Source organism: Actinobacillus lignieresii (assembly GCF_900444945.1).
Lineage (GTDB): Bacteria > Pseudomonadota > Gammaproteobacteria > Enterobacterales > Pasteurellaceae > Actinobacillus > Actinobacillus lignieresii.
In genome coordinates, this window is sequence record NZ_UFRM01000001.1 from 764,556 (window position 1) to 822,226 (window position 57,671).

At 41.6% G+C, this 57,671-nt stretch carries 44 protein-coding genes (2 of these 44 cut by a window edge); 14 read left to right on the plus strand and 30 right to left on the minus strand.

The features are described 5' to 3' along the window. The 5 genes from aroG to rnd form a co-directional block, all read right to left on the minus strand. A protein-coding gene (aroG, locus tag DY200_RS03515; RefSeq protein WP_005596886.1) for a 3-deoxy-7-phosphoheptulonate synthase AroG crosses the window boundary here: on the minus strand, positions 1–21 show its 5' portion. 1,053 nt of this gene lie to the left of the window's left edge; only the first 21 of its 1,074 coding nucleotides appear in the window; the start codon lies at positions 19–21; its stop codon lies off the left edge, out of view. A 122-nt stretch (positions 22–143) separates the two neighbouring features. Continuing rightward, entirely contained in the window at positions 144–1,007 is an 864-nt protein-coding gene (gene ypfJ, locus DY200_RS03520) for a KPN_02809 family neutral zinc metallopeptidase (RefSeq protein ID WP_115586943.1), read from the minus strand. A 184-nt stretch (positions 1,008–1,191) separates the two neighbouring features. Next, complete coding sequence (locus DY200_RS03525) at positions 1,192–4,038, minus strand: DNA translocase FtsK (RefSeq protein ID WP_115586944.1); 2,847 nt, start codon at positions 4,036–4,038, stop codon at positions 1,192–1,194. Positions 4,039–4,049: 11 nt separating this feature from the next. Beyond that, positions 4,050–4,532: a leucine-responsive transcriptional regulator Lrp gene (lrp, locus tag DY200_RS03530; RefSeq protein WP_005596879.1), complete on the minus strand. Its 483-nt coding sequence runs from the start codon at positions 4,530–4,532 to the stop codon at positions 4,050–4,052. Between the two features lie 85 nt (positions 4,533–4,617). Continuing rightward, entirely contained in the window at positions 4,618–5,733 is a 1,116-nt protein-coding gene (rnd, locus tag DY200_RS03535) for a ribonuclease D (RefSeq protein ID WP_115586945.1), read from the minus strand. Between the two features lie 178 nt (positions 5,734–5,911). Here rnd and DY200_RS03540 point away from each other — a divergent pair, with 178 nt between their 5' ends. Next, the gene (locus DY200_RS03540) at positions 5,912–7,102 is read left to right on the plus strand and encodes an ROK family protein (RefSeq protein ID WP_115586946.1); all 1,191 of its coding nucleotides are present in this window, start codon (positions 5,912–5,914) and stop codon (positions 7,100–7,102) included. A gap of 53 nt (positions 7,103–7,155) precedes the next feature. Further along, a complete protein-coding gene (gene bioD, locus DY200_RS03545; protein WP_115586947.1) occupies positions 7,156–7,875 on the plus strand; it encodes a dethiobiotin synthase in 720 nt (239 codons plus the stop codon). 258 nt (positions 7,876–8,133) lie between these two features. Here bioD and DY200_RS03550 read toward each other — a convergent pair whose 3' ends face one another. The 4 genes from DY200_RS03550 to pheS form a co-directional block, all read right to left on the minus strand. Further along, a complete protein-coding gene (locus DY200_RS03550; RefSeq protein ID WP_115586948.1) occupies positions 8,134–8,658 on the minus strand; it encodes an NlpC/P60 family protein in 525 nt (174 codons plus the stop codon). Positions 8,659–8,717: 59 nt separating this feature from the next. After that, the gene (locus DY200_RS03555) at positions 8,718–9,014 is read right to left on the minus strand and encodes an integration host factor subunit alpha (RefSeq protein WP_005596864.1); all 297 of its coding nucleotides are present in this window, start codon (positions 9,012–9,014) and stop codon (positions 8,718–8,720) included. A gap of 17 nt (positions 9,015–9,031) precedes the next feature. Beyond that, positions 9,032–11,419 (minus strand): phenylalanine--tRNA ligase subunit beta, encoded by a 2,388-nt coding sequence (gene pheT, locus DY200_RS03560; protein WP_115586949.1) that lies wholly within the window; start codon positions 11,417–11,419, stop codon positions 9,032–9,034. 97 nt (positions 11,420–11,516) lie between these two features. Continuing rightward, positions 11,517–12,503 (minus strand): phenylalanine--tRNA ligase subunit alpha, encoded by a 987-nt coding sequence (pheS, locus tag DY200_RS03565; RefSeq protein WP_005600743.1) that lies wholly within the window; start codon positions 12,501–12,503, stop codon positions 11,517–11,519. 281 nt (positions 12,504–12,784) lie between these two features. On the opposite strand from pheS, the gene DY200_RS03570 reads away from it, so the two are divergent. Continuing rightward, positions 12,785–13,447 carry an NAD(P)H-dependent oxidoreductase gene (locus tag DY200_RS03570; RefSeq protein ID WP_115586950.1) on the plus strand — a complete coding sequence of 221 codons (663 nt, stop codon included), beginning with the start codon at positions 12,785–12,787 and terminating at the stop codon, positions 13,445–13,447. Between the two features lies 1 nt (position 13,448). Here DY200_RS03570 and DY200_RS03575 read toward each other — a convergent pair whose 3' ends face one another. The 5 genes from DY200_RS03575 to rplM all read right to left on the minus strand — a co-directional run bounded on the left by DY200_RS03575 (position 13,449) and on the right by rplM (position 16,642). Continuing rightward, positions 13,449–14,327, minus strand: a complete 879-nt coding sequence (locus DY200_RS03575; RefSeq protein ID WP_115586951.1) for a cation diffusion facilitator family transporter — start codon at positions 14,325–14,327, stop codon at positions 13,449–13,451. A gap of 25 nt (positions 14,328–14,352) precedes the next feature. Continuing rightward, positions 14,353–14,898, minus strand: coding sequence for an HI_0983 family protein (locus DY200_RS03580; RefSeq protein WP_115586952.1), 546 nt, complete (start codon positions 14,896–14,898; stop codon positions 14,353–14,355). Further along, positions 14,898–15,680, minus strand: a complete 783-nt coding sequence (gene yaaA, locus DY200_RS03585) for a peroxide stress protein YaaA (RefSeq protein ID WP_115586953.1) — start codon at positions 15,678–15,680, stop codon at positions 14,898–14,900. Before yaaA ends, DY200_RS03580 begins: the two co-directional genes overlap by 1 nt. 121 nt (positions 15,681–15,801) lie before the next feature. Further along, entirely contained in the window at positions 15,802–16,197 is a 396-nt protein-coding gene (rpsI, locus tag DY200_RS03590; protein ID WP_005622826.1) for a 30S ribosomal protein S9, read from the minus strand. Between the two features lie 16 nt (positions 16,198–16,213). Then, entirely contained in the window at positions 16,214–16,642 is a 429-nt protein-coding gene (gene rplM / locus DY200_RS03595) for a 50S ribosomal protein L13 (RefSeq protein WP_005596850.1), read from the minus strand. 304 nt (positions 16,643–16,946) lie between these two features. Here rplM and DY200_RS03600 point away from each other — a divergent pair, with 304 nt between their 5' ends. Next, positions 16,947–17,345, plus strand: coding sequence for a Z-ring associated ZapG family protein (locus tag DY200_RS03600; protein ID WP_012262875.1), 399 nt, complete (start codon positions 16,947–16,949; stop codon positions 17,343–17,345). Positions 17,346–17,377: 32 nt separating this feature from the next. On the opposite strand, the gene glnD is transcribed toward DY200_RS03600, so the two are convergent. From glnD to rlmE, 5 genes are all read right to left on the minus strand, one after another. Next, positions 17,378–19,930 (minus strand): bifunctional uridylyltransferase/uridylyl-removing protein GlnD, encoded by a 2,553-nt coding sequence (gene glnD / locus DY200_RS03605; protein WP_115586954.1) that lies wholly within the window; start codon positions 19,928–19,930, stop codon positions 17,378–17,380. A 106-nt stretch (positions 19,931–20,036) separates the two neighbouring features. Further along, on the minus strand, positions 20,037–21,254 hold the full coding sequence (locus DY200_RS03610; RefSeq protein ID WP_005596844.1) for an aromatic amino acid transport family protein: 1,218 nt from the start codon (positions 21,252–21,254) through the stop codon (positions 20,037–20,039). 95 nt (positions 21,255–21,349) lie between these two features. Further along, the gene (locus DY200_RS03615) at positions 21,350–22,564 is read right to left on the minus strand and encodes an aromatic amino acid transport family protein (RefSeq protein WP_115586955.1); all 1,215 of its coding nucleotides are present in this window, start codon (positions 22,562–22,564) and stop codon (positions 21,350–21,352) included. Between the two features lie 237 nt (positions 22,565–22,801). Next, the gene (gene ftsH, locus DY200_RS03620) at positions 22,802–24,724 is read right to left on the minus strand and encodes an ATP-dependent zinc metalloprotease FtsH (protein ID WP_115587969.1); all 1,923 of its coding nucleotides are present in this window, start codon (positions 24,722–24,724) and stop codon (positions 22,802–22,804) included. A 102-nt stretch (positions 24,725–24,826) separates the two neighbouring features. After that, on the minus strand, positions 24,827–25,453 hold the full coding sequence (rlmE, locus tag DY200_RS03625; protein ID WP_115586956.1) for a 23S rRNA (uridine(2552)-2'-O)-methyltransferase RlmE: 627 nt from the start codon (positions 25,451–25,453) through the stop codon (positions 24,827–24,829). A 253-nt stretch (positions 25,454–25,706) separates the two neighbouring features. Between rlmE and guaB the strand changes: the two genes are divergently transcribed. From guaB to guaA, 3 genes are all read left to right on the plus strand, one after another. Next, a complete protein-coding gene (guaB, locus tag DY200_RS03630; RefSeq protein ID WP_115586957.1) occupies positions 25,707–27,170 on the plus strand; it encodes an IMP dehydrogenase in 1,464 nt (487 codons plus the stop codon). A gap of 109 nt (positions 27,171–27,279) precedes the next feature. Next, the gene (locus tag DY200_RS03635) at positions 27,280–28,248 is read left to right on the plus strand and encodes a DUF2806 domain-containing protein (protein WP_115586958.1); all 969 of its coding nucleotides are present in this window, start codon (positions 27,280–27,282) and stop codon (positions 28,246–28,248) included. Positions 28,249–28,259: 11 nt separating this feature from the next. Further along, positions 28,260–29,831 (plus strand): glutamine-hydrolyzing GMP synthase, encoded by a 1,572-nt coding sequence (gene guaA, locus DY200_RS03640; protein ID WP_115586959.1) that lies wholly within the window; start codon positions 28,260–28,262, stop codon positions 29,829–29,831. Between the two features lie 78 nt (positions 29,832–29,909). On the opposite strand, the gene DY200_RS03645 is transcribed toward guaA, so the two are convergent. After that, positions 29,910–31,568 carry a phospho-sugar mutase gene (locus DY200_RS03645; protein ID WP_115586960.1) on the minus strand — a complete coding sequence of 553 codons (1,659 nt, stop codon included), beginning with the start codon at positions 31,566–31,568 and terminating at the stop codon, positions 29,910–29,912. A 294-nt stretch (positions 31,569–31,862) separates the two neighbouring features. Here DY200_RS03645 and DY200_RS03650 point away from each other — a divergent pair, with 294 nt between their 5' ends. Both DY200_RS03650 and DY200_RS03655 read left to right on the plus strand, forming a co-directional pair. Next, on the plus strand, positions 31,863–32,483 hold the full coding sequence (locus DY200_RS03650) for a DUF1919 domain-containing protein (protein ID WP_005607422.1): 621 nt from the start codon (positions 31,863–31,865) through the stop codon (positions 32,481–32,483). Between the two features lie 3 nt (positions 32,484–32,486). Beyond that, complete coding sequence (locus tag DY200_RS03655; protein WP_115586961.1) at positions 32,487–32,804, plus strand: CHY zinc finger protein; 318 nt, start codon at positions 32,487–32,489, stop codon at positions 32,802–32,804. Positions 32,805–32,910: 106 nt separating this feature from the next. Here DY200_RS03655 and glmU read toward each other — a convergent pair whose 3' ends face one another. The 4 genes from glmU to DY200_RS03675 all read right to left on the minus strand — a co-directional run bounded on the left by glmU (position 32,911) and on the right by DY200_RS03675 (position 39,442). Then, positions 32,911–34,275, minus strand: coding sequence for a bifunctional UDP-N-acetylglucosamine diphosphorylase/glucosamine-1-phosphate N-acetyltransferase GlmU (gene glmU / locus DY200_RS03660; RefSeq protein WP_115586962.1), 1,365 nt, complete (start codon positions 34,273–34,275; stop codon positions 32,911–32,913). A gap of 218 nt (positions 34,276–34,493) precedes the next feature. Continuing rightward, entirely contained in the window at positions 34,494–37,613 is a 3,120-nt protein-coding gene (locus tag DY200_RS03665) for an efflux RND transporter permease subunit (RefSeq protein WP_039709050.1), read from the minus strand. Between the two features lie 12 nt (positions 37,614–37,625). Beyond that, complete coding sequence (locus tag DY200_RS03670) at positions 37,626–38,831, minus strand: efflux RND transporter periplasmic adaptor subunit (RefSeq protein ID WP_115586963.1); 1,206 nt, start codon at positions 38,829–38,831, stop codon at positions 37,626–37,628. A gap of 32 nt (positions 38,832–38,863) precedes the next feature. After that, positions 38,864–39,442, minus strand: coding sequence for a TetR/AcrR family transcriptional regulator (locus DY200_RS03675; RefSeq protein WP_374189198.1), 579 nt, complete (start codon positions 39,440–39,442; stop codon positions 38,864–38,866). A gap of 209 nt (positions 39,443–39,651) precedes the next feature. Between DY200_RS03675 and DY200_RS03680 the strand changes: the two genes are divergently transcribed. Beyond that, on the plus strand, positions 39,652–39,873 hold the full coding sequence (locus DY200_RS03680; RefSeq protein WP_005607413.1) for a YejL family protein: 222 nt from the start codon (positions 39,652–39,654) through the stop codon (positions 39,871–39,873). Between the two features lie 2 nt (positions 39,874–39,875). Continuing rightward, positions 39,876–41,615, plus strand: coding sequence for a DUF3413 domain-containing protein (locus DY200_RS03685; RefSeq protein ID WP_115586964.1), 1,740 nt, complete (start codon positions 39,876–39,878; stop codon positions 41,613–41,615). 51 nt (positions 41,616–41,666) lie between these two features. On the opposite strand, the gene DY200_RS03690 is transcribed toward DY200_RS03685, so the two are convergent. The 6 genes from DY200_RS03690 to parC form a co-directional block, all read right to left on the minus strand. Then, on the minus strand, positions 41,667–42,842 hold the full coding sequence (locus DY200_RS03690) for a sugar transporter (RefSeq protein WP_115586965.1): 1,176 nt from the start codon (positions 42,840–42,842) through the stop codon (positions 41,667–41,669). Between the two features lie 76 nt (positions 42,843–42,918). Next, entirely contained in the window at positions 42,919–47,409 is a 4,491-nt protein-coding gene (mukB, locus tag DY200_RS03695) for a chromosome partition protein MukB (protein WP_115586966.1), read from the minus strand. 20 nt (positions 47,410–47,429) lie between these two features. Continuing rightward, complete coding sequence (gene mukE / locus DY200_RS03700) at positions 47,430–48,143, minus strand: chromosome partition protein MukE (RefSeq protein ID WP_115586967.1); 714 nt, start codon at positions 48,141–48,143, stop codon at positions 47,430–47,432. Between the two features lie 80 nt (positions 48,144–48,223). Next, positions 48,224–49,555, minus strand: a complete 1,332-nt coding sequence (gene mukF / locus DY200_RS03705; protein WP_115586968.1) for a chromosome partition protein MukF — start codon at positions 49,553–49,555, stop codon at positions 48,224–48,226. Between the two features lie 226 nt (positions 49,556–49,781). Continuing rightward, positions 49,782–50,006 carry a hypothetical protein gene (locus tag DY200_RS03710; protein ID WP_005603958.1) on the minus strand — a complete coding sequence of 75 codons (225 nt, stop codon included), beginning with the start codon at positions 50,004–50,006 and terminating at the stop codon, positions 49,782–49,784. A gap of 93 nt (positions 50,007–50,099) precedes the next feature. After that, positions 50,100–52,346 carry a DNA topoisomerase IV subunit A gene (gene parC / locus DY200_RS03715; RefSeq protein ID WP_115586969.1) on the minus strand — a complete coding sequence of 749 codons (2,247 nt, stop codon included), beginning with the start codon at positions 52,344–52,346 and terminating at the stop codon, positions 50,100–50,102. Positions 52,347–52,646: 300 nt separating this feature from the next. Between parC and pnp the strand changes: the two genes are divergently transcribed. From pnp to DY200_RS03730, 3 genes are all read left to right on the plus strand, one after another. Next, complete coding sequence (gene pnp / locus DY200_RS03720) at positions 52,647–54,794, plus strand: polyribonucleotide nucleotidyltransferase (RefSeq protein WP_115586970.1); 2,148 nt, start codon at positions 52,647–52,649, stop codon at positions 54,792–54,794. Between the two features lie 60 nt (positions 54,795–54,854). Next, entirely contained in the window at positions 54,855–55,796 is a 942-nt protein-coding gene (nlpI, locus tag DY200_RS03725) for a lipoprotein NlpI (RefSeq protein WP_011848431.1), read from the plus strand. Between the two features lie 221 nt (positions 55,797–56,017). Then, positions 56,018–57,671 carry the 5' portion of a DEAD/DEAH box helicase gene (locus DY200_RS03730; protein ID WP_012262860.1) on the plus strand. 206 nt of this gene lie beyond the right edge of the window, so only the first 1,654 of its 1,860 coding nucleotides appear in the window; its start codon is at positions 56,018–56,020; its stop codon lies beyond the right edge, outside the window.

Below are 57,671 nucleotides of genomic sequence, written 5' to 3' on the forward strand. Positions count from 1 at the left end.
ATCATCATTTTTATAAGACATTGTGTGCTCTCTTGTTTTAAATTATAGGCAAAATTAATAAGGGTGGAACTAAAGTAGATGAATTAGAGAAGTATGTCAAATGATTTTGAACTATTTTACTAGTACAAAACCATTTGTCTGAATTAACGGCTTGTAAAAGTATTACAAACGGCAGGATTACCCGATTGTAGCCCTTTGCGGAACCAAGTTAAGCGTTCTGCGGATGAACCGTGAGTAAAACTATCGGGAACGACATAACCTTGAGAGCGTTTCTGTAAGCGATCATCGCCTACGGCTTGTGAGGCGACGAAAGCCTCCTCTACGTCACCGGCATCCAATTTGCCTTCTTTTTGAATTTGATAACCCCAAACTCCCGCAAAACAGTCGGCTTGAAGCTCTACATTCACGGAAATTTTATTAGCCGCCGCTTGATTGCGAGCGGTTTGTTGCGCTCGTTGCGTTTGTTCGCTAATCCCTAATAAATTTTGTACGTGATGTCCGACTTCATGCGCAATTACATAGGCAAATGCGAAATCACCCGATGCTTTTAATTGTGATTTCATATCGTCATAAAAGGATAAATCGAGATAAACTTTTTGATCCGCCGGACAATAAAACGGCCCCATCGCAGATTGACCCGTTCCGCAAGCCGTATGCGTAACGCCTCGATAAAGCACTAATTTAGGCTCTCTGTAAGTCAAACCGTTTTGTTTAAAATAATCGCCCCAAATACGTTCCGTAGTATATAACACTTTACGGGCAATCGTATTTAGCTCTTCTTCTTCCGCAGAAGTTTGCATCTGAGTCGTTTGCTGTTGCGGATAAGACGATGAATCGCTATAACCCATTAAGCCGGTTAAATCGACCCCATAATAAGCGCCGACCAATACGATAATAAAACCTAAAATTTCGCCTTTGGCTAGTCCGCCGCCACGACGAGCACCATAACCGGATTGCCCGCGGCGATCTTCCACATTCAAACTTTCTCTTTCGTTATCTAAACGCATATTGCTTTCCTTAATTAAAGTAAAAATACGGTATTAATTTTATACGAATATCAATCTATATCCTACAAGTAATTGATTTGTTTTAGTCGGCAATAAAAGAGCGGTCGAATTTTCCTTAAAGTTTGCAAATTTAGGGAAAAATTCAACCGCTTGCTTTATAAAAATAACGTGACAATGTCGCTATTTATCTGGCTAAAATTTCACGCTTTCCATTTTTACCTTGTTCGGAAATAATGCCTTGGGCTTCCATTTGATCAACAATACGCGCCGCTCGGTTAAAACCGAGCGAGAAACGGCGCTGAATACCGCTAATCGAAGTTACGCCGCTTTCAATTACGAACTCGACGATTTCGTCAAAAAGAGGATCTACGTCCGCACCGCTGTCTGCACGACTAGTGCCTTCGCTTTCTTCGACGGAAGCGACAATGCTTTCCAAATATTGCGGTTTGCCTCTTGCACGCCAGTTATCCGCCACTCGTTGCACATCCGCATCACTCATAAATGCACCGTGAATACGAATAATATCAGGACTCCCCGCGCCGGAATACAACATATCGCCGCGCCCTAGCAACGCTTCCGCACCGCCTGCATCTAAAATGGTACGAGAATCGATTTGGCTTGCGACGGTAAAGGCGATACGGCTCGGAATATTCGCTTTAATCACGCCGGTAATTACGTCGGTTGATGGACGCTGCGTTGCAAGAATTAAGTGAATTCCGACCGCTCGTGCTTTTTGCGCTATACGCATAATGTACTCTTCCGCTTCTTTGCCGGCAGACATCATTAAATCGGCGAACTCATCCACAATCAGTACGATATAGCTGAGTTTTTCTAACGCCGGCGGCAGTTGATCCATTGAATCTCCCGGACGCCAAGTCGGATCGGGAATCGGGAAGTTCATTGCCGCCGCTTGTTCGATTTTATCGTTATAACCTTCGATATTACGCACGTTTAAATGACTGATTAATAAATAACGGCGTTCCATTTCTTCCACCGCCCAACGTAACGCATTTGCCGCTTTTTTCATATCGGTAACGACCGGCGTTAATAAATGCGGAATATCGTTATAAATGGAAAGCTCGACTACTTTCGGGTCGATCATAATAAAACGCACTTGTTCCGGCGAAAGTTTAAACAATAAACTTAAGATCATAGTATTGACACCGACCGATTTACCGCCGCCGGTTTGCCCTGCAACCAACAAATGCGGCATTTTCGCCATATCGACGACAATCGGCTCGCCGCTAATATCTTTACCGAGTGCCATCGGTAATGTCGCCTTACTGTGTTTAAACGCATCGCTGTTTAATACGTCACGAAGCCAAACCGTTTCACGTTGCTTATTCGGCGTTTCAATCCCCATATAAGGTTTACCCGGTACTACTTCCGTAATACGAATCGCTTTGAACATTAATTCACGGGCAAGGTCGCTGGCTAATCCGACCACTTTCGCCGCTTTTACACCGGCAGCCGGTTTAATTTCATAACGAGTAACAACCGGACCGACCAATACGTCTTCGACCGTTGCTTTTACCCCATAATTGGCTAACGCACTTTCTAAACGATGAGAGGTTTCAACAATCTCATGCTCGGTAATTTGCTGCGTTTGACGTGGCGCTTCATCCAATAAATCTAAGGTCGGTAACGGCGTGGTCGGTTTTTCAACGCTATGGCTTCGCTGTAATAACGGGTGTATCAACGTATTACCGTATCCTTTCGGATAGTCGGAAGATTTATTCGAGGATACGGACAGCGCATTTTCCGATTCATTCGCCATTTTTACCGTTGGCACGACAACTTCAGATTTGCTATTGATAATTTGCTCAAACGCTTGCTCCAGTCCTTGCGCTTTAGCACGCTGTTCCATTTGTGCCAAACGCATTTGTTCGGCCTGTACAAATTCTCTGGCTAGTTCCGCCTCGTAATCCGTTTCGGTTTCTTCTATCGATTGCAAACGAACGGTTGGTTTAACTTCCTGTACAAAAGCAGGCATTACCGTCGGATCTTGTAATTCGGTTGTGATGTCTTCTTCCGGAGATTCGCTTGTTTCGACATGGTTAACCGCAGGTTCTTCATAGGAATTATCCGCTAACGGTACATTTAAGCGAACTTTCGGTAAAATCGGCGAGTCTAGGTCGGCAACATACTCCTCCGCTGAATTTGTCGCTAATTCAGTAGAAAACTCTTGCCCTTGCATATTAATTTTCGGTAAATCTAATTCTTTTTCCACCTTAAACATAGCGGGATTGGTTAAAGCATCTTCAGATATTTCTTGCTCTTTATGTAATCCGCTAATATTCGGTCTATTGAATAACGAAAGATCGGTTAATTGCTCCTGTTCCGTATTTTCATTTGCTACAGAAGAATGCTTTAACGATTCGTTATCAACAAGCGGTTGATTTTCGTCATTTTGTTGCAATTCCGTCACTGTATTATCATTTACCGTTTTAGCTTCATCTTTTGCTACAATCCAGTCATAAAATCGAGCTAATAGCGGCAGTAATAATTGTCCGGAACAGAAATAAAAACCTACTGCGGTAAAGATCATTGCAACGAATAATGCGCCGAATTGACCGATAACATCCGCTAATAACGTCTGAAATATTCCGCCGATAAAACCGCCGGATACATAATAAGCACTATTTGAAAAAACTACACCGGACAGTCCGGCTAAACCGGCTATAAATAACAGAAAGCTAACGGCTCGGAATAGCAAACGTTTCCACGTCCATTCTTTAGCTAATCCCAATATAAGAGAATATGCGGCGATGCCGAGTAAAGCAAACGGTACAATAAAGGCAACTTTCCCTAAAAAAGTATAAAGTAAATCAATAGACCAAGCGCCTAAAGCTCCCGTCTTATTTAATACTTCCAGTTCCGTCACGCTGCTTCCTACACTCCAAGCGTTATCCAGCGGGCTATAGCTTGCCCATGCCACGATTAAATATAATCCGAGTAATCCCAGTAAGATAAACATCAGATTGATTAAATTCTCTTTACCCTTTAATCGCGGTTTTAATCGTTCAATCACCGATTAACTCCTTATTTTAATAACAGATAATTGGTTTGTTTCACTTCTTCCATTACGACATAGGTTCGCGTATCGTTCACACCGGGTAATCGCAGTAAAGTCGTACCTAAAAGTTTTCGATAAGCCGCCATATCCGCTACCCTTGTTTTGAGTAAATAATCGAAATCACCCGAAACCAAATGACATTCTTGAATTTCATCCAATTGTTGAACGGCACGATTAAATTCCTCAAATACGTCCGGCTTACCTCTGACTAAGGTAATTTCCACAATCACTAATAGCGGTGCTTCAAGCAATTCCGGATTCAGTAATGCACGGTATCCCATAATCACATTCTGCTTTTCTAAACGCTTTACTCGTTCTAAACAAGGTGTCGGCGATAAACCGACACGTTTAGAAAGTTCGATATTAGAGATTTTTCCGTTACGTTGTAGCTCATTTAAGATTTTTAAGTCAATAGCATCTAGTGCTTTAGGTAGTTTTTTATGTTCCATTTGCCTGTCTTCCCGGTTTTTTGTACTAATATTTAATTCTACAAGTTTTATCTTATTCGGTCTAATGATGTTGGTTGAAGAAAGGTTACAAAACCGAAAGAATTTGTAAACCGAACTCTCGACGCCATCCGCTCAGTAGTTCCGGTAGTTTATCCTCATTTTGCCCTTGTTGATGCCAACTGAAAAGTTGATTTAATTGCCGTTTACTGGCTAATAACTCGGGTGCTAAATCAGGCGGTTGAATTTCCGCTAATTTTTGCTGCATCGCCTTCAATTTATATTTATAGTTTGCCTGATCTACTAAACGTATAATTTTTTCAGGATAGTTTTCCGGTAATACGGCTAACCCCTGTTCAACGAGCATTAATAATTTTTTACCATGAATACGCACTTCGTTCGGATGCATAAATTCCAATAATTGCGAAGTATGTTTCGGTTGCAATTTAGCGATTTCAAATAAACAATTTTCTTTCACGACGAAATTTAATGCTAAATCTCGTTTTTCCGCTTCTTCTATTCGCCATTTCGCCAGTACTTTTAATATCGCCAGTTGCTGAGGTTCTAAACGCCATGCGTTTGAAATATCTTTATACGCTTGCGCAATATTTACGACGGATTCTCTTTTATTTAATAAATATTGACATTCCTGTTCAACGGCATTTTGCCAACGTGTCGCATCCAGATCCGAAACCAAGCGTTGATAAACCAGTAACAAATACCATACATCCGCCGCCGCGTATTGTAATTGTTCCTCCGTTAATGGCCGTGCGAGCCAATCCGTTCTGGCTGCGCCTTTATCCAGCTCGATATTTAAATAATGCGCGACAAGTTTAGCAAAACCTAGCGAAACGCCGACTCCTGCAAATCCCGCCATGATTTGCGTATCAGCCAAAGGTGTAGGCAACTGTTTGAAAAGGTGCTGGAAAACCTCTAAATCTTCACTGCAAGCGTGTAATACTTTTACGACGTTTTGACACGTCAATAAACCGATAAACGGAGAAAAATCGGAGATTGGATTAGGATCAATCAAACTGACGGTATCGCCGTCAAAAAGCTGAATAAGACCAAGTTTCGGATAATACGAACGGGTTCGAATAAATTCGGTATCCAATGCCACCGCCGATTTCCGACAAGCGTTCTCGCAAACCGTTTTTAATTTTTCGTCCGTATCAATCCAATGATAGTGAATGATTTGATTCATTTTTATTCTCTTTCTCACCAATTTTTTTAAAAGATAAATTAATTCTGTGAGCTAATTCACAGAATTAACATAAAACAGTTGTGATTCCCCAATATTGAAGCAAAATAATTATCGTATGGAGTGTTTAAATTAAATTTTTTGACCTGATTTTATCTTTGGTCTATTTAAGGATTATACTATGATTTCTGATAATAAAACCCAACACTTAGGCACAATTTATCGCCTTGTTGAACAATTCGAATTAATTTCGCGTACGGATCTTGCAAAATTATCCGGTTTTGCGCCCGCTTCCATTACGAATCTGACCAAATCGCTTATCGACCATAAATTTATTTTAGAACGTTCCGTACAAAATAATACGTCCAGAGGACGTCCCGCCGTCGGTCTTTCGGTGTCTAATTTCTTTTGGCAATTGCTTTGTTTTACCGTTTCTCCCGAGAAAATTGAAATTTCACTTTGCGAATTAAATGGCAAGCCGATTCAATCCAAAGAATATCCTCTGCTTGAAACGGATTATCCGATACTCGCCGAGCATACTCTTCTCTGCTTAAAAGACTTTTTCTGGCATTCTCCTCTGGACGAACATCGTATTTTAGCCGTTTCCGTCAGTGTAATCGGACGGATTAATGCAAATAAAACGGAAATTATTCAATTAGGACAAACCGAATTACATTGCCCAATTGTTACTACGTTACAAAACCATTTTGAGCGACCGATTCTACTTAACGAGCATTTTCAATTATGGCTGTTTACCGAATCCACATTAGGCAGTTTGATTAGTAATGACAACGTAATTTTCCTGCAATTAGACGATTCGGTTAATTTAAGCGTATTATTAAGAGGAACCTTATTGCATCAGCAATCCAAAATGAATGTAGATAAGATGCTTATGCCTAAATTCAGTACGTTAAGCGATGAAACTACCGCTATCGATTGTAATGATATTGAAAAATATCAATTAAAAAATCAAATTACATTCCCAGCAATTACTCGCTTAATTGATAAATATTTACCTAATAATTTAGAGCATCAAAATGAAAAAATTCAATTTTTATGTGGACAAGTGGAATCGGATAATCCCGAAGCGTTACGGATATTATCCCATATCAGCGATAACTTAGCCTATGTATTAATGAATCTTATCAATATTTTCTCCACCGAGAAAATTATGTTGAATTCACCGTTGTTACAAATAAAACATAAATTATTTGAACAAATACAAACTAAATTAGGTAAGAATTTACTCATTGACAGCTCTGTAGATTTAGTTTCCAGTCAATATGCGTGGAACGACCCGCTGATTGCTTGTTCGGCGATAAAACACGGGATTTATGAAGGTAATTTGATCAAGGACATCATTCAGCCTTAAAAAATCCGTTAAAATATAGGCAATTTTGTAACTTTTTTGTTAGAGAATAGCATATGCCTTCATTATTTATTACCGGTACGGATACCAATGTAGGAAAAACAACCGCCACTCGTGCAATTTTACAAACGCTCACACAGCATCATGTTCAAGCGGTAGGCTATAAGCCTATTGCTTGCGGTGGCGACGATTCGTTACCTACGGAACAAAATCAAGTCGATTATGCCAGTGAAGATAATCCCGATGTTATAACCATTCTCGATAGCTGCCCTTTACCGGTGGAATATCGAGAAATTAACAGTTATACCTTTATTCATTCCAGCACGCCGGTTTTTGCGGCGTTAGATGCGGTTCATCATATTCAAGAAGAAAAATTAAATAATGACCTCGACCGTTTACAACAAAAATACACGAATATTGTCGTAGAAGGTACGCACGGTTGGCTTACGCCGATTAATAAAGACTTAAGTTTTGCCGATTGGGTAAAAGAAAATAATATGCCGGTTATACTGGTTGTCGGGATCAAGGAAGGATGTGTCAATCACACGTTACTGACGGCACAAGCGATTAAGCAACAAGGGGTTAAATTAGTCGGATGGATTGCGAATAGAGTCAATCCGGGATTAAGACATTATGCGGAACTCATTGAATTATTGAGTAAAAAAATTGATGCTCCTCTGCTCGGGCAGATTCCTTATATCGGACACCCGTACACTAGAGATCTCACGCCGTATATTCAAAATCCCGAACCGTTATTACAATATTTTAATAAATAAGACAGAAGCTCCGTTAAGGAGCTTTTTACTGCACTCAACAAAATAAATTAAAAATTTGACCGCTTGCAACAAAACAGGCATAAAAAAAGCCCCTCAACTTAGGGGCTACTCGGAAAGCAAATTTATGAAATCGGTTGCTGTACACAACACTTTTTATTAAGTTTGTATAGGATATGTCAATTTATTAAACTTTGCAAGCATTACTTTCAATAATTTGCTTCTTTTTCTTAAAAATGTGAACTACTTCACATTAAATCATTATAAACGGCGTGCTTGCCAAAATGTTCTCGACCAATACGGGGAATTCATATCCGAATAAATTACCCCGCCTTTTGTTGAAGCATGTAAAAATTGTCCGTTTTTTACGTACACACCGACATGCTTTCCATTAGGTCCTCGTCCGGTTTTGAAAAACACCAAATCCCCGGTTTTAATTTCATCACGGTCGATTCGTGTTCCTTCTTCCGCTTGCTCGGAAGTCGTTCTTGGCAAATCAATCCCGAATAAATCTCGGAAAGTCACTTGCATAAAGCCGGAACAATCAATACCCGCCTTGCTGTTACCGCCTAAACGATAGCGTGTTCCCTTCCATTCATGTTGCTGTTCGCTCAAGCTACTAATCGCCATTATCGGATCGGATAAAGTGCTGTGATGGGTACGAAAAATCCCCGCCCTCGCTTTAATCGGACCTGAAACGCTAATATCATTTGAACAAGCGGTTAATAATACGGCACAAGACATAACCGCCGCCAGCGGTAAATATTTTTGACTGAATTTAATCATATAAGATTACCTATAAAAAACATTCCATAAGCCCCAATAGAGGCTATGGAATGTCTTATTTATGCCTTCACTTTTACATTTTCAACTCTGTCTCTAAGCTTTTGACCGGGCTTAAAGACGACCACTCGACGAGCGGTAACCGCAACCGTTTCACCAGTCTTCGGATTTCTACCCGGACGTGCATTTTTCTCTCGTAACGAGAAATTACCGAAACCGGATAATTTAACCTCTTCGCCTTTTTCCAAAGAACTTCGAATCTCCTCAAAAAATTGCTCTACAAAGAGCTTGGCGATACGTTTATCAAAGCCGCATTTTTCAACGAGGCTTTCTGCGAGTTCAATTTTAGTGAGTGCCATAAAAATAATCCTTAAATCTAATCTCTTAGATATGCTTGGAAACGTTGTGCCAATTCTGCTAAGACCGCTTGAATTACAGTCGAAATTTCTTCTTCCTCAAGCGTTTTTTCCGTGTCTTGAACCGTTAAACTGATTGCTAAACTTTTCTTACCTGCCGCTAAATTCGCACCACGATAAACGTCAAATAAGTTTACTGCAACTAATTTTACACCGCCGGCGTGACGGCACGCATCCAATACATCTCCGGCAGGTACATTTTCATCTACCACAACCGCAATGTCACGGTTATTCGCAGGGAATTTAGAAATTTCTTTTGCCGCAGGAACCGGACGATTTGCAATCGCATCACCGAGAATTTCAAATACCACCGGTTTACCTTTGATGCCGAGTTTTTGCACGATTGACGGATGAACGGAACCGATAAAGCCGATTTCTTTGCCGTCTAACATAATTGCCGCAGATTGTCCCGGATGTAATGCTGGGAACTGTTTTGCCACAAATTTTAAATCATGACGAGCTGAAGTTAATGATAATACACGCTCCATATCGCCTTTTAAGTCGAAGAAATCTACCGCTTCGCCTTTACTTTCCCAATGTACCGGACGTTTATCACCGACAATTGCCGCGCCGAATACGAGTTCTTGACGAATACCGGATTCTGCCGCCGCATCCGGAATAAAGCGTAAACCGCCTTCAAAAATACGAACACGTGTTTGCTGACGGCTTTGGTTGTAAACAATCGTATCTAATAAACCGGTTAAAAGTGATAAACGCATTGCCGACATTTCGCTTGAAATCGGGTTAGGTAAAATTAACGCTTCTTGATTCGGATGCAATAATGCTTGTTTTTTCGGATCAACAAAGCTGTATGTCACCACTTCTTGATAGTCGCTATCCACTAATGCAGTACGAATACGGTTTACTTCTAATAATTTCTCCGGTGTGCCTTTCATCGTTAAGTGCGCAAGCGGAGAATTATTCGGAATACTGTTATAACCGTAGATACGTGCAACCTCTTCGATAAGATCTTCTTCGATCTCAATATCGAAACGCCAGCTTGGGGCTACTGCAGTCCAACTATCATTTGCAAAGATTACGTTTAAACCTAAGCGAGTTAAAATATCGGTTACCGTTTCATCTTCAATGTGATGACCGATTACCGCATCTAATTTGCTACGACGTAAGGTAACCGTATTACGTTTTGGTAAATGTTGTTCACTTACTGCTTCTACGATTTCACCCGCTTCACCGCCACAAATTTCAAGTAATAATGCAGTTGCGCGTTCCATCGCATCACGTGCTAATTGCGGATCAACACCACGTTCAAAACGGTGCGACGCATCGGTGTGTAAACCGTATTGACGTGCACGACCGGTAATCGCTAACGGTGCAAAGAATGCGGATTCTAATACTACGTCAGTCGTATTTTCATTTACACCGCTTGCTTCGCCGCCAAAGATACCCGCCATTGCTAATGCGCCTTTGCTATCGGCAATGACTAAAGTATTTGGCTGTAATTTTGCGGTTGTACCGTCTAATAAAACTAATTCCTCACCCTCTTTTGCCATACGTACTTGGATAGCACCGTCAATTTTAGACGCATCGAAAGCGTGCATAGGTTGACCAAGTTCTAACAGGCTTAAGTTAGTAATATCGACAATCGGGTCAATCGAACGAATACCGCAACGGCGTAATTTTTCTTGTAACCATAATGGCGAAGTTGCTTTTACGTTTACATTTTTCACCACACGAGCAAGATAACGAGGGCAAGCTTCCGGTGCTTGTAATTCTACGGCTACTTTATCCGCAATCGTTTCGGGTACCTCTGAAATCACCGGTGCTTTCACTTCCGCTCGGTTAATTACACCTACTTCACGTGCAATACCGGCAATACTTAAACAGTCCGCACGGTTTGGCGTTAAGCTGATTTCGATAGCCACATCATTTAAATCTAAATATTCACGAAAATCTTTACCAATTGGCGCATCCGCCGGTAATTCGATGATACCGCTATGCTCTTCTTTGATACCTAATTCAGAATATGAACAAAGCATACCTTCTGACGGTTGGCCACGTAATTTAGTTTTCTTAATTTTAAAATCGCCCGGTAATACCGCGCCTTCCGTTGCACACGCCACTTTTAAGCCCTGACGACAGTTTGACGCACCGCATACGATATCTAATAAGCGATCACCGCCGACATTAACTTTAGTGACACGTAATTTATCCGCATCCGGGTGTTGAGCACATTCAACCACTTCACCGACAACCACACCGCTAAATGCACCGGCAACCGGCGCAACATCATCTACTTCTAAACCTAACATAGTAATTTGGTCGCATAATTGCTCTGTTGATACTGCAGGATTTACCCACTCACGCAACCAAGATTCATTAAATTTCATTTTATATCCTCTATTTTTTTACACGGGATTTGCAAAATTTCACTCAATTTTGACCGCTTATATTCCCGTACATTCAGTGAATTTCCGTAGCTAACTATTATTTAAACTGTTTTAAGAAACGTAAGTCATTTTCAAAGAATGAACGTAAATCCGTTACGTTGTATCGTAACATTGTTAAACGCTCAACGCCCATGCCTACCGCAAAACCACTATATTCTTCCGGATCGATACCTACGTTACGTAATACGTTAGGATGCACCATACCGCAACCTAATACTTCTAACCATTTACCGTTTTGACGCATTACGTCCACTTCAGCCGAAGGCTCTGTGAACGGGAAGAATGACGGACGGAAACGCACTTGTAAATCTTCTTCGAAAAACGCTTTTAAGAAATCGTGAATCAAACCTTTTAACTCGGTAAAGTTGGCCTTTTTGTCCACATAAAGCAATTCTATTTGATGGAACATCGGTGTGTGTGTTTGGTCGTAGTCGTTACGATATACACGACCCGGCGCTACAATACGGATTGGCGGTTGCATATTTTCCATGGTACGAATTTGTACGCCTGAGGTTTGCGTACGTAATAAACGTTGCGCATCAAACCAAAACGTATCGTGATCCGCACGTGCCGGATGGTGCGCAGGAATATTTAACGCATCAAAGTTATAGTAATCCGTTTCGATTTCCGGGCCGCTTGCCACAGTAAAACCTAATTCGGAGAAGAATTTCACAACACGTTCAATTGTGATTGATACCGGATGTAAACCGCCTAATTCGGTTTTACGCCCCGGTAATGATACGTCGATACTTTCCGCCGCTAATTTTGCGTTTAATGCTTCTTGTTCCCAAGCTTCTTTTTTCGCATTTAAAATATCAAGAATAGTTTGCTTCGCTTCATTGATTTTCGCACCGATAGCCGGACGTTCTTCCGCCGCCACATTGCGTAATTCTTGCATTAACGCAGTAAAATGACCTTTCTTACCGAAATATTCAACACGGAACTCTTCTAACGCATCTAAACCTTGATCCAAGGCGTCTAAAGCACTTCTTGCTTTTTCTGTTAATTCTTTTAGGTGTTGCATTACCTATCCTCTATCTATCTAAATATATTGATGAAAATTATTGTGATAATAATACTTTGCCTAAAGAAAGTAAACGTAAAGTTAAGCTAACGCGTTGATTTTTAAGGTTTCAAAAATAATTAATTTGAAATAATTACTCAAACAAGCAGTCTGCTTTTGGAGTTTTTTTACAGAAATTAGAAATAGAACAAAGTTTAGTGATTTACTGTTATGAATCATTAGCTTAATAGCGGATAAAAGCGTATTATCGCAGTGCTTATTTACAATATGATGAGGAAACTATGTCACATATCGCAAAACAAGACGTATTAGACGCATTTAGCTTTCGTGCCGCTTGTCGTAGCTATGACCCGGCTAAAAAAATCAGCCGTGAGGATATGGAATATATTTTGGAACTTGGGAGATTATCTCCAAGCTCGGTCGGTTCCGAACCATGGAAATTTATTGTGCTGCAAAACGAAGCGATTCGTGAAAAAATCGCACCGGTTTCTTGGGGTATCAAACACCCGATGCACGAAATGAGTCATTTAGTTGTGATTTTAGCTAAGAAAAATGCGCGCTACGATTCGGATTTTTTCCGTCAAGGTTTATCAAAACGAGGCTTAACGCCGGAGCAAATGGAAGCGACTATTGCGCGTTATAAATCGTTCCAAACCGATGATATTAAAGTATTGGAAAGCGAACGCACCTTATTTGACTGGTGTTCAAAACAAACTTATATCGCACTTGGTAATATGATGACCGGTGCGGCGATGATCGGTATTGACTCTTGCCCGATTGAAGGCTTTAACTATGATGCGGTAAACGAAATCTTAGCGAAAGAAGGCTTGTTTGACGCTAACGAATACGGCGTTTCTTGTATGGTGACTTTTGGTTACCGTGCAAAACCGATTACCAAAAAATACCGTAAACCGGCTGAAGAAGTAATTAGCTGGGTGGAATAAACTATTCGACTATAATTGAGGTCGGTTCTTGATGAATAATAATTTCCGAACGCGGAAAAATCGCCAGAATTTTTTGTTCCAACGAATCGGTAATATCATGCGCCTCAATTAAAGTGAGATTATCGGCTAATTCCAAATGAAGTTGGATAAAACGCACGGCTCCCACTTGACGTGTCAGTAAATCATGAATACCGATAATTCGTTCGTGTTTTGCCGCCAATTCGATAATTTGATCAATTTCTTCTTGCGGTAACGCTTTATCCAGCAGCACTTGTACCGCTTCCCAAAACATTTTTAGCGCATTAAGACCGATATACAGTGCAATTCCGATGGCAAAAATCGCATCGGCATACACAAAACCGTATAGATTAAGCAACATTGCCGCTAAAATCGCCGCATTCATTAATAAATCGGTTTGATAATGGAGCGAATCCGCTGCAATCGCCGGACTTTTAGTTAATGCAACCACCCGCTTTTGGTACCAAACTAACCCGGCGGTAAAAACAATCGAAATCAGACTGACAATTATCCCGATTTCAGATCCGTTAATAAAATGCGGATGCATCAATTTATGCGCGCCTTGCAGCACTAGAAACACCGCCGAACCGCCGATAAACGCACTTTGCGCAATCGCAGCTAAGGATTCCGCTTTACCATGCCCGAAAGTATGGTTTTCATCCGCCGGCAAAAGCGCAAAACGTAACACTAAAATATTAGTGATCGAGGCTAATAAATCGACAACCGAATCGGTTACCGCCGCTAAAATCGAAATTGAGCCGGTTTTCCACCATGCAAACATTTTGATAACAATTAATACGCAAGCAATGGTAATCGCTAAATTTGCCGCTCGTTTTACCAGTTTTATATATTGCTGTTCCATACACCTCCCTTATACCCTATTCGGTTTATTTACACGTGACTAACCACGGCATTGCCGCAAGTTGCTGTGCCAATTGAAGCAATGAAGCTTGGTAAGCGGTTAAATTTCGTTCTTTTTTTGTCAAAACAGACCGCTTGTCCGAATATTGAATCTGCCCGTAGCCGCATTGCAAATTTCTACCTCGGGAAACCTCAAGCAATACGTCGTTAAAACGTTCTGTCGGCGGATAAATCACTTCGCTACGTAGCTCTTGATTCTCAATGCGAATTTTAGATTGCGTATTATTTTGCTGAGCAAAAGCCGCTTGGCGAAGTTCGACACGTTGCTGTAACGTGTTACCCTGCGAATTTTGATCTAAAAAGAATAAAATTCCCGTATTCCAATGTTCGGGATCCTGTTTTCCGTCAGCCGGCAAATAGAGCAACTGTCGCATTTCATCAATACGATTATCCGTTACTTTTACATAAGATTTGCCTTGAAAATCCACTTTTTCAGGCAAATCGAATTGTTTTTGCGTTAAGCTGCAAGCGGTTAAAAACAGTGAAAATCCTGCAAGAAAAAGCCAACGCATTACTCTTGCTCCTCACGTTTAAAGACCAATTCCGTTGTGCCGGAAGCCTCTTCATCAAACCAATAGCCGCCGTAATTAAAGGCTTTTAACTGATCCACGCTAGTCGGCTGCGTTTCTAAAATAAAACGTACCATCATACCGCGCGCTTTTTTCGCATAAAAACTGATTTGCTTAAACTTGCCGTTTTTCTCATCTAAGAATACCGGTTTAATAATGGTCGCCTGTAGTTTTTGTGGCTTCACCGCACCGTAATACTCGTCAGAAGCAAGATTTATCAAGATATTATCGCCTTGTTCATCAATTGCCGCCTGTAAATATTGAGTAATAATATCGCCCCAAAATGCATAAAGATCTTTGCCTTTCGGATTGGCCAATTTGGTTCCCATTTCTAAACGATACGGCTGCATTAAATCAAGCGGTTTGAGTAAACCGTATAAGCCGGATAGCATACGCAAATGTGTTTGAGCATATTCTACTTGTGCTTGAGTTAGGGTTTCCGCATCCAGCCCGGTATAAACATCACCTTTAAAGGCAAATAAAGCCGCTTTGGCATTTTGTTCGTTGTGTGCTAATTGCCATTCGGCAAAACGAGCTACGTTCAGGCTTGCGAGTTTATCGCTAATCGACATTAAAGAACCTAATTCCGCCGGCGAGAATTGTTTACAGATATCAATCAGTTGTTGGCTATAAGCGGTTAATTTCGGTTGAGAATTTGCAAATGGGAAATTAGGTGCGGGCGTTTCAAAATCTAATGTTTTTGCAGGAGAAATAATGGCTAACATAAAAAATACCTTGGTTAAAAATTTAGCTTATTTTAGCACTTGTCAGACGATAAAAACAGAAAAGGCAGGAATAATCCTGCCTTCTGCTGATAATACTTTCGTATATCGATAATACTCGAAATTAACGTTTTGAGTATTGTGGACGACGACGTGCTTTGTGTAAACCCACTTTTTTACGTTCAACGCGACGTGCGTCACGAGTAACGAAGCCTGCTGCACGTAATGCAGGGCGTAAAGTTTCGTCGTATTCCATTAATGCACGTGTGATACCGTGACGGATCGCACCTGCTTGACCAGAAATACCACCACCTTTAACAGTGATGTATAAATCTAATTTATCTAATAACTCAACTAATTCTAACGGCTGACGAACTACCATGCGTGAAGTTTCACGACCGAAGTAAACGTCTAAAGAACGTTGGTTGATGGTAATGTTACCACTGCCCGGTTTGATAAATACACGAGCTGAAGAGCTTTTGCGGCGACCTGTGCCGTAGTTTTGATTTGCTGCTGTCATTTTTGATGCTCCGTGATTAGATGTCTAAAACTTGTGGTTGTTGTGCAGCGTGGTTGTGTTCGTTACCTGCGTAAACTTTTAATTTACGGAACATTTCACGGCCTAAAGGACCTTTTGGTAACATACCTTTAACTGCGATCTCGATCACTGCTTCCGGACGGCGTGCAATCATTTCTTTGAAGGTTGCATCTTTGATGCCACCTACGTAGCCAGTGTGCCAGTAGTAGATTTTGTCGGTTTCTTTTTTGCCAGTTACCGCTACTTTCTCTGCGTTGATAACGATGATGTAATCACCCGTATCTACGTGCGGAGTATATTCAGCTTTATGTTTACCGCGTAAACGGCGTGCTAATTCAGTAGCTAAACGACCTAAAGTTTTACCTGTCGCATCTACTACGTACCAGTCACGTTTTACTGTTTCTGGTTTTGCTACAAAAGTTTTCATTAATTAAATACCAATATTTTTAGTTATAACCCAATCCGCTTATCAATAAGCGAATTACCTATATGACGGTAGAATCCGACCCCTTCGAGTCAAAATCTGACCAAACTTGTTCGGCGGGAAAATCCAAACAAAACAGGGTGCGAGGATTATACAGATATTTTATCTAAAAAGCTAAGTTTTTTTGCATTAAATCTGAAAAATGTCGGAAAGCTCAAATTTTCAAAATTTTATCGTCCGAAACGCTTCTATTACTTAAAGTAACATGGTACAAAAGATCAATTTTCACAACCAAGAGGATTCTACTATGGAACAATGGACACCTGATGTATGGCTTGCGATTGGAGCGGCATTTTTTGTCGGCATTATTGTAGGATGTGCAATTGTTCGAGTACTTAAAGGTAATGTAAAACAGCATATTCAACTTGAAACCGAGCTTAAAGCGACAAAAGAAAAAGTTGAGGAGCAAAAACAACAGCTTGAGCAACATTTCGAACAATCCGCCGCACTGCTTTCAACGCTTGCCGAAGACTATAAAAAACTTTATACGCATTTGGCAAACGGCTCGGAAAAACTGGTGCCGGAAGCAAAACAAGCGGAATTTTTTAAACAACCGCAAATTACGCATAATGTTGAAAATACTAACGGTGATCAACCTCGCGATTACTCCGAAGGTTCGTCCGGTTTGCTTAAAACTCAATCTTAATACTTAAATTAGAGGGCGTTACGCCCTCTACACTACTCCGACAATTCGTCTAACAATGCCGATTTCAATGCTTTCTGAGCCTTATCGTCCAATGCCTGATGTTGTTGTGTCGTGACCACAAAAAAGTCTTCCACTCTTTCGCCAATCGTGGTAATTTTCGCATTGATTAAATTTAAACCCAACTGATTAAGCACACTGCTGACCCGAGCTAACAATCCTTCGCGGTCAAGCGTAAACAATTCGAAAGCGGTTCGATTTTGCTGAGAATCCGCTAAAAATCTCACTTTGGTTTGGCGTTTGAACGATTGATGTTTTACCGGCTTGCGTTCCAAGTTACATACTTTCGGCTCACTTGTATTCAATACTTTCTCTAGCGATTGCTTAATTTGCTCGCAACGCATTTCCTCAAGCGGTTTACCGTTTAATTCCGTCACAATAAAACTATCTAAAACCAACCCGTTTTGACTGGTAATAATTTGTGCGTCATGAATACTGACTTTTTTCTGGCTTAATATCTGTGCGATTCGTAAAAAAAGCTGGGCTTGATCCTCGCAATAAATAAAAATTTCGGTTGCGCCTCTGGCATATTCGTTACTTACCAGCACTAACGGCATTATCCGTTGTTTAAGATAAGCTAATGCGTGCCAGACCAATTGTTTCGGTTTATGGCGTAAAAAATAACTGTCCGGACAGACTTGCCAGAATTGCTGCAATCGGGTTCGTTCATCCGGTTTTAAGGCAAATTTAATCAATTCCAATGCCTGTTGGCGGTTCGTTTCGGCTTCTTTACGGTAATCAAGCGATTTCGTTAGTTGCTGATTGGTAAATTGAAAAAGTTGAGCGAAAAGCGACCGCTTCCAATCGTTCCAAAGCGTTTCGTTAGTCGCACAAATATCGGCGACGGTTAAACACATCAAATCCGATAAAGCGGTCCGATTTTCTACCTTTTCGGCAAAGGCTTTAATCACAAACGGATCATGAATATCGCGGCGTTGTGCGGTAATCGACATAGTTAAATGCTCGCGTACCAACCACACCATTTTCGCAACCTGTATCGGATCAAAACCGTGTTGTAGCGCGAATTGTTCCATATCTAATGCGCCGACTTCTGCATGATCACCTTCTCGCCCTTTCGCTATATCATGGAATAATGCGGCGAAATAAAGTAACGGTTTATGCTGACAAGCGGTAAAATATTGGCAACAAAGCGGATGTTGTTCCGTTGTTTCCGCATCTAAAAAACTTTCGATTTTTAGCATTACGCGGATCGTATGCTCATCTACCGTATAGATATGGAACAAATCAAACTGCATTAAGCCGACAATATGTCGCCACTGCGGCAAATAGGCGGTTAATACGCCTAATTGATGCATAGGTACGATCGCCTTTTTAACTACATTCGGTTGTTCAAATAAACGAATAAAACGTGTTCTTGCTTCAGGTAATTCGCTTAACGGTTGCCCGAGTTTATGTAATGCCAAACGCAGATGTCTTAACATCGTTGCACTTGCTTTCGCATCGGGATATTGCGTTAAATAAAAGAATAAATCCAAAATTGATGTCGGCGTATGAGTAAAGCATCTACGATCTTGGCAATAAATTTCCGATCCTTGTAGATAAAAATATTGATCAAGCGGTTGTTTTTCCAAATTATTTTGCGGCCGTAATACTTGTTGCTCAAAACTGTTCAGTAATAATTGACTTAATTGAGAAATCGTTTGAGTCGCTTGGAAATATGATTTCATCATCGCTTCGACCGGCTGATTTCCTTCGCCTTGATAACCAAGCAACTCGCTCAATTGCAATTGGCGATCAAAGCGTAGGCGATTGTCGTAACGCTTGAGCTGCAGATGTAAGGCAAAACGCATACGGAATAATACCGCTTGCGCGCTATTCAACTCCTTAAACTCTTCCGCAAATAAAATGCCTTTATTCAATAGGCTTTCGAAGGAATAGGTTCCGAAATGACGTAAAAAGATCCAAGAAACCAAATGCAGATCACGCAGTCCGCCCGGGCTATGTTTGAGATCCGGCTCTAAGTTATAGCTGGTATTATGATAACGGGCGTAACGTTCATTCTTTTCTTCGATTTTAGCTTGAAAAAAAGCTTCTATCGGCCAATAGTCGGCTTGATAAATTTGCTCGACTAATGCCGTCCATAATTTTTTATTACCGGTTAGAAAACGCCCTTCATAAATATTGGTTGCCACCGAAATTTCTTCGCGACCGATATCTAGGGATTCGGAAAGCGTACGAATACTCGCACCGACTTGTAATTTACAATCCCACAATACATTAAATAATACGTTAAGTTTTTCCGCGGTTTCCTCATCGACACTCTGTTCCGTTAGCACCAATATATCTACGTCGGAAAGTGGGAACATTTCTCGTCTGCCGTATCCGCCGACCGCAATTAATGCCATATCACTACGTTTATCAAAACCGAACTGACGCCACAAGCTAACAAGTAATTCGTCATAAAAATCACTGCGTTGATAAATCAGTTCAAAAACGTCTTCTTGGGAAAAATCGTGACGTTGTTCCGTATTAAACTCGGCAAGTTGCGACTTAACATCAATATTCATCTGCTATTCCTAACTAAAAATCATGTAAAGCAATCATCTTTATCATATAAAAAAGCGGTCAGAATTTGCAAAATTTCTGCAATTTCTGACCGCTTGGCATTTATATTTAACCTGCAACTTGCGGCAAGTACCCCAGCTGAATAAGGAACGGAATAATCATAATAATAATGCCGGCAATTAGTGCGACTATCAGCGCAGCTTTACCGCCAATCACGCGATACGCCAAATTAGGATGTTGCTGACGCGCTTTCCACGCCAAACCGATTGGCAATAACATGCCGTAGAATGCAAATAATAAACCCGCATAACCTAACGCCGCAATAAATCCGTTCGGATAGAATAATGCAAACAATACCGGCGGAATAAAGGTCGCTAAGGTCAGCCATAAACGATTTGCCGGTAAATTCACACGTTTTAATAAATCCCCGACACACTCGAAGATACCCATTGCCACACCTAAGAATGAGGTAATTAACGCAAGTGCCGAGAATAACCGTACCATTTCGCCTAAAATCGTGCTGCCGGTAATTTGGCTGGTCGCTTTAACCAAACCGTTTAAGGTCGGATCCTGTTTTAAAATTTCAACGAATTCCGCTTGCGTTAAAACGCCGTGGGTTGCAAGTTGCCACAATAAATACGCCACTAACGGAATCGCGGTACCGATATAAATCGCAATACGAATTTTACGAATATCCGCATCTAAATAGGTATTGATACTCGCCATAATCACGTGGAAGCCGAACGAAGTAAAGAAAATCGGTACGGCCGATACTACAAACAGATTATCTAACGGTACAGCGGTTAAATTTTCCAATTTTGCTTTTGGTAACATCATTAGTAATACAAAGACAAACGCAACGATTTTCCCAATAAATAATAAACGAGTTAAACCATCAACGCCTTTAATCCCAATCACGACAAACGAACCGAGTAATACGGTAAAGAGTAAAATCCCTACTTGAGTCGTAGTATGCGCATCACCGATTTCAGGTAGTAATCCCGAAAGCAACGAACCGCCGCCGGTAATATAGGCGGCTAATAAAGCATAAAGCAAAATCAATAAACTTGCGGTTGCCAATACTCGTCCGGTTATACCGAAATATTGCTCTGCAAGACTCGCTACGCCGACGTCTTGCTTGGGAGCAGTTTGATACACTTCCATAAACAATAAACCGGTATAAGCCAATAAAGCCCATAAACAAACCAGTAAAACAACCGTCGCTCCGAATCCCATTCCCGCAGAAGTCAGCGGCATCGCTAACATCCCCGCACCAATCGTAGTGCCGGCAATCATTAAAGCACTACCTAAAATTTTATTTTTCATTTGTAATATAACCAATCATTGTGTTTACAATTTAATTTTAACAAGCGGTCGAAATTTGTAAAAAATTAGCAACATCGGACCGCTTACACTCCCTATTATCCCACTACTTTCGGTAAATAACCCGCTTCAATAATAAATGGAACGTTAATAATAAATATTGCTAATAATAATGCAACTAACAATGCAATATTTCCGCCGAATACTTTGTATTTAGCCTCCGGATATTGTTTACGGAACTTCCAAACCATCGCAATCGGTAAAACAAGTGCGTAAAAAGCAAACATTTGTCCCGCATAACCTAATGCGGCAATAAAACCTTCGGGATAGAAAAAGGCAAATAACATCGGCGGAATAAAGGTTAAAAGACCGAGTGAAATTCGAGGCGCATTAATATGTACTCGCTTAAATAGATCCTCTAAACACTCAAATAAACCCAATGCAACCCCTAAAAATGAGGTGATTAACGCCAATGCCGAGAATAATTTAACTGTACCGCCAATTAATGAGCTACCGGTAATTTGTTGAATCGCTTCAGCCAACCCGTTTAACGTCGGATCTTTCTCAATTAATTGTAAAAATGCGGTTTGGTTTAACAACCCGTGTGTTGCAAGCTGCCATAATACATAAGCGACTAACGGAATCGCCGTACCGACTAAAATCGAAATACGTAACGCTTTGACATTACCGTCTAAATATTTATTTAAGCTCGGAATTGAACCGTGGAAGCCGAATGCCGTAAAGAAAACCGGTGTAGCGGAAATCAATAGCGCATTATCAATCGGCATTTCAAGTAAATTATCCACGGAAATATTCGGTAATAATAATGCCAAGACTAAGAAAAACGCGCCGATTTTCGTTAAGAAAAGAATACGATTTACCACATCCACACTGGTTGTCCCGATAACCACAAAAGTACCGAACACAAGGGTAAAAATCACACCTGCAATTCTTTTGGTGGTTTCGCTATCGCCGATCGTCGGCATGATACCTGCCAATAACGAGCTTCCTCCGGACACATAAGCGGAAAGAATGGCATACAGGAAAATCACTAACACTGCGGTAGAAACGATTCGACCGAAGTTTCCATAATATTTTTCGGCTAAAGTACCGATACCCGCATCACTTTCGGCATTTTGATAAAGTTCTACGAATAATAACGCACCAAATGACAATAATAACCAAAGTGCGATGAGTAATGCCACCGTCCAGCCGAAACCGATTCCCGCAGAAGTGAGAGGCATCGCCAGCATTCCCGCACCGATTGTCGTCCCCGACACAATCAATGTGCTGCCAAAAGTTTTATTTTGCATATTCTTATAACCTCTAAGATTGTTATCAGTCGAGGTATTCTACAAGAACAAAAACAAAATGTAACGAAAAAATTTCACTGTAAACATATTATTACAGCATTTAAAATCAATGACTTAGTTTCACTTTATCCGTTGTAAGTTTCCAATGAAATTCAACCGCTTGTAAAATCGACAATTTCTTACACAAAAAAGCCGAGAAACTTTCGCTTCTCGGCTTTATTCATTTATGACGAATAATTAAGCATCCGCCTGCTTATCGGCTACCGCATCGGTATGCGGAACATCTTTAGACGGCTGTTCTTCATCACTTTTTGATGTCGTTGCGGAATCGCTTGACGAACTGTCATCGCCTTTATCGTTCCAACCCGCCGGTTCACCAACCGGACGGCGATTCATTAAATCGTCAATTTGTTTACGATCTAAGGTTTCATATTTTAACAACGCATCTTTCATCGCATGTAAAATATCTATATTGTCTTCTAAGGTTTTCTTCGCTCGCTCATAGTTACGATCAATAAGCTTACGCATTTCTTGGTCAATCAGTTTTTGCGATTCTTCCGATACGCCTTTGATTGCGCCCATACCGTCTTCATTTTGATAGAATAACGGGCCTAACGCTTTCGAGAAGCCCCATTGCGTTACCATCGCACGAGCAATTTGTGTCGCACGGTGAATATCCGAAGACGCACCGGTGGTAATTTTATCTTCACCGAAAATCAGTCCTTCGGCGATTCGTCCCGCAAATAAGGTTGAAAGCTGGCTTTCTAACTTAGTAAAGGTTTCGCTCACACGGTCGCCTTCCGGTAAAAATTGCGCAAAACCAAGCGCTTGACCGCGCGGCACAATCGTCACTTTATTGAGCGGATCGTGTTCCGGCATTAAATAACCGACAATTACGTGACCGGCTTCATGATAAGCGGTATTCATCAATTCTTTTTCCGTCATCGTATTTGAACGACGCTCCGGTCCCATATTGATTTTATCGCGTGCTTGCTCAAAATCGAGCATAGTGACTACGCGCTGATTTTTACGCGCTGCGAATAATGCCGCTTCATTAACCAAGTTTGCCAATTGTGCACCCGAATAGCCCGGCGTACCGCGAGCGACCACCATCGGGTCAACATCCGGTGCAAGCGGTACTTTTTTCATATGTACTTTTAAGATTTGCTCGCGACCTTTTACATTCGGTAAATCGACCGTTACTTGACGGTCGAAACGTCCCGGACGAGTTAAAGCGTCATCAAGCACATCGGCACGGTTAGTCGCAGCAATAATAATCACCCCTTCCGAACCTTCAAAACCGTCCATTTCCACTAACATTTGGTTAAGGGTTTGTTCACGCTCGTCATGGCCGCCGCTGAAACCGGCACCGCCACGTTTACGACCGACCGCATCAATTTCATCGATAAAAATGATACAAGGTGCATTTTTCTTCGCTTGTTCGAAAAGATCACGCACACGAGAAGCACCGACACCGACAAACATTTCTACGAAGTCGGAACCCGCCATCGTAAAGAACGGTACGCCCGCTTCACCGGCAATCGCTTTCGCTAATAACGTTTTACCCGTACCCGGAGGACCGACCATCAAAATACCTTTTGGAATACGTCCGCCCAATTTTTGGAATTTACTCGGGTCTTTTAAGAAGTCCACCACTTCACCGACTTCTTCTTTGGCTTCATCACAGCCCGCAACATCGGTAAAACGTGTTTTAACCTGCTCCGCCGTCAGCATTTTTGCTTTGCTTTTACCAAAGCTCATTGCGCCGCGACCGCCACCACCTTGCATTTGGCGCATATAGAACAACCAAAAACCGATGAGCATTAACATCGGGAACCATGAAATTAAGATTTGAGAAAGCAAACCGCGACGTTCTTTCGGCTGACCAGTCACCGTCGCATTTGTTTTCGCTAAATCCGCCAATAAATATTCATCGTACATCGGCATCACGGTTTGATATTGCGTACCATCATTTTTGGTAACGGAAATGGTTTCATCGTTACGTTTGAAATCCACTTCTTTAAGGTTATTCGATTTAATATCGTTCAAGAAAGTTGAATAAGCAACCGTATTGTTGTTACCAAAATTTGAATTAAAGCCTTCAAAAGCAGTCATCAGCACAATAGCTACCACTACCCAAAGGACAATATTTTTAACCATATCGTTCAAGGTTAAGTTCCTCTTTTAGAATAAAAAATTCGTTATCTTAATTTCACACAAGCGGTTGAATTTTGCCAAAAATTCGCAATTTTTAACCGCTTATCAACCTTTATATCCCGTTGCGACAATATAAACTTCTCTTGAACGATCACGAGAAGCTTCAGGCTTACGTACTTTTACCGTACTAAACATTGCACGAATATCTCTTAAATACTCATCAAAACCTTCGCCTTGGAACACTTTGACGACAAAACTGCCTTTAGGTGCAAGTACCTGACGACACATATCTAAAGCCAGTTCTACTAAATACATTGCTCGCGGAATATCGACCGACGGCATACCGCTGAAATTCGGCGCCATATCCGACATTACCACATCCACCATATCATCACCGACACGCTCTAACAGCGCATTCAACACCGATTCTTCTCGGAAATCGCCTTGTAGAAAGTCCACCCCGACAATCGGGTTCATATCTAAAATATCGCAAGCGATAATTCGACCTTTACTGCCGATTTGTGTTACCGCATATTGTGACCAACCGCCCGGTGCCGCACCTAAATCCACTACGGTCATGCCCGGCTTGAACAAGCGATCGGTTTGTTGAATTTCATCCAATTTAAAATAAGCGCGAGAACGCAACTTTTGTTTGTGTGCTTTCTGTACGAACTGGTCTTTAAAATGCTCCGCCAACCAGCGAGAGGAACTGGCACTTCTTTTTCTGCCCATTCTCTAATAATCTCTTCTCTAATGTAGCTAAAAAATATAGTTTATCATAATAAGGACAATTTAGCTCAATTCAAGAGAGAAAAGCTATCGGAAAGTTAAATTTTTGTAATAAACAAAAATATTCATCAAAATTTCAGCAAAAAGCAATCGTTTGCCAAAATTCAAATTTACAAAAAAAGGAAACCTCTGTATAATCCGCTCGCAATTTTTCCCATACCTATTTTTTTATTTGAATCTCAAAGGAACTATTGCAATGCTACGTATCAAACAAGAAGCCCTCACATTTGATGATGTTCTTCTAGTCCCTGCACACTCTACCGTGCTTCCAAATACAGCTGATCTTTCAACTCAACTTACTAAAGAAATTCGCCTTAATATCCCAATGCTTTCTGCGGCGATGGATACCGTTACCGAAACTAAATTAGCCATTTCTTTAGCACAAGAAGGCGGTATCGGTTTTATCCATAAAAATATGTCGATCGAACGCCAAGCGGATCGTGTGCGTAAAGTGAAGAAATTCGAAAGCGGTATCGTTTCCGAGCCGGTAACGGTTTCTCCGGATCTTACGCTTGCCGAGCTTGCGGAATTAGTTAAGAAAAACGGTTTTGCCGGCTATCCGGTAGTGGACGGTGAAAATAATCTGATTGGTATTATTACCGGACGTGATACACGTTTTGTAAGAGATTTAACTAAAACGGTTGCTAAAGTAATGACGCCTAAAGAACGTTTAGTCACGGTAAAAGAAAGTGCTAATCGTGAAGAAATCCTTGAATTAATGCATCAACATCGCGTTGAAAAAGTATTAATGGTTGATGATAACTTCAAACTAAAAGGTATGATCACCGTTAAAGACTTCCAAAAAGCGGAACAAAAACCGAATGCGTGTAAAGATGAATTCGGTCGTTTACGTGTCGGCGCAGCGGTTGGTGCAGGTCCGGGTAATGAAGAACGTATTGATGCGTTAGTAAAAGCAGGCGTGGACGTGTTATTAATCGACTCTTCACACGGCCACTCTGAAGGCGTATTACAACGTGTCCGTGAAACCCGTGCAAAATATCCTAATTTACCGATTGTTGCCGGTAATATCGCAACTGCCGAAGGTGCAATCGCATTAGCGGATGCCGGCGCAAGCGCGGTAAAAGTGGGTATCGGTCCGGGTTCGATCTGTACTACACGTATCGTAACCGGTGTAGGTGTACCGCAAATCACTGCAATCGCAGAAGCAGCTGCTGCATTAGAAGGTCGTGGAATCCCTGTAATTGCTGACGGTGGTATCCGCTACTCCGGCGATATTTCAAAAGCAATCGCAGCGGGCGCAAGCTGTGTTATGGTAGGTTCTATGTTTGCCGGTACCGAAGAAGCACCGGGAGAAATCGAACTTTACCAAGGCCGTGCATTTAAATCTTACCGTGGTATGGGTTCATTAGGTGCGATGAGCAAAGGTTCTTCAGACCGTTATTTCCAATCGGACAACGCGGCAGATAAATTAGTACCGGAAGGTATCGAAGGTCGTATCCCTTACAAAGGTTTCTTAAAAGAAATTATCCACCAACAAATGGGTGGTTTACGTTCTTGTATGGGCTTAACCGGTTCGGCAACTATCGAAGATCTCCGTACTAAAGCACAATTCGTGCGTATCAGTGGTGCAGGTATTAAAGAAAGCCACGTTCACGATGTAACGATTACTAAAGAAGCACCTAACTATCGTATGGGTTAATTCTTAGGTATAGGTGGGCTTTCCAACCCACCTTTTATAGTTTGAAGTACGGTTGAGATTTGCAAAATTGTGAGAAATTTAATCGATTATCCTACTAATAGGAAATGATATGGGCGATGTTAATTTAACACCCGTTAAAGTGACTTGTGATTTGACACCATTGGTACAAAGTATCCCTAATGGAGTCAGTAAAATTTTTGACTTAGTATTTGGGAAAATGGTAGCTAAAAGAGAAGCTGCTGAAAAATTACTAAATGCTCAAACAGAAAGACAATCAAGATTAATTATTGATGGAAAGGCTTCTTTGGATAACAATGGTACATTTATTAATTTTGAACAAGTTCAATCAGATAATATTCAACAGTGCTTAGAATATGCCGTAAATGAAGCATTACACAAAGAAGATAATCCTCCAGAGAAGGACATTTCTAGAACTTTCTTTAATAAATGGAGAGACTATGCCCAGCATATTGATGAAGATTCATTAAAAGAATTTTGGGGAAGAATTCTAGTCGAGGAAATTTATAATCCAAGTACGATTGATCTTAGAGTATTAAATACATTATCAATGCTTTCACAAAAGGAGGCTAAAATATTTAATGAAGCTATAAAATATATCATTTTTAATGAATATTTAGCGATAGATTTCATTCCTTCTGAAAGCAAGCATAGAATTATTGAAACTTTATATAGTATAGGAGCAATATCTAGTATACCGAAACCAGGGTTGCGTTTAGGAACTAGAATATGGAGGTTCAAAAATGATTTCCACAATTATCATTGCTTCTATCACCAAAAAAATAATTTTTGTATTACATTTAATGTCGAAGATTCTATAGATGATGATGGCGAGGGAATATCATTAGAATTATTAGAACTCACAGTCATAGGTAAAACATTATATAACTTAGCTATATCCATTGACGAACAACTATCTATTAATTTAGCTAAAACCATTACTAAAGATATGTTAAATCAAATAGATAGAGATAAAGCATTAAGAATTGTTTCCATTAATGTATATCGTTTAAAAAATCAAACTGTTACCGATAATTTATTTTCTAAAACATTCAAATAAAGAGAAAATCAATGAACAACATTCACAATCACAAAATTTTAATTTTGGACTTCGGTTCACAATATACGCAATTAATCGCACGTCGTGTGCGTGAGATTGGGGTTTACTGCGAACTTTGGGCGTGGGATGTCACTGAAGAACAGATCCGTGAATTTAATCCGACTGGGATTATTCTTTCAGGTGGTCCTGAAAGTACCACTGAAGAAAACAGTCCTCGTGCGCCGGAATATGTATTTAACGCAGGCGTGCCAGTACTTGGTATTTGCTACGGTATGCAAACCATGGCGATGCAATTAGGCGGTTTAACTGAAACTTCTGATCACCGTGAATTCGGCTATGCTTCAGTTGATTTACAAGCAGCCGACGCGTTATTTGCAAAATTAAACGATAATTTGACCGCTTCCGAGCCGAAATTAGACGTTTGGATGAGTCACGGCGATAAAGTAACTCGTTTACCGCAAGGTTTCCAAATTACTGGTGTAACCCCAACTTGCCCGATTGCAGCAATGTCAGACGAAAGCCGTCGTTTCTATGGTGTGCAGTTCCACCCGGAAGTAACCCATACAAAAAGCGGTTTAGAGTTATTAACCAACTTCGTGGTAGGTATTTGTGGCTGTGAATGTAAATGGACGGCAGAAAACATTATCGAAGACGCTGTTGCTCGTATTAAAGAGCAAGTGGGCGATGACGAAGTCATTTTAGGCTTATCAGGCGGTGTAGATTCATCAGTTACTGCCCTGCTTTTACACCGTGCTATCGGCAAAAACTTACACTGCGTATTCGTAGATAATGGTTTATTACGTTTAAACGAAGGCGATCAAGTGATGGAAATGTTTGGCGATAAATTCGGCTTAAACATCATTCGAGTAAATGCTGAAGGCCGATTCTTAGACGCGTTAAAAGGCATTGATGAGCCGGAAGCAAAACGTAAAACCATTGGTAAAGTGTTTGTCGATGTATTCGATGATGAATCGAAAAAACTGACCTCAGTGAAATGGTTAGCACAAGGTACTATTTACCCTGACGTGATCGAATCGGCAGCAAGCAAAACCGGTAAAGCACACGTGATTAAATCTCACCACAACGTAGGCGGCTTACCAGATTATATGAAACTCGGTTTAGTGGAACCGTTACGTGAATTATTCAAAGATGAAGTACGTAAAATTGGTTTAGCACTTGGTTTACCGGCAGAAATGTTAAATCGCCACCCATTCCCGGGTCCGGGTTTAGGTGTGCGTGTATTAGGTGAAATCAAGAAAGAATACTGCGATTTACTGCGTAAAGCGGATGCAATCTTTATCGAAGAGCTCTACAAAGCGGATTGGTATTACAAAGTAAGCCAAGCGTTTACCGTATTCCTTCCGGTAAAATCGGTGGGTGTAATGGGTGACGGTCGTAAATACGACTGGGTTGTTTCACTCCGTGCGGTAGAAACTATCGACTTTATGACCGCACATTGGGCGCATTTACCATACGATTTACTCGGTAAAATCTCAAACCGTATTATCAATGAAGTAAACGGCATTTCCCGCGTGGTATATGACGTTTCAGGCAAACCGCCTGCAACGATTGAGTGGGAATAAGAAACCCGCTTTTCGGTTGATTACAATTCATTTCAAAAATAGTAAAGCCCTGCAATTGCAGGGCTTTATTTATGCTAATTAGCAATCTTGTTTGCCATATTGCTCTTGGCGTAATAATTCACGTACGCTTTCGTCAAATTGGCTTAATACTTTGTCTGCATCCGCTGCATCTTTACCTTTCGCATCTAAGTAGAACTTAATTTTCGGTTCCGTACCGGACGGACGAGTGATTAAACGGCTACCGTTTTCTAATACGAATACCAGAATATCGCTTTGGCGATCCGTTTTCGTATGGTCAATTAGTTGAGCCACGCTGAAACCGCCGATTGCACTCGGCGGGTTGTTGCGTAACGCCGTCATTAATTTACCGATTTCAGATAAATCGCTAACACGAATTGAAATTTGACCGCTTACATAAGCACCGAATTCATTATTGAAATCGGTGATTGCGTCTTGCAACGTTTTACCTTGTGCTTTTAAGTTACGGATAAAATCTAAGAACACAATAGCCGCTGAAATACCGTCTTTATCACGTACTTTATCAGGGTCAACCAAATAGCCTAACGCTTCTTCAAAACCGAATAATAAGCCGTTTACTTTACCGATATATTTAAAGCCGGTTAAAGTTTCTTCCGATTGTAAACCGTATTTTTTCGCAATTTCAGCCAATGCCGGCGAAGACACTAATGAACAAGCTAATACGCCTTGTTTACCTTGTGCGTGATACTGTTTAGCTAAATACCAACCTAATAAACAGCCAACAACGTTACCGTGTAAACCTTTCCAGTTACCTTGTGCATCCGGCATAGCTACCGCTAAACGGTCTGCATCCGGGTCATTGGCAATGATAAATTCCGCATTCTTCTCTTTCGCTAATTTAATTGCTAAGTCTAATGCACCTTTTTCTTCCGGATTCGGGAAATTCACGGTTGGGAAAGAACCGTCCGGTTGAATTTGTTCTGCCACTAAATGCGGTTGCGGTAAGCCGGCTTTTTCTAACGTTTTGCTTAATACTTCATAACCGACACCATGCATTGCGGTATAAACATAGTTAATCTCTGCTGCCTGCTCTTTCGCTAATGCGGCTGTTTTTTCGATATATGCTTCTACGATTTCATCATCTAATACGGTAAAGTCTTGGCTACGTGGTAGATCCGCAATATTACCTGCCGCCACTTTATCAATTAATGCCGCAATATCTTTATCCGCCGGCGAAACGATTTGACCGCCGCCGTTTGCTTTACCTAAATACACTTTATAACCGTTATCTTCCGGTGGGTTGTGGCTTGCGGTTACCATAACGCCTGCTGTGGTATCAAAATATTTAATTGCATACGCAAGTACAGGCGTTGGTAATTTACGGGGTAATAAATAAGCCTTAATCCCTGCACCCGCCATAATTTCTGCGGTATCACGTGCAAACACGTCCGAGTTTTTACGACCGTCATAACCGATAACGATTGAAGGTGCTTTATCGTAGCCTTTTAAATAATCCGCTAAACCGCCGGCAGCTTGAGCTACCAATACACGGTTCATCCCCATAGAACCCGCTTGTAAGCGACCACGTAAACCAGCCGTACCGAATTGTAAACGACCGTCAAAACGAGCGGTCAATTCCGCTAAGGCTTTTTCATCGCCTGCTTGCGCTGCTTCGATAAGTCGAACTAATTCGGCACGAGTTTCTTGATCCGGATCTTGTGCCAACCAATTTTGGGCGATAGTAAAAATTGTACTCATAGCAATTCCTTATACTAAAAAATGATGAATAAAAACATATATAGCCTAACGGAAAATAGCATAAATAAAAATGATTTATTGTATCTTTTTAGTTAGTTTGTGATCTGTTTCTCAAATAACCGTCAAGCAAACGGTTGCGAGCTATCTAAATGAAAAATAAGCCTTTTTCCTATTCACTCGATTTTATACAATTATATAAAACATAAGAATTTAATCACGAATAAAATGTCATATTTTCCCGACAGCTAAATTTCTATAAAATATAAAATCTATTTGCTAACTTGAGAGCCGTCTATGTTAAAACTCGCTAAAAAGGCATTAAATAAGTTTCTACGTAAAACGATTAATCGCCGAAACCGCCAACAATTACAAAATCACACGATGTCCGTACTATCGATTAACTGTAACGGCGCATTTATTTTGCACGATTTGAACGAACAATTTCGTTCTCCGTTTGTGAATTTATATCTCTCTCCGACCGACTTTTTGAAATACTTAAAAAATATGCCGCACTATATGCAGGCTGAACTGACCTTTATCGCCTCTGAAAAGAACTATCCGGTCGGGAAATTGGATGATCTCACCATTCATTTTATGCACTATCATTCCGAGCAAGAAGCGGCAAGTAAATGGGCGGAACGTAGCAAACGCATTAATTTGGATAACCTGTTTGTGATGATGACCGATCGTGACGGCTGTACTTACCAAGATTTGCAAGAATTCGACCGCTTGCCGTTCGCAAATAAAGTGGTCTTTACCCATAAGCCTTATCCGGAATTAAAATCGGCTTTTTATATCGAAGGATTTGAAAATCAAACGCAAGTCGGCGATTTATTCGAGTTTTCCGGCTGGGACGGTAAGAAATATTATGACCAATTGGATTATGTGAATTGGTTTAACGGGAAAGGTTTCTAGCGTATGTTTAAGGTTTACGGTTTAACGGTAGATGATCAAACACGCTGTCAGCATTATCATTCGGTACTGGATATTATCGCCATTAAATTCAAATGTTGTAATAAATTTTACCCCTGCTACCTATGTCATCAAGCCTGTGAAACACACGATATTGAACGCTGGCAAGCAACTGAATTTGATAAGCACGCAATTTTATGCGGTAATTGCCGACAAACTTTAACCATTCGGCAATATATGCAGGTTACGCATTGCCCTTACTGCCAAGCACAATTTAATAGCGGCTGTCAGAAACACTATTCGATCTATTTTGAGGTAGAATAAAAATAGATTGAAATCCATATAAATATCAAAAAAGCAAGCGGTCGCTTTTGCAAAAAAATCTGCGAAAACGACCGCTTGTTAATTTTTATATTTTGAGGTTAATCCGCTATTTTTTCTTTGTCGGACGCTGCCAGCCTTGAATATGACGTTGTGGTACACGGCTAATCACCAACTCGTTTTCCGCCACATCTTTAGTTACGGTTGCACCCGCACCGATTGTTGCACCGTCTGCGATAGTCACCGGTGCGACTAATTGGCTGTCCGAGCCGACAAACACATTGTTACCGATAATCGTTTTGAATTTGTTTGCACCGTCATAGTTGCAAGTAATTACACCCGCACCGATATTACAATTGCTCCCTACTTCCGCATCACCGACATAAGTTAAGTGGTTTACTTTTGATCCTTTACCGACTTGTGCGTTTTTAATCTCGACGAAGTTACCAACATGAGTTTCTTCCGCAAGATTTGCCCCCGGACGTAAACGAGAGAACGGACCGATTTGTGCCGCTTTACCCACTACCGCATCTTCAATTACAGAATACGGTTTAATTTCTACATCATCGCCGATTTCGCAGTTTTTAAGTACACAACCTGCACCGATACGAACACGATTACCCAGTTTTACTTCACCTTCGATAATGACGTTTACATCAATTTCAACATCTTTACCGTGAGTTAAGCTACCACGAATATCAAAACGAGCCGGATCAATTAAACGCACGCCGGCTAACAGTAATTTTTCCGCTTGCGTTTTTTGGTAGAAACGCTCTAATGCGGCAAGTTGTAAACGGTTATTCGCCCCTTCAACTTCCATAAACTCACTCGCTTGTACCGCTTGAACTTTATAGCCGTCTTGATTTGCCATTGCGATCACATCTGTAATATAGTATTCGCCCTGTGCATTATTGTTATTCAAATTAGCCAGCCATTTTTTGAAACTGGCACCGCTCGCTACCATTACGCCGGTATTCACTTCACGGATTTTTAATTGTTCCGCATTCGCATCTTTTTGCTCCACAATCGCAACCACGGAACCGTTTTCACGAATAATACGTCCGTAACCGTTCGGATTTTCTAATTCTACGGTTAATAATGCGATACCGTTTGCCGGTTTTGCCACAATCAAACGCTCTAAGGTTTCTTTGGTAATTAACGGCGCATCACCGTAAAGCATTAAGATATTTTCATCGTCTGCAAAGAACGGCGCAGCCTGTTGCATTGCATGCCCCGTGCCTAACTGCTCCGCTTGTAATACCCAATTTACCGGCTCGGAACTTAAGCGTTGTTGTAATAATTCACCGCCGTGACCGTAAATTAAATGAATTTGTTTAGCATCGATCTGCTTTGCCGTATCGATAACATGTTGAACCATCGGCTTACCTGCAACGGTGTGAAGCACTTTGGGTAAATCAGAATACATACGAGTACCTTTACCCGCCGCTAAAATTACTACGCTTAGTTGAGTCATTGTGTAATCCCTTAATGAATTAAATAAATACTATAATATTGTAATAGAAAAACGCCATAAACAGAATGAACTACATATTGCTAAAATACATTTTCTTCATGTTTATTAATTTTTGATATAAATTCGTTCGATTAGTTCTGGAACTTCTGCGATTTTATTGATTAAAAGATATAAAAAAGCTCCGACGTATTGACGGAGCTTTTCAACCATTTAATCAATTACATACCGGTATGCTCGATTTTTTCTACGGATGCTTTAGCATATTTTTCTTCGTCAAACTCACGAAGCGGTTTATGCTCTTGTCCTAAGAAGGTATAAATAACCGGTAGTACAAACAAGGTAAATAATGTCCCGATGCTTAAACCGGCAACAATCACCATCCCCATACTGAAACGAGCAATAGCCCCTGCACCCATCGCAAACAATAACGGGATCAAGCCGGCCACCATCGCCGCGGTCGTCATCATAATCGGGCGTAAACGAATAGTTGCCGAATGAACGATCGCATCAAAACGGGATAAGCCGTTATGTAACTGTTCTTCTTTCGCCACTTCGCACATTAAGATACCGTGCTTAGTAATCAAACCGACTAACGTTACTAAACCTACTTGCGAATAGATATTTAAAGTTGCACCGGCTATTCCGGCAATACCTAACACATTCAGTACGACTAAAGCGCCACTTAATGCAAGCGGTACCGAAACCAAAATTACCATCGGATCACGCCAAGATTCAAACTGAATCGCAAGAACAAGATAGATAATCACGACGGCTAAAGCAAATGTCATCGCCATTGCATTACCTTCTTGTACATATTGGCGCGCTTCGGATTTAAAGTCGTATTGATAACCTTGCGGTAAGCTGCGATCAAGCTCCGCTTTAGCCCAATTTACCGCATCACCGATTGAGCTGGATACCACACCGGAAATCGTTGCGGAATTTAACTGGTTCATACGAGGTAACGCCGCCGGTTCCGTTGATAACTCTAAAGAAACAAACGAACTTAACGGCACGGACTCGCCACTTGCAGTGGTTACATAATAATTAACCAAATCCTGCGGATTTAATCGATCTTGACGAACCGCTTGCGACACAATCGGATAAGCACGAGAGTCGATATCAACACGCGTAATAATCGCGCCGGATAAATATGCTCCTAACGTACCGCTTACCTGTTGCATCGTTACACCGTAAGTCCCCATTTTCTCACGATCAAATTTCCATTTCATCGTGACCGTATCAAATTTCAAATCCAGACTTGAGAAGAAGAATTGACCCGATGCTTGCGCTTTTTTCAAGAAGTCGTTCGCGACATCGGCTAACTTCACATAATTATCCGCCGTAGTAATTACTAATGAGAACGGTAAACCGTTTTCACCGGTTGAAATTTCCGGGAAGGAAATTGCGTTAATATCCATACCGACTACGTTTTTCGCAATTGCAGAAACGTCCGCCGAAATCGGTTTACGTTCACGCTCACGCTCGCTCCAGTCTTTTAATGAAATAATTGATAAGGCACTGTTTGCGCCGTTAAAACCGGAAACAGTCATCATCGATGCGACTTCCGGAATTTTCCCGGCCTCTTCATTAAATTTTTCCGTTGCCGCTTGCGTATAATCTAAGTTGGTATTGGACGGGCCGTTACCGATACCGACCACGAATCCACGGTCTTCGGTCGGTGCAACCTCACTGGAAAGAGAAGTTAATAACGTCGGTAATACCGCAAAAATGCTCATTGCAAAGATAACCACTAACCAACGTACCGACATCACACCTCTTAACATATTGGTATAACAAGCGGTCATTTTATCTAGCATTGTATTGATACATTTTGAGAAACGACTTTCGTTTTCTTCATTATGCTCTTTTAATACTCGGCTGGACATCATCGGAGATAAGGTTAATGCCGCAATCCCTGAAATAAATACCGCACCGGCAAGCGTTAGTGCAAACTCTTTAAATAAAGAGCCGGTAACGCCTTCCATTAATGCCATCGGAGAATATACCGCAGCAAGTGTTATGGTCATTGAAATTACCGGTAAGGCGATTTCACGTGTACCGATGATCGCCGCATCAAACGGTGTTTTCCCTTCTTTTACGTGGCGTTCGACGTTTTCCAACACCACAATCGCATCGTCCACCACAAGCCCGATTGCCAACACTAACGCTAACAAGGTTAATAAGTTAATAGAGAATCCGAACATTTGCAGGAAGAATAACACCCCGATCAATGAAATCGGAATAGTAATAATCGGCACAATCATTGCGCGTAATGATCCTAAGAAAAGAATGATTACCGCTAATACGATAACTGTCGCCTCTCCGATAGTTTTAATTACCTCATTAATCGAGCTGTTAATTGCAACCGTTTTATCATACATAATTTGACCGTTCACTGACGACGGTAAATTTTTAGTGATAAGGTCAAATACCGGATAAATATCTTTTGCCACCGTAAGCGAGTTAGCCGTTGTTGCGGCACTAACCGCTAATACAACCGCTTCTTTACCGTCTGCGATAGCTCGGGAAGCGTCTTGATATTTATCCAATTCAACTTTTGCAATATCTTTAAGTTTAACGATACGACCGTCGGAAGTTGTCGAAATGGTTACGTTTTCCAGTTCTTCGACAGACGGCGTACTGGATTCCACTTTGTTCTTATAAACCGTGTAATAACCGTTCGCATTACCGGCAGCCGTATTTAAGTTATTCGCACTTAACGCCGATAATACCGCCGCACCGGAAAGGTTATTTCCCGCCATTTTGTCCGGGTCTAACCAAATACGTAAACCGAAGTTCGCCGCACCGAAAATATCTACGCTCGAAACGCCGTTTACCGTAAAGAATTGAGGTTTAACCACACGATTGATATAGTCGGTAATTTGCGGTGTAGAAAGTTCATCCGAAACGAAACGGATATACATTAACGCATCGTTCGAACCGGACGAAACGCTAATGGACGGATCGTCAATACCGCTCGGCAAATTCGCACGAATCGCATTTACCTTCGCAGAAATATCCGCGAGCGCCATTTGCGGATTGGTATTTAACTTCATCTTAATCGTTGTCGTGGAAGAACTAGGACCGCTTGATGAAGTAACATAGTCGATATTATCCGCCTGCGCTACCGCTTCTTCAATTTGAGAAGTTACCAATGCCTGCATAAGGCTTGCATCCGCACCCGAATAATTGACTTTTACCGTGACAATAGAAATCGTCATTTCGGGATATTCGCGTACTTGAAGTTTGTTAATAGATTGCAAACCTAAAATGGTAATCAGCAAACTAATACAAACGGCAAGTACCGGACGTTTAATAAAAATATCAGTAAATTTCATTGATTACCTCAATTAAAGTCTACTTTCTTTAGCAGGTTGAGTCACACCGACCGCTTCTTGATCAGAGACGATGACAAGTGCGTTATTGCTTAAACGTTGGAATCCGCCCGTTACAATTAAATCACCGGTTTTTACGCCTTTTGCCAATTGTGCATAAATACCGCTACGATCTAATGTTTTTACTTCAACCTGTTTTACACGATACATTTTTTCCACTTTTAATTTCGGATTTTGTTCCGCCATTTTGGTCGCTAATTGTTTATCTGCTTCGGAAAGCGGTTGTAAGACATAAAGGGTTTCGCCGTACATAGTATAAGTTACCGCTATTTGCGGTACGACGATTTGATCTTTCTCCGTCGGTAACGCAACGTTTAAGCGTGCGAACATTCCCGATAATAATTTGTTCTGATTTTCAGTAATTACCGCTTCCACATTGATTAACCCCGTCGTATGATCAACCGCCGGATCGATTGCAACGATACTCGCCGGGAAAGTTTGTCCCGGTAACGCATCGACCACCGCAGTCACTTTTTGTCCTACCACGATTTTCTCAACATCGGTTTGCGGTAAGGTAAAACGCACTTTCATCGAACTTTGATCTTCAACACGTACGATTTGCGTACCCGTCGTAATGTATTGTCCGACATTCACATTTACGATACCGGCAAGTCCGTTAAACGGCGCATAAACTTTACGACGAGCGATTGAAGCCTTTAAAGATTCAATATTTGCCAATAATTGATTATAAGCCGATTGCGCATTATCAAATTCCGCCTTAGACGCACTGTTTGATGCGACAAGATTACGATAACGCTCATAATTGGCTTTAGCATTCGGTAACTGTGCTTGTGAAGCGCGTAAAGTGGCTTCCTCTACCGCACTATCAAATTCCACTAACAAATCACCCTTGTTCACTCTTTGCCCTGAACGTACATGTACTTTAGTTACCGTACCCGATGCCTCGGCACTTAACATCGCACCTTGATTCGGTCTGATATAACCGACAGCGGAAATATTCGGTGTCCATTCTCGCGTTGAAATCGTCATCGCCGTAATTTCACTTACTGTTTCCGGCATATTTGCCGCTGCTTCCGCTTTCTTACCCGCAATAAATTTCTGCATTCCCGCTACCCCGACAAAGGCAACGAGAACAACAACTAAGGTTATCGCAATCAAAAACTTTCTGCCTTTACCCGGCTTTTGGTTTTCCGTCGTCATAGTCTCTCCGTAAAATAAAATGAAAAACTTCCTTAGCAAGCAATCGCTTTCCAAGTCCGTAAGATAGTTTCCTCGAAAAATTCCGTTGATACGGGTTCTTGCTTGACTTGTTCCAAATAAGCAATATCCGTAGCCACCCCGATACTCATACAATAAAGTAGATCATTAGGAAGCGGTATAATTACACCTTGCTTTTTACCTTCCTCAACAAACTGATTCCAAATAAATTCGGAATCATTCATTATTCGGCATAAAATACTGTTAAAACCTAGCATCGCTTGGTATTGAGATAAATTTGCCGCAATGATGGGATTATCCGTAAGAAAGTGCCTTTTCCTATTCCAAATCTCACGATACTGATCAAAAAAAGAACTGTTCGGATTAAACTGAATATTCAGATAACGATAATATCGTTCATGTAATTGTTCCGCCAAACAATCCAGTAACTCGTCTTTCGTTTTGAAATAGAGATAAAGCGTGCCTGTTGCGATACCAGCTTCACTTGCGATTTTCCTCATCGATAAATTTTGCAAACCTTCCTTTGCAATGAGCAACTCCGCCGCCGATAAAATCTGGCGAGCCATATCATTCAGCCTCTCTTTTTTAGACATAAAATCTCCCATCCGCCACATAATGAACAAGCGTTCATTCTATATTTATTCATTTAAATAATCAAAGAAAAAATGCTTCGATATATAGTGACGAATAAACCTTTTGCATTATAAATTCGCAAATTTATACAAAAATCTTACCGCTTGTTACTCTCACTCCATTAAATTTTATGTTAATATTATTAATATTTTTTTATGAAATTTTTACTATGGCAACTCAATCAAAATATCAAAGCAAACAATTCGATGCGTTATCCGGCGATTTAATCGCAATCCTTGAAAAACATAAAGCGCCGGTGGATCTGTCTTTAATGGCGTTAGGAAATATGGTCACGAATATTTTATTAGAAAACGTGCAAACCGAAGCTCAACGTCTTGCGCTTGCCGAAGCATTCTCAAACGCACTTAAAAATTCACTTAAAATCAAATAACAATGCTAAATCGATTACGCCGACTACTACCGTCAAATTCTCTCCAATACCGTGAAGAAACTTCGCAGCGTATTACTTGGGGACATTGGTTCGCACTTTTTAATGTGGTGTTGGCGTTATTGATTTCTTCTCGATATGCGTTTAATGCCGACTGGCCTAATACGCTTTCCGGTAAGCTCTACTTTTTCACCAGTTTATTCGGTCATTTCAGTTTTATTGTTTTTGCCGTTTATCTGTTACTACTCTTTCCTCTCAGTTTCTTAATTAAAAACGAACGGACTTTCCGCGGACTTTCCGTGATTTTAGCGACTATCGGACAAACCGTTTTATTGCTGGATACCGAGGTTTTTAAACAATTTTATCTGCACTTATCTCCGCTGGTGTGGGACTTGCTGGTAAACCCCGATCAGGGTGAACTGACTCGCCAATGGCAATTACTTTTTGTTCCTATGCCGCTTATTTTATTGGTAGAAATGCTCTATTCCCGTTGGTGTTGGCAAAAACTTCGCAGTTTTAACCGCCAGACATGGGGAAAATATGTCGCTTATTTTTTCTTTAGTTGCTTTACCGCAACCCATTTGGTTTATGCTTGGGCGGATATGACGCTTTATCGTCCGATTACCGCACAAAAAGCCAATTATCCGCTTTCTCATCCGATGACGGCTCGAACTTTCTTACAAAAACACGGTTTGATTGATCAAGTGGAATTACAACAAGAAATCGAAGAAAGCGGTCGTTTGGACAGTTTTTATTTAAATTATCCGAAACATACCTTAATTTTCGCTCAGAAACCGACGACTAATCTCTTATTCATTAATTTGTCCGGTTTGAATAACGATGCGATTACCGCCGAATATATGCCGACGCTAACCGAGATCAGCCGAAAATCTCATCGCTTTATGCAACATTATTCGAGCGGAGATTCTGCCTCCGCCGGCGTATTAGGTTTATTTTATAGTTTAAGCGGCAAATATCTGGATGCGGTATTAGGTAATAAAGAAACGTCGCCGTTGTTGCTTGCTTTCAGACAATCCGGTTATCAATTGGGACTATTTTCTCACAACGGATTTGCCGATCCGATTTACCATCAAGGCGTTTTTGCGGGAATTTTATTACCCGAATCTCAGAATAATTTAGATGCTATTGCACAATGGAAACAATGGGTTACTCAACGTTCATTAAACGAGCCGTTTTTTAGTTATTTAGATTTAGCGATGCCTAGTGCAAACGATTATGTTCAACAAACGAAATTACTTGATTGGCAACTCAATGAAATTTGGACTCAGCTGGAAACCCATGCCTTGCTAGCCAATACGTTAGTGATTCTTACGGCGGATCAAGCGCTTCCGTCCGATAAACAAAGTGAAAATAGTTTTGCCAAACAACATATCCAAGTACCGATGATGATGTATTGGCAGGGCGAAGGCAAACAGTATGATTTTCTGTCAAGCCACGTAGATATATTGCCTACGTTACTCAATCAATTCTTTAAAATCAAAAACCCTCTTAGCGATTATGCACAAGGGATTGATTTAACGACGCAAAATAAACGTTTATGGCTATTGGCATCAAATCATAAATGGGATGTAGCTATTATGCCGGACGGCGAGCAATATCACATTGATAAACGAGGACACTTTGAGAATTTTAATGCGCAAGGTGAAAAAGTAAAAAGTGAACGTCCGCCGCTTGCACTCTTCTTACATATGATCCAACAAAGTAATCAATTTGTTGAGAAATAAGCGGTAACTGAAAATGGGATAACAAGCCCATTTTCTTTTATTGTGCCTAAGCTATTTTATTACACGATAACGTAAAGAAATAAATACAAACCATAAAATAGCAAAACCTGCCAATCCGCCGCCAATCCATCCGATATAAGGCAAACCGATATGCTGAATCACTTGGCTACCGATTAATGCGCCGCCACCGATACCGACATTATAAATCCCCGAATAAATTGCCGTTGCCACATCAGTCGCATCCGGTGCGAGATCCAATACTTGCATTTGCAATGCGATACTCATTGCGGTAATACCAATTCCCCAAATAAACACTATGCCGAACATCGCCGCAATATGATTACTAAATGGTAATAGACACATCTGCATTAGCATAATTAATGCCATATTGCTGATAATAAATTTCTTCGGTGCTTTCGGATATAAACGCCCGAATAAGAAACTTGCCGCCACACCGGCCAAGCCGAACACTAATAAAATTGCCGTGCCGGTTTTTTCACTCATTTGGCTGATCTTCACCATAAACGGCTCAATATAACTATAGCCGGTAAAATGTCCGGAAATAACAACCGCTGTCAATAAGTAGATACCAACTAGCATCGGACGCTTAATTAAAATCGGCAAGCTGGCTAACGATCCCGAATTTTTGCTTGGTAAATGCGGTAGTAACTTCCACATAATCAACATAATACCAAGTGCAATAATGCCAATTAGAGCAAAGGTTTCACGCCAACCGAACGCTTGTCCGATCATTCGCCCTAACGGTAAACCGAGAATCATCGCTAATGAACTGCCTAAGGCTAATAGTCCTAACGCTTGCTGTTTTTTATCTTTCGGTGCAACACGAATGACCAGTGAAGCGGTAATTGACCAGAAAATAGCATGGGTCAAAGCAATCCCCATTCGGGAAATCAACAACATGGTAAAGCTGGTGGCAAAATATGAGACGATATGTCCCACAATAAATATCGCAAACAACACTAACAATAAACGCTTTCGTTCTACTTTTGCCGTCAGTAACATAAAAGGTAATGCCGCTAAAAAAACCACCCACGCATAAGCGGTAATCATTAATCCTGTCGTTGCCGTTTCCATCTCAAAGCTAACCGCAATATCCGATAACAGTGCTACGGGGATAAACTCCGTGGTATTAAAAATAAATGCGGACAGTGAAAACACAAACACTCGCAAAAACGAAAGTTTGCGATGTTCTTTTCTGGTAATCATTTTATTCTTCCTAAAAAATTAAGCGGTCAGATTTTGCAATTTTTTTGCAATTTCTGACCGCTTGTAAGTTCACGCTTTATTGTTGCCCAAACCCTTTCAATCCGACCACGTGTACATACTCTTGGTTATTGGTAATTTTACGCACCAATTTATAAGTCGTACCACGTTCCGGGCTGATATTTTCCGGTGCGGCAATCAATAACTGCATATCTAAACGCTCGCACAATTCAAACAAGGTATTGATTGAAGTTGCATCCAAACGTGCCGCTTCATCAAGGAATAATAAGCGGCTCGGTAAAATATCTTTCGCGCGCATACGGCGAGATTCCTCTTCCCAGCTTTGTACCACCATTAACAGGATGGACATACCGGTACCGATCGCCTCACCGGTTGAAAGCGAACTACTTTCCGCACGCATCCAACCGTCTGCACCACGGAAAGTTTCCACTTCAAGATCTAAATAGTTACGGTAATCCAATAACTCTTCACCGATCGTTTGTGGCGTACGTTGTCCCATATCGATATGCGGATTCACACGTTTATACAACATTGCCAACGCTTCCGAGAAGCTGAGTTTTTGGCTGTCGAATAAGTCTTTATGCTCTTCTCTGCCATTGCTCAATGCGTTAAGTAAGATTGCGTGCGTATCACGAATATTCACCACCAAACGCACCCCTTTCACCTGACCGAAGGCAATATTTTGTAGCCCTTGGTTAAGCTGTAAGATACGGTTTTGCTCACGTTGAATCGTTTTACGCAAGATATTTGCCACCGATTCCGCACTAATTGCTAATTTTTTCTCACGGCTGGTTAATTCGTTGGTTAAACGAGATAACTCGATTTCCATTTGTTCAATCGCATCAATCGGATCATCGGTTTTAATAATATCCTGACGAATACGCTCGCGTAAGTGTTGATAAACCGCAATAAAGAACGCCACTTTATTTTCCGGCTTACGGCTGTCTTCCGAAGCACGTAAGCTATCTCGGAGATATTCGTTATCCGCCACTGCAGTACGTAAAGCACCTAACGCCTTATCGGAAATCGAACGTAATTCTTCCGCCGATTGATAAGCTAACTCACGGCGATTCAGACGTTTTTCCACATCGCTGTTACGTGAAAGTTTAAGCACTAAACACCAGCTGACTTTCGCTTGTACTACTAACTCACGTTGTGTGTGGTAATCACGTTCCGCTTTGCGTAGCGTACGGGTTAAATTATCAATTTCCGCTTCAATCGTACCTAATTGTTTATCTAAATAACCTTTGCGTGAACGCTGTTGGCTTAAACGTTGTTGTAATTCGTCACGGCGTGATCTTGCTCGTTCTTCCGCACCGATATCACCACGTACGCCTAAGTCATCGATTTCACGAATCAATTCTTGCAACATCTGTGTTTTCGCATCACACGAACTGCGTAAACCGGTTAAAACTTGGTTGTATTGAGTAAATTGCGCTTGTGCTTGACGTAATTGATCACGAGCTTGCTCACGTTCACGCTGTGCATTTTCTAAACGTGTACGTAATTGTTCGGTTAATGCAGAACCTTCCGAACCAATCGCTTCTTCGTAACTGAAATGCACACGACGTTGAATTACATCAGACAGCGCAAAAACTTTTTGTTGTACTTGTTTTTGTTCCGCTTTAGCTTGTTGGTAATCTTGCTCCAGCTGTTCGAACTTCGCCGGATCGCTCTTCAAGCTCGCAGCAATCGGTTCTAATTGAGTTAAATAATTACCGAATTGGCGAACGAACTGTTCATCTTCTTCCGCTTCATCTAATTGCGCACGGCATTCTTCCGCACGATCCGCTAAGGTTTCGTCTTCTAACAAGCTAACAAGCGGTAGAATTTTATTCAACATTTGCAAGTTTGCTTTTGCCGAATCTAATTGGGTGCGTAATTGCTGTTCGTTGCCTGCCGCTTGGTTAAGTTCACGTTCGATTTCAGTACGTTCCGCCGCAATTTCTTGCATTTTCTCTTCCGGATTCGGCTGGAAGGCTAAACTTAAATGCGTACCGACAAATTGGCTTAAATGCTGATGTAAACGCTGACATTTTTGTACGTCAAACGCACGTTCCGCGTGTTGTTCGCTCACTTCATCACGTTCCGCTTTTAACGTTTCTAGATGTTTCTCACGTGCTGCACGTCCGAATAACGGCACTTCCGGGAACTTAGAATAACGCCATTGACGATCAGATACTTTGACCACCACACCTTCGGCTAATTCTTCTGCGGTAAATACCGCATCGTCAAATGCTGACGGGTCACCTTCGATCAAATAAAGATCGGTCGGACAATCGTCTAATTTTTCTAATTGTGCTTTAACGCTTTCTAAATCACGCACCACGATAGCGTGACGAGCTTCACCGTAAAGTGCTGAGAAATATGGTGCATCATCAATCGAGACATCATCATATAATTCAGAAAGCAACACGCCGCCAAAACGTTCCGCCAATTGATTTAAGCGGACATCATCCGAACCGTCCGGCTGACTTAAACGAGTAATCTGTGCGTCTAATGCTGCCTCTCGGCGAGCCAATTCATCACGAGCTAGAGTTGCTTCACGCTCTTTAGTCAGCATATTCTGCATAAACTGCATTACAGACTGGCTGGCTTCAAATTTTTCACCGCATTGCTCTTCTAAACGCGCTAATGCGGATTGTGCCGTATGCCATGCCGGTGCGGTTTTCGCCAATTGGTTATATTGCTGATTAAGCTGTTCACGTTGCTGACGTTGAGTCGAACGCACTTCAACAAATTCCGCTAATTCCGCTTCCACATCTTCAAGGCGAGCCTGTTGCTGTTCGAAGTAGCCTTCTAATTCTTCCGCTGTTTCAAATTGAGTTTGTGCTTTTTGATTAAATTCGGCTAATAAGCGTTCCGCATTTTGTTGTTGATGTAAACGTTGTTCTAAATCTGCAAGTTTCTGGCGTAAAGCGACCGCTTGTGTTGCCTGCATTTTTTGATCAGTAAACGCTGTTAGCAAACTTCTCGCTTCATCCCACGCCTCAGAGCGGTCAATTTCACCGGAAATTTTGCAAACCAATTCATAAGCTTTTTCGAACTGCGTTTTCGCCATATCTGAAACGGATAAACGTTGTTCCAGTTCGAAGACTTGATCGGTTAAATCGTCCGCCTGTGCGGCAAACTCCGCATGATAATCTTCTACATTATGGAGATCTAAATGCGGTAAGCCACAAAGTTGTTTCGCTTTTTCTAATGCAGCAATCGCCTGTTGGTATTGCAACGCACGTGTTTGCTGAGCATCTAACGCTTGCTGATAATCCGCCATTTGTGAGCGTAACTCTTCCACTTGTTCATCGGCATCATCCGCTCTTACTTGCGCAGTTTCCACTTGCTCGGAAACTTCTTCTAACGCAATTTGTTGCTCTTCCAGCTTTTCATTGAGTTCCGCAACTTCATCTTGATAACGTTCGATTTTTTCTTGGTGACGAAGCGCATTCATCACTAAATTTAAGTGATCGTTCGCCGAATTGTATTCCGCTTCTAAGCCACTTTCGTTTTCTGAAATATCCGCTACTTCACGGCTAAATTCGATTAAACGTTGCTGTTCTAACTCAAGTTTAGATTTCGATTCATACCACGCTCGGCGTTGCTCTAGAGCAATTTGTACGTTACCACGGCGCTCATTTGCATTGCGCATATAATCAGCCGACACGTAGTTAGTTGATTCGGTGATCAGGTGTTTAAACATATCACGATCAGATTGCGTGACCTTAATCGCTTCTAACGTCATACGGTTTTCACGTAATGCCGATTCCATATCTTGGAATGCTTGGCGAACGCCGGTGTTTTCCGGTAATAAATAATCACGCAATGATTTGGTAATTACGCTCGAAATACCACCGTAAAGCGACGCTTCGATTAATTTATAAAATTTACTGCGATCCGCCGAAGAACGTAAACGTTTAGGAATCACGCCTAAATCGAACATAAAACTATGGTAATCGGTAATCGAGTGATATTGTTTAAATACCACTTCCGAATTATCAAATTTATCTTTTAGATCCGCTAACGGTAATACACGTGCTTTTTCGCCGACTTGTTCGGTTAAGACGCTGATAATTGAATCGCCCATCGGCACGTTTTGTAACGAGAACGAGCGAATATCCACTTTTTTGTCACGCCCTGCCACTTGTTGTAAACGTACACCGGTAATCACACGCTGTCCACGAGAGTTCAACGACTCTAACACCGCATAACACACACCGGCTTTTAATTTACCGTATAAACCTTTATCACGAGAGCTGGAAGTGGAACCGGCTTCCGTGGTATTACGGAAGTTTAAAAGAGTTAGATCGGGGATCAAAGCGGTCACAAAACCCGCCATTGTGGTGGATTTACCCGCACCGTTACCGCCCGAAAGCGTGGTAACCAGCTCGTCTAAATCGAAGGTACGTGCAAAAAAACCGTTCCAGTTAATTAACGTAAGCGAACGGAATTTACCACGGCTCACTGTATGTTGAGGATTGGCAAGCGGTGCGATTGGTGCAGAATTTTGCAACGCAGTGGTTTGATCTTCAAATAATTCGTTTGTATCTGTCATTTGCTTTATCTCGTTAGCCGTTATTCTGTTTCATCTTCTAGTTCGTCAGTTGCAGAATTTTCTGCAAATTCGACCGCTTGTTCCGCCAAAATTGCCGGTGTTGTCGCTTCACCGTCACGAATTAAGCGTAATTGCGCTTCTCGCGGATCATCGCCTACTCGGACATCCGCTCCGAAGCGGAACACGGATTCCGAGATCACAAATTTCTTGCTGTTTTGATCACCAATACGGACAATGATACCGATACGTGCTAAACGGCGTAACGCACCTCCGACTTTCTCGGCTAATTTTGCTTTATCTAAGTCAGAACCGGTCGAACGTGGATTCACTGCCTTAAGTAATTTGCTTTCATCAGCGAGATTCATTAGCTCTTCATACACATCATCTTGGCTGAAAATGCCTTGTTGCGCTAAACGCTCGGGGCTAAGGTAAAGATAGCAAAGCACTTTACCCACTAACATTTCCATTTCCGACATTGCCGAACGGGCGATCAAGGTTGATGCTTTCGGGCGTAGGTAAAAAAAGCCTTCCGGCGCACGAATTAATTCCACGTGATAACGGCGGTAAAAACTTTCTAACTCGGCTTGGAAGTCCATTAAGAATGCGTGTTCGTCCAGCTGTTCCGTATTAATATGGCGACCGGCACGAAGTTGGCTGTCTAGCTCTGGGAAAATCGGATTAGCAATTGCCACTGCTAATTTTGGAGAAATAACGTCTTGAATTTGCTCTGTCATATTTTACTCTCGTAGGGCAGGCATTCCTGCCTACCATTAAACTTTCTGTTTTTCCAATGGTGGGCAAAATGCCCACCCTACTATTTGTTATATTGGTCGATTACGTTCGCCTGAACTTCCGCACCCTTATCATTAATTGCTTGCCATTCAGGATAAACCGCTTGGCTATCAAGGCTTGCCATACCGAGTTTTACCGCTTGATCCACAATAATTCGTGCCACATCAAAATGGCGAGATTGCGGATAAAGCGCAAGTTGCTCTCGTAATACCGCACCGAGATCGATTGGTTTACCTTCCGCTCTAAACGGCGCTAAATGCGCTTGCATTACGCTGATAATTTGTTCTTGAACATCCGAAAGCGATTCATATTCCAACTCACTCGGTAATTCACCGACCGCTTCCGCCTCATTCAGCATCGTTTCATCGTCACGCAGATCTAATAGCGATTCCGCTTTGGCAGTATAAAGTAACCAAGGCGCATTGAAATAATCTTGAATAGATTGGCGTAAACGCTGACCGAACACACGGTTTTTATCCATATCAATCGCCGTACGGATAAATTTATGTACGTGACGGTCATAACCGATCCACAGGTCAATCGCTTGTTGCCCCCAGCTAATGATGCGGTCTAATTTGTTTTGCAGATTGACAATCAATTGATCAACAAAATCCAAATCATCTCGCCCGATCAAGCAGCTTTGAATACGCAGTAATTGTGCCTGTAACTTGTCACCTGCCGCATTAAGCGTATCTTGTAACTCACGTAAATTACCCGAGGTTTCGTCCAGTAATTGTTCACAACTAAGAATCGCTTCATGCCAATTTTGACTTAACAGTTCGGCAATTCGCTCACGAATTTGGTGTTGATTTTCATCCATCATACGTTGGGAAAGATCGATACTGTCGAAAATTTCCGCGACCGAATATTTAAGCGGTGCAAACACGTTATTACGCCAAAAACGCTCGTCACCGCCCTCTTCCGCCGCCGATGAAGCACGCTGAATCTCGTCCGCTACAATCGAAAGCTGAATGGATAAACGTAAAGTCGAAAACTCTCGCTGACGCACATAATAATCCGCCACACCGACACCTAACGGAGTGATACGATAAATGGCTAGACCTTCGGTAAATTCGCTGGAGAAACGGTTAAGAAAACGCTGTTTAACTAAATCGTTAATCGCATTATTGGCACGTTGTGTAAGGGTGACTTCCGATTGGTCGAACGCTTCAGAAACATAACGGAAAAGATCAACAAGATCGCTTTCTAAAAGCTCTCCGTCCGTTTGTTCGTTATTGTAAATGGAAATCGCCAAGAGAAAGGCAAGGCGATCAGAAGAAAGCGAAAGAGAGAATTCTCGTTCTTTCGTCCAGTTGATCAGTTCAGGGATTGTCTGTGCCAATTCGTTTTGCATACAGCTTTATCGTTGTTGATGAAAAATGGCGTTTATTGTACAGGAATGTGAATCAAATAGGAATGAAATCAAAAAAAGAAGCGGTCAAATTTCGCAAAGTTTTTACGAAATTTGACCGCTTGTATCATTAATAAAATTTATAACTAATGCTTAGTGACATAATTAGCAAAAATAACAAAAGCTAATCCGACTAATGCAAATACAGCTAACCCAAGAGTAAATTCCATTAGTTACCTCTCTCTGATTTCAGTCTAAATATACGTCCAACAACTAAGAATAAGTATATAGATAAACCTAATAAAAACAAATTAATTAGTTTCCAATATACAATATCCTTACCATATAAAATAACAGGACAAGCTAAAATAGCAACTTTGGCAATATCATCAGAAACTTTTGCCCAAGATTCAAATGATGCTTTTTCAATAGGTTTATGCAATAAGTTATACATATGAACTCCTTTTATATTTAGGGTCTATTCTAAACAGTCATATTAAAAAGTTCATATATTATTTCTAATTACTCGATCTCGATCGAAAATTTCCTATTCAATAATCTCCACAGTCGAAGTCGCACTTAGGCCTCGTACAAGTTGAGATCCTTTTCTTGCTCGTTCGCCACGATAATTATCAATATCGCTCGGCTTAAGGGTGATTTTGCGTTTGCCGGAAACAAACACTAACGACTGTGTCGGTTTAACCAGTAATAAACGGGCAAGCAATTCATTACCTTCTTTTGCCGCCTGTGCGGAAATATTGATAATCTTATTCCCTTTACCTTTCGAAAGCTGTGGTAATTCGGTGATCGGGAATACTAACATTCGTCCGACACTACTCATTGCAACAAGCGAAAGTTCTGCTTCATTATCAATTAATTGCGGTGGCAACACTTTGGCATTTTCGGTTAAAGAAATGACCGCTTTACCCGCCTTATTGCGAGAAACCAAATCTTCGAAGCTACAAATAAAGCCATAGCCGGAATCCGACGCCATCAGGACTTTAGTGTCCGAGTTCGCCATTAACACTTGTTGCACGGTTGCCCCGTCCGGTAAAGTGATTTTACCGGTGAGCGGTTCGCCTTGAGAACGTGCCGATGGTAGCGAAGTCGGATCAAGCGCATAAGCTCGCCCGGTGCTATCTAGGAACACGACCGGCTGATTACTTCTGCCATAAGCATGGGCAAGATAGCCGTCACCGGCACGATAACTTAAGCCTTGCACGTCAATATCATGCCCTTTCGCACAACGTACCCAGCCTTTTTCCGATAGAATAACTGTCACATCTTCGGTTGGGGTTAAATCACTTTCAGAAATCGCTTTCGCTTCGGCACGCTCAACAAGCGGTGAACGGCGCGGGCTGGCAAACGCTTTTGCATCCGCTTGAATTTCTTTTTTGATCAACGTATTTAAACGGCGCTCCGAGCCAAGCGTTAATTGCAATTCATCACGCTCTTTTTCAAGCTGCGATTTTTCCGCTTGCAATTCATGTTCTTCTAATTTTGCTAAATGGCGTAAGCGTAAATTTAAAATCGCTTCTGCTTGTGCTTCGCTCAAATTAAAGCGAGCCATTAATGCCGTTTTCGGCTCGTCTTCATTGCGGATAATTTCGATCACTTCATCAATATTGAGGAAGGCGATCATTAAGCCTTCTAAAATATGCAAGCGGTTTAAAATTTTATCTAAACGGTGATTTAAACGGCGCGTTACCGTAGTACGACGGAATACTAGCCATTCGGTTAAAATCGTTTGCAGATTTTTCACCGCCGGTTTACCGTCTAGCCCGATCATATTCATATTGACTCGATAGCTTTTCTCGAGGTCAGTCGTGGCAAACAAATGATCCATTAACGCTTCAAAATCAATACGATTTGAACGAGGCACAAGCACGATGCGGATTGGGTTTTCGTGATCCGATTCATCACGAATATCATCCACCATCGGCAATTTTTTATTACGCATTTGCGTTGCGATTTGCTCAATCACTTTTGACGGTGAAGCTTGATGCGGCAATGCCGAAATCACAATTTCTCCGTCTTCTTTTTTCCACACCGCACGCATTTTGATTGAGCCTTTGCCTTGCTCATACATTTTGGCAATATCGGCTTTAGGGGTAATGATTTCTGCCTCAGTCGGGTAATCCGGACCTTGCACCACCGTCATTAACTCGGCAAGACTTGCTTTCGGATTTTCCAATAACATCACGCTTGCTTCGGCTAATTCGTTGATATTGTGCGGTGGAATATCGGTTGCCATACCGACTGCAATCCCCATCGTGCCGTTCAGCAAAATATGCGGTAAGCGTGCCGGTAAATATTTCGGCTCTTCAAGCGAGCCGTCAAAATTCGGCTGGTAATCAACCGTACCTTGCCCTAATTCTCCCAATAATACCTCTGCCATTTTTGACAGCTTTGATTCGGTATAACGCATTGCCGCAAAAGATTTCGGATCGTCAGGCGCACCCCAGTTCCCTTGCCCGTCAATCAGCGGATAACGATAAGAGAACGGCTGTGCCATGAGTACCATTGCTTCATAACAAGCACTATCGCCGTGCGGGTGGAATTTACCTAACACGTCCCCGACGGTACGTGCGGATTTTTTGTATTTCGCCGAAGCATTTAAGCCTAATTCGGACATTGCATAAATAATACGGCGTTGTACCGGTTTTAACCCGTCACCGATAAACGGCAATGCACGATCCATAATGACGTACATCGAATAGTTTAAGTAAGCGTCTTCGGTAAAACGCTTAATCGGCATCTGTTCAACGCCTTCGTAATTGATTTCTATACTCATTTTTGCAAATAATTTAGTAAAAAAGACCGCTTATTTTCTATGATTTACGGATCGCTGTCCACCGTAAAAAGGTAAGCGGTCCGATTTTGTAAAAATCTTACAAGCTCTAAAATAATAGGCGATTTTCTATAAATCTTTAGGTATAATAGATTCGTTTTGTTTCTTGCTTTTAGAGAGGCGGCTATCAAAAATTTTCCGCTAAGATAAAATGAAGAAAATAAGATTAATCAGAGAATTTTTGCTAGTCGCATTAAAAGAAATAAAACAATAAATAAAGTACAAATTAATAGGAATGTCAAAATGAATCCAATTGTTAAGCAATTTAGATACGGCCAGCATACCGTAACGTTAGAAACAGGTGCTATCGCACGTCAAGCAACGGCGGCCGTTATGGCAAGCATGGACGATACCACCGTATTCGTCACCGTTGTGGCTAAAAAAGAAGTTAAAGAAGGTCAAGATTTCTTCCCATTAACGGTAGATTATCAAGAGCGTACTTACGCAGCCGGTCGTATTCCCGGCGGTTTCTTCAAACGTGAAGGTCGTCCGTCTGAAGGCGAAACTTTAATCGCCCGCTTAATTGACCGCCCTGTGCGTCCGCTTTTCCCGGAAGGTTTCTTCAACGAAATTCAAGTGATTGCTACGGTTGTTTCGGTGAACCCGCAAATCAGCCCGGATTTAGTGGCGATGATCGGTGCTTCAGCGGCACTTTCATTATCGGGCGTACCGTTTAACGGTCCTATCGGTGCGGCGCGTGTCGGTTTTATCAATGATCAATTCGTATTAAACCCGACCACTTCGGAACAAAAAATCAGCCGTTTAGACCTTGTCGTAGCCGGTACGGATAAAGCGGTATTAATGGTGGAATCCGAAGCGGATATTCTTTCCGAAGAACAAATGTTAGCGGCGGTCGTATTCGGTCATCAGCAACAACAAGTGGTTATCGAAAATATCAAAGAATTCGTGAAAGAAGCGGGCAAACCACGTTGGGATTGGGTTGCACCGGAACCGAATACTGCATTAATCAACCAAGTAAAAGCGTTAGCGGAAGCGCGTATCGGCGATGCGTATCGTATTACAGAAAAACAAGCGCGTTACGAACAAATCGATGCAATTAAAGCGGATGTTATCGCACAATTAAGCGCACAAGACGAAACCGTTTCGGAAGGTGCGATTATTGATATTATTACCGCATTAGAAAGTTCTATCGTTCGCGGTCGTATTATTGCCGGCGAACCGCGTATTGACGGTCGTACGGTAGATACGGTTCGTGCATTAGATATTTGCACCGGCGTGTTACCTCGCACACACGGTTCCGCAATCTTTACTCGCGGTGAAACGCAAGCCTTAGCGGTTGCGACTTTAGGTACCGAACGCGATGCGCAAATCATCGACGAATTAACCGGCGAAAAATCCGACCGCTTCTTATTCCACTATAACTTCCCTCCGTACTCTGTCGGTGAAACCGGTCGTATCGGTTCGCCGAAACGTCGTGAAATCGGCCACGGTCGTTTAGCGAAACGCGGTGTATTAGCGGTAATGCCGACTGCGGAAGAATTCCCGTATGTAGTGCGCGTAGTATCTGAAATTACCGAATCAAACGGTTCTTCTTCAATGGCTTCCGTATGCGGCGCATCTTTAGCGTTAATGGACGCAGGCGTACCGATTAAAGCGGCTGTTGCGGGTATCGCAATGGGCTTAGTGAAAGAAGAAGAAAAATTCGTGGTGCTTTCAGACATCTTAGGTGACGAAGACCACTTAGGCGATATGGACTTTAAAGTAGCCGGTACGCGTGAAGGTGTAACCGCACTTCAAATGGATATTAAAATCGAAGGTATCACGCCTGAAATTATGCAAATCGCATTAAATCAAGCGAAAGGTGCGCGTATGCACATCTTAAGCGTGATGGAACAAGCGATTCCTGCACCTCGTGCCGATATTTCCGATTTTGCACCTCGTATTCATACGATGAAGATCGATCCGAAGAAAATCAAAGACGTGATCGGTAAAGGCGGTGCGGTAATTCGCGCATTAACCGAAGAAACCGGTACTTCGATTGATATTGATGACGACGGTACCGTAAAAATCGCTGCAACCGATAATAATGCGGCGAAAGCGGTAATGGCTCGTATCGAAGATATCGTGGCTGAAGTTGAAGTGAACGCGATCTACAAAGGTAAAGTAACTCGCGTTGTGGACTTCGGTGCGTTCGTTTCTATCTTAGGTGGTAAAGAAGGTTTAGTACATATTTCGCAAATCACGAATGAGCGTGTCGAACGCGTTGCGGATTACTTATCCGTAGGTCAAGAAGTGACTGTGAAAGTAGTTGAAATCGATCGTCAAAACCGTATCCGTTTAACTATGAAAGATCTTAATAACGATACCCCTGTTGCCGAAAATGTAACTGAAGAAGCGGAAGTTTCGTCAGAACAACAAGCTGAGATTTAAAAATAAGATATCTACCTTCAATTCTTGAAGGTAGATATCTTCTCATAGGCGATTTACCTAATGTGTTTACTGATTTTTAAAGTGTTTCACCTTCGCTTCTTGATGCTTAATCTTTTGGCGTTGCTCTTTCTGACCGGTTGTATAAGCCGTCATTCGTCGGAAATGGTATCGTCCAACCGCTTAGCTTTAGCCGAACTAAACCCTCAATTGCGCTTTGAACAAGAAGTAATGGTCGTTCGTTTAACTCAAGTACTACAAGAAGCCAAATTAAATCCGGACGAACGTGCCGCACTACATTTCGAACGCGGCGTACTCTACGACAGTCTAGGATTATGGTCGCTTGCACGTTATGATTTTACACAGGCTATCGGCTTGAATCAGAAAATGGTTGCGGCTTACAATTATATGGGCTTATACCTATTACTTGAAGATGATTATGACAGTGCGATTGATGCCTTTAATGCGGTATTGGAATTAGATCCGAACTATAACTACACTTACCTTAATCGCGGATTGGCTTTTTATTATAGCGGCCGTTATTCCGAAGCTCAGCGTGATTTGTTACGTTTTTATGATGCGGAAAAACAAGATCCGTACCGAGCGTTATGGCTATATTTCAACGAATTGGAGTTAAAACCTACAGAAGCCAAAAACAACCTAATTAAGCGTGCCGAAACGCTTTCTCCCGAGTTCTGGGGCACAAATGTTGTACATTATTTCTTAGGGGACTTAACTCTGAGCGAACTTCGTGCTAGAATGGATGCAGAAGCCCAACCGAATACGGCTTCTTATGCAGAAATTCTGACCGAAACATATTTTTATTTAGCAAAACAAAAACTCAAATTAAATAAAACGGATGAAGCGATTACGCTTTTCCGTCTCTCTCTTGCAAATCAAGTGTTTAACTTTGTTGAGTATCGTTTTGCCCTATTTGAACTCTCGCAGCTACGTGGTGGTAGCAATGTTGCGGTTCAAGATGATCCCGTTGTTGGGAAAAATTAGGACGAATGAAGCGGTCTGGTTTTACAAATTTCTTGTAAAAACGGGCCGCTTATACTCTTGGGACAATTTGTTAAAAGCATTTGATATTGCTTCTTTATTTCATTTTTTCTTTCCTAACTACTCAACAATTTCTATCAATTGATGATGGATATTGAAGAATAAATATCTTTACGGCTATTTATTCGGCATTATCTATCGTCCGTTATTATTTATGGTTTTTTATGACAACTGATTCTTTAACTTTCGCAGACCTTGGTCTTCCTCAATCTATTCTTGATGCTGTAAACGACATGGGGTTTGTGACGCCTTCTCCTATTCAACAAGAAACGATTCCGCATTTATTAGCCGGCCGTGACGTACTCGGTATGGCACAAACCGGTAGCGGTAAAACAGCGGCATTCTCTTTACCTTTATTAGCGCAAATCGATCCGACTAAACGTCATCCGCAAATGTTAGTCATGGCACCGACTCGTGAACTTGCGATTCAAGTCGCGGATGCTTGCGAACAATTTACTAAAAATATGAAAGGCGTTAATGTGGTTACCGTTTACGGCGGTCAGCGTTACGACATTCAATTACGTGCTTTAAAACAAGGCTCACAAGTGGTGGTCGGTACGCCGGGTCGTATTCTTGACCATATTCGCCGAGGTACGTTAGACCTCTCTGCTTTGCAATCCATCGTATTGGATGAAGCGGACGAAATGCTTCGTATGGGCTTTATTGACGACGTTGAAACCGTGATGGCGGAATTACCGGAAAATCACCAAACCGCATTATTTTCCGCAACCATGCCGGAGCCGATTCGTCGTATTACTCGTCGCTTTATGCAAGATCCGCAAGAAGTCAAAATTCAAGCGACGCAACGTTCCGCACCGGATATTACCCAAAGTTATTGGTTAGTAAACGGCTTCCGTAAAAACGATGCGTTATTGCGCTTCTTAGAAGTCGAAGAATTTGATGCGGCAATCATCTTTACCCGTACCAAAACCGGCACGATTGATATTACCGAATTATGCGAACGCAACGGCTATCGCACGGCGGCGTTAAACGGCGATATGACCCAACAAGCGCGCGAGCAGACTTTAGATAAATTAAAATCAGGCCGTTTAGATATTTTAGTAGCGACCGACGTTGCCGCTCGCGGTATCGATATCGAACGCATCAGCCTTGTAGTAAACTTTGATATCCCGTTAGATGCGGAATCTTATGTTCACCGTATCGGTCGTACCGGCCGTGCAGGACGTTCAGGACGTGCCTTATTATTCGTCGAACCGCGTGAACGCCGTTTACTGCGTAACATCGAACACTTAATGAAAAAACCGATCGATGAAGTGGCGATTCCTAATCACGAAATTCTAATGGCAAAACGTCGCGAGAAATTCAAAGCGCGTGTTTCTAAACAATTAGAGCATCACGATTTAGAAAAATACCGCGAGTTGCTTGAAGATTTATTCACTGCCGACCAAGATCACGAAGAATTGGCGGCGGCAATGATGATGATGCTTCAAGAGAAACAAAAACTCATTCTTCCGCCGGATCCGGAAATTCGTGCGGCACGCGGCGAACGCGGTCGCAGAGATCGTGATGATCGTCGCGGAGGACGCGATGAACGCCGTGGCGGTCGTGAACACCGTGAGAATAACGGTGTAGCAATGGATTTATATCGTATCGAATTAGGTCGTGAAGACGGTGTGGAAGTACGTCATATCGTTGGCGCTATCGCTAACGAAGGCGATATTAGCAGCCGCTATATCGGTCACATCAAATTACACGATACTTATTCTACGATTGAATTACCGCAGGGTATGCCGAATCATATCGTGCAACACTTTGCACAAAAAGCGCGCGTATTAAACAAACAAATGCAAATGTCTT

Excerpts from the sequence above, each read along its gene's own strand:
- ypfJ (WP_115586943.1), bottom strand. The coding sequence starts at position 1,007 with ATGCGTTTAGATAACGAAAGAGAAAGTTTGAATGTGGAAGATCGCCGC.
- lrp (WP_005596879.1), bottom strand. The coding sequence starts at position 4,532 with ATGGAACATAAAAAACTACCTAAAGCACTAGATGCTATTGACTTAAAA.
- rnd (WP_115586945.1), bottom strand. The coding sequence starts at position 5,733 with ATGAATCAAATCATTCACTATCATTGGATTGATACGGACGAAAAATTA.
- DY200_RS03540 (WP_115586946.1), top strand. The coding sequence starts at position 5,912 with ATGATTTCTGATAATAAAACCCAACACTTAGGCACAATTTATCGCCTT.
- bioD (WP_115586947.1), top strand. The coding sequence starts at position 7,156 with ATGCCTTCATTATTTATTACCGGTACGGATACCAATGTAGGAAAAACA.
- DY200_RS03550 (WP_115586948.1), bottom strand. The coding sequence starts at position 8,658 with ATGATTAAATTCAGTCAAAAATATTTACCGCTGGCGGCGGTTATGTCT.
- DY200_RS03555 (WP_005596864.1), bottom strand. The coding sequence starts at position 9,014 with ATGGCACTCACTAAAATTGAACTCGCAGAAAGCCTCGTTGAAAAATGC.
- pheT (WP_115586949.1), bottom strand. The coding sequence starts at position 11,419 with ATGAAATTTAATGAATCTTGGTTGCGTGAGTGGGTAAATCCTGCAGTA.
- pheS (WP_005600743.1), bottom strand. The coding sequence starts at position 12,503 with ATGCAACACCTAAAAGAATTAACAGAAAAAGCAAGAAGTGCTTTAGAC.
- DY200_RS03570 (WP_115586950.1), top strand. The coding sequence starts at position 12,785 with ATGTCACATATCGCAAAACAAGACGTATTAGACGCATTTAGCTTTCGT.
- DY200_RS03575 (WP_115586951.1), bottom strand. The coding sequence starts at position 14,327 with ATGGAACAGCAATATATAAAACTGGTAAAACGAGCGGCAAATTTAGCG.
- DY200_RS03580 (WP_115586952.1), bottom strand. The coding sequence starts at position 14,898 with ATGCGTTGGCTTTTTCTTGCAGGATTTTCACTGTTTTTAACCGCTTGC.
- yaaA (WP_115586953.1), bottom strand. The coding sequence starts at position 15,680 with ATGTTAGCCATTATTTCTCCTGCAAAAACATTAGATTTTGAAACGCCC.
- rpsI (WP_005622826.1), bottom strand. The coding sequence starts at position 16,197 with ATGACAGCAGCAAATCAAAACTACGGCACAGGTCGCCGCAAAAGCTCT.
- rplM (WP_005596850.1), bottom strand. The coding sequence starts at position 16,642 with ATGAAAACTTTTGTAGCAAAACCAGAAACAGTAAAACGTGACTGGTAC.
- DY200_RS03600 (WP_012262875.1), top strand. The coding sequence starts at position 16,947 with ATGGAACAATGGACACCTGATGTATGGCTTGCGATTGGAGCGGCATTT.
- glnD (WP_115586954.1), bottom strand. The coding sequence starts at position 19,930 with ATGAATATTGATGTTAAGTCGCAACTTGCCGAGTTTAATACGGAACAA.
- DY200_RS03610 (WP_005596844.1), bottom strand. The coding sequence starts at position 21,254 with ATGAAAAATAAAATTTTAGGTAGTGCTTTAATGATTGCCGGCACTACG.
- DY200_RS03615 (WP_115586955.1), bottom strand. The coding sequence starts at position 22,564 with ATGCAAAATAAAACTTTTGGCAGCACATTGATTGTGTCGGGGACGACA.
- ftsH (WP_115587969.1), bottom strand. The coding sequence starts at position 24,724 with ATGGTTAAAAATATTGTCCTTTGGGTAGTGGTAGCTATTGTGCTGATG.
- rlmE (WP_115586956.1), bottom strand. The coding sequence starts at position 25,453 with ATGGGCAGAAAAAGAAGTGCCAGTTCCTCTCGCTGGTTGGCGGAGCAT.
- guaB (WP_115586957.1), top strand. The coding sequence starts at position 25,707 with ATGCTACGTATCAAACAAGAAGCCCTCACATTTGATGATGTTCTTCTA.
- DY200_RS03635 (WP_115586958.1), top strand. The coding sequence starts at position 27,280 with ATGGGCGATGTTAATTTAACACCCGTTAAAGTGACTTGTGATTTGACA.
- guaA (WP_115586959.1), top strand. The coding sequence starts at position 28,260 with ATGAACAACATTCACAATCACAAAATTTTAATTTTGGACTTCGGTTCA.
- DY200_RS03645 (WP_115586960.1), bottom strand. The coding sequence starts at position 31,568 with ATGAGTACAATTTTTACTATCGCCCAAAATTGGTTGGCACAAGATCCG.
- DY200_RS03650 (WP_005607422.1), top strand. The coding sequence starts at position 31,863 with ATGTTAAAACTCGCTAAAAAGGCATTAAATAAGTTTCTACGTAAAACG.
- DY200_RS03655 (WP_115586961.1), top strand. The coding sequence starts at position 32,487 with ATGTTTAAGGTTTACGGTTTAACGGTAGATGATCAAACACGCTGTCAG.
- glmU (WP_115586962.1), bottom strand. The coding sequence starts at position 34,275 with ATGACTCAACTAAGCGTAGTAATTTTAGCGGCGGGTAAAGGTACTCGT.
- DY200_RS03665 (WP_039709050.1), bottom strand. The coding sequence starts at position 37,613 with ATGAAATTTACTGATATTTTTATTAAACGTCCGGTACTTGCCGTTTGT.
- DY200_RS03670 (WP_115586963.1), bottom strand. The coding sequence starts at position 38,831 with ATGACGACGGAAAACCAAAAGCCGGGTAAAGGCAGAAAGTTTTTGATT.
- DY200_RS03675 (WP_374189198.1), bottom strand. The coding sequence starts at position 39,442 with ATGTCTAAAAAAGAGAGGCTGAATGATATGGCTCGCCAGATTTTATCG.
- DY200_RS03680 (WP_005607413.1), top strand. The coding sequence starts at position 39,652 with ATGGCAACTCAATCAAAATATCAAAGCAAACAATTCGATGCGTTATCC.
- DY200_RS03685 (WP_115586964.1), top strand. The coding sequence starts at position 39,876 with ATGCTAAATCGATTACGCCGACTACTACCGTCAAATTCTCTCCAATAC.
- DY200_RS03690 (WP_115586965.1), bottom strand. The coding sequence starts at position 42,842 with ATGATTACCAGAAAAGAACATCGCAAACTTTCGTTTTTGCGAGTGTTT.
- mukB (WP_115586966.1), bottom strand. The coding sequence starts at position 47,409 with ATGACAGATACAAACGAATTATTTGAAGATCAAACCACTGCGTTGCAA.
- mukE (WP_115586967.1), bottom strand. The coding sequence starts at position 48,143 with ATGACAGAGCAAATTCAAGACGTTATTTCTCCAAAATTAGCAGTGGCA.
- mukF (WP_115586968.1), bottom strand. The coding sequence starts at position 49,555 with ATGCAAAACGAATTGGCACAGACAATCCCTGAACTGATCAACTGGACG.
- DY200_RS03710 (WP_005603958.1), bottom strand. The coding sequence starts at position 50,006 with ATGTATAACTTATTGCATAAACCTATTGAAAAAGCATCATTTGAATCT.
- parC (WP_115586969.1), bottom strand. The coding sequence starts at position 52,346 with ATGAGTATAGAAATCAATTACGAAGGCGTTGAACAGATGCCGATTAAG.
- pnp (WP_115586970.1), top strand. The coding sequence starts at position 52,647 with ATGAATCCAATTGTTAAGCAATTTAGATACGGCCAGCATACCGTAACG.
- nlpI (WP_011848431.1), top strand. The coding sequence starts at position 54,855 with ATGTGTTTACTGATTTTTAAAGTGTTTCACCTTCGCTTCTTGATGCTT.